This window comes from Knoellia sp. Soil729 (assembly GCF_001427985.1).
Taxonomy (GTDB): domain Bacteria; phylum Actinomycetota; class Actinomycetes; order Actinomycetales; family Dermatophilaceae; genus Knoellia.
The window spans coordinates 510,731-566,295 of sequence record NZ_LMSA01000002.1; the positions used below are offsets into that span (position 1 = coordinate 510,731).

General features: G+C 69.9%; 59 protein-coding genes and 1 tRNA gene (2 of these 60 running past the window's edge). 13 read left to right on the plus strand and 47 right to left on the minus strand.

Features of this window, described 5'->3' with window-relative positions:
- The 4 genes in view from ASG74_RS07420 to ASG74_RS07435 are tightly spaced (at most 30 nt apart) and all read right to left on the minus strand, a layout consistent with a single transcriptional unit that may run on beyond the window.
- Positions 1-607 carry the 5' portion of a helical backbone metal receptor gene (locus tag ASG74_RS07420; protein WP_056140913.1) on the minus strand. 149 nt of this gene lie to the left of the window's left edge, so 607 of the gene's 756 nt are visible here — the first part of the coding sequence; its start codon is at positions 605-607; its stop codon lies beyond the left edge, outside the window.
- A 9-nt stretch (positions 608-616) separates the two neighbouring features.
- Positions 617-1,264 (minus strand): class I SAM-dependent methyltransferase, encoded by a 648-nt coding sequence (locus ASG74_RS07425; protein WP_056140916.1) that lies wholly within the window; start codon positions 1,262-1,264, stop codon positions 617-619.
- A 30-nt stretch (positions 1,265-1,294) separates the two neighbouring features.
- Positions 1,295-2,101 (minus strand): serine hydrolase, encoded by an 807-nt coding sequence (locus ASG74_RS07430; RefSeq protein ID WP_056143296.1) that lies wholly within the window; start codon positions 2,099-2,101, stop codon positions 1,295-1,297.
- Position 2,102: 1 nt separating this feature from the next.
- Complete coding sequence (locus ASG74_RS07435; protein WP_056143298.1) at positions 2,103-2,864, minus strand: SDR family NAD(P)-dependent oxidoreductase; 762 nt, start codon at positions 2,862-2,864, stop codon at positions 2,103-2,105.
- Positions 2,865-2,909: 45 nt separating this feature from the next.
- Between ASG74_RS07435 and ASG74_RS07440 the strand changes: the two genes are divergently transcribed.
- A complete protein-coding gene (locus ASG74_RS07440) occupies positions 2,910-3,320 on the plus strand; it encodes a TraR/DksA family transcriptional regulator (RefSeq protein WP_082569585.1) in 411 nt (136 codons plus the stop codon).
- A gap of 7 nt (positions 3,321-3,327) precedes the next feature.
- Here the strand turns inward: ASG74_RS07440 and ASG74_RS07445 are convergent, their stop codons facing one another.
- Positions 3,328-3,615 carry a MerR family transcriptional regulator gene (locus ASG74_RS07445; RefSeq protein WP_056140919.1) on the minus strand — a complete coding sequence of 96 codons (288 nt, stop codon included), beginning with the start codon at positions 3,613-3,615 and terminating at the stop codon, positions 3,328-3,330.
- A gap of 145 nt (positions 3,616-3,760) precedes the next feature.
- On the opposite strand from ASG74_RS07445, the gene ASG74_RS07450 reads away from it, so the two are divergent.
- The 3 genes from ASG74_RS07450 (at position 3,761) to ASG74_RS07460 (ending at position 5,324) form a co-directional block, all read left to right on the plus strand.
- Positions 3,761-4,192 (plus strand): Hsp20/alpha crystallin family protein, encoded by a 432-nt coding sequence (locus ASG74_RS07450; RefSeq protein ID WP_056143303.1) that lies wholly within the window; start codon positions 3,761-3,763, stop codon positions 4,190-4,192.
- A gap of 546 nt (positions 4,193-4,738) precedes the next feature.
- Entirely contained in the window at positions 4,739-5,059 is a 321-nt protein-coding gene (locus ASG74_RS07455; RefSeq protein WP_082569586.1) for a J domain-containing protein, read from the plus strand.
- 82 nt (positions 5,060-5,141) lie between these two features.
- Positions 5,142-5,324: a hypothetical protein gene (locus ASG74_RS07460; protein WP_056140925.1), complete on the plus strand. Its 183-nt coding sequence runs from the start codon at positions 5,142-5,144 to the stop codon at positions 5,322-5,324.
- 260 nt (positions 5,325-5,584) lie between these two features.
- Here ASG74_RS07460 and ASG74_RS07465 read toward each other — a convergent pair whose 3' ends face one another.
- On the minus strand, positions 5,585-6,055 hold the full coding sequence (locus tag ASG74_RS07465) for a UPF0158 family protein (RefSeq protein WP_056140928.1): 471 nt from the start codon (positions 6,053-6,055) through the stop codon (positions 5,585-5,587).
- A gap of 200 nt (positions 6,056-6,255) precedes the next feature.
- On the opposite strand from ASG74_RS07465, the gene ASG74_RS07470 reads away from it, so the two are divergent.
- Positions 6,256-6,669, plus strand: a complete 414-nt coding sequence (locus tag ASG74_RS07470; RefSeq protein WP_056140931.1) for a hypothetical protein — start codon at positions 6,256-6,258, stop codon at positions 6,667-6,669.
- A gap of 218 nt (positions 6,670-6,887) precedes the next feature.
- On the opposite strand, the gene ASG74_RS07475 is transcribed toward ASG74_RS07470, so the two are convergent.
- From ASG74_RS07475 to ASG74_RS07500, 9 genes are all read right to left on the minus strand, one after another.
- Entirely contained in the window at positions 6,888-8,798 is a 1,911-nt protein-coding gene (locus ASG74_RS07475; RefSeq protein ID WP_056140933.1) for an AAA family ATPase, read from the minus strand.
- Positions 8,799-9,201: 403 nt separating this feature from the next.
- On the minus strand, positions 9,202-12,447 hold the full coding sequence (gene icmF / locus ASG74_RS07480) for a fused isobutyryl-CoA mutase/GTPase IcmF (protein ID WP_056140936.1): 3,246 nt from the start codon (positions 12,445-12,447) through the stop codon (positions 9,202-9,204).
- Between the two features lie 64 nt (positions 12,448-12,511).
- The gene (locus ASG74_RS17130; protein WP_156465318.1) at positions 12,512-12,673 is read right to left on the minus strand and encodes a hypothetical protein; all 162 of its coding nucleotides are present in this window, start codon (positions 12,671-12,673) and stop codon (positions 12,512-12,514) included.
- A 111-nt stretch (positions 12,674-12,784) separates the two neighbouring features.
- On the minus strand, positions 12,785-12,949 hold the full coding sequence (locus ASG74_RS17135) for a hypothetical protein (protein WP_156465319.1): 165 nt from the start codon (positions 12,947-12,949) through the stop codon (positions 12,785-12,787).
- On the minus strand, positions 12,946-13,395 hold the full coding sequence (gene aroQ, locus ASG74_RS07485) for a type II 3-dehydroquinate dehydratase (protein ID WP_056140939.1): 450 nt from the start codon (positions 13,393-13,395) through the stop codon (positions 12,946-12,948). Before aroQ ends, ASG74_RS17135 begins: the two co-directional genes overlap by 4 nt.
- A gap of 44 nt (positions 13,396-13,439) precedes the next feature.
- Positions 13,440-13,733 (minus strand): hypothetical protein, encoded by a 294-nt coding sequence (locus tag ASG74_RS17140; protein ID WP_156465320.1) that lies wholly within the window; start codon positions 13,731-13,733, stop codon positions 13,440-13,442.
- A 103-nt stretch (positions 13,734-13,836) separates the two neighbouring features.
- Positions 13,837-16,491: a DUF4153 domain-containing protein gene (locus ASG74_RS07490; RefSeq protein ID WP_056140942.1), complete on the minus strand. Its 2,655-nt coding sequence runs from the start codon at positions 16,489-16,491 to the stop codon at positions 13,837-13,839.
- A complete protein-coding gene (locus tag ASG74_RS07495) occupies positions 16,488-17,171 on the minus strand; it encodes a response regulator transcription factor (RefSeq protein WP_056140943.1) in 684 nt (227 codons plus the stop codon). The genes ASG74_RS07490 and ASG74_RS07495 overlap by 4 nt, the downstream gene beginning before the upstream one ends.
- 219 nt (positions 17,172-17,390) lie before the next feature.
- Positions 17,391-18,347 carry a helix-turn-helix domain-containing protein gene (locus ASG74_RS07500; protein WP_056143306.1) on the minus strand — a complete coding sequence of 319 codons (957 nt, stop codon included), beginning with the start codon at positions 18,345-18,347 and terminating at the stop codon, positions 17,391-17,393.
- A gap of 90 nt (positions 18,348-18,437) precedes the next feature.
- Between ASG74_RS07500 and ASG74_RS07505 the strand changes: the two genes are divergently transcribed.
- Positions 18,438-18,632, plus strand: coding sequence for a hypothetical protein (locus tag ASG74_RS07505; RefSeq protein WP_056140947.1), 195 nt, complete (start codon positions 18,438-18,440; stop codon positions 18,630-18,632).
- 7 nt (positions 18,633-18,639) lie between these two features.
- On the opposite strand, the gene ASG74_RS07510 is transcribed toward ASG74_RS07505, so the two are convergent.
- From ASG74_RS07510 to ASG74_RS07550, 9 genes are all read right to left on the minus strand, one after another.
- Positions 18,640-19,335, minus strand: coding sequence for an SRPBCC family protein (locus tag ASG74_RS07510; protein ID WP_056140950.1), 696 nt, complete (start codon positions 19,333-19,335; stop codon positions 18,640-18,642).
- 1 nt (position 19,336) lies between these two features.
- The gene (locus ASG74_RS07515; RefSeq protein ID WP_056140952.1) at positions 19,337-20,191 is read right to left on the minus strand and encodes an FAD binding domain-containing protein; all 855 of its coding nucleotides are present in this window, start codon (positions 20,189-20,191) and stop codon (positions 19,337-19,339) included.
- Complete coding sequence (locus tag ASG74_RS07520) at positions 20,188-22,677, minus strand: xanthine dehydrogenase family protein molybdopterin-binding subunit (protein ID WP_056140958.1); 2,490 nt, start codon at positions 22,675-22,677, stop codon at positions 20,188-20,190. The genes ASG74_RS07515 and ASG74_RS07520 overlap by 4 nt, the downstream gene beginning before the upstream one ends.
- Complete coding sequence (locus tag ASG74_RS07525) at positions 22,674-23,180, minus strand: (2Fe-2S)-binding protein (RefSeq protein WP_056140961.1); 507 nt, start codon at positions 23,178-23,180, stop codon at positions 22,674-22,676. The genes ASG74_RS07520 and ASG74_RS07525 overlap by 4 nt, the downstream gene beginning before the upstream one ends.
- Before the next feature lie 93 nt (positions 23,181-23,273).
- The gene (locus ASG74_RS07530; RefSeq protein ID WP_056140964.1) at positions 23,274-24,389 is read right to left on the minus strand and encodes an XdhC family protein; all 1,116 of its coding nucleotides are present in this window, start codon (positions 24,387-24,389) and stop codon (positions 23,274-23,276) included.
- Positions 24,382-25,491 carry a vWA domain-containing protein gene (locus tag ASG74_RS07535; protein WP_056140968.1) on the minus strand — a complete coding sequence of 370 codons (1,110 nt, stop codon included), beginning with the start codon at positions 25,489-25,491 and terminating at the stop codon, positions 24,382-24,384. Before ASG74_RS07535 ends, ASG74_RS07530 begins: the two co-directional genes overlap by 8 nt.
- Entirely contained in the window at positions 25,488-26,369 is an 882-nt protein-coding gene (locus ASG74_RS07540) for an AAA family ATPase (RefSeq protein WP_056140971.1), read from the minus strand. The genes ASG74_RS07535 and ASG74_RS07540 overlap by 4 nt, the downstream gene beginning before the upstream one ends.
- Before the next feature lie 45 nt (positions 26,370-26,414).
- Entirely contained in the window at positions 26,415-27,011 is a 597-nt protein-coding gene (locus tag ASG74_RS07545; protein ID WP_056143311.1) for a nucleotidyltransferase family protein, read from the minus strand.
- Positions 27,012-27,116: 105 nt separating this feature from the next.
- Complete coding sequence (locus tag ASG74_RS07550; RefSeq protein ID WP_056140974.1) at positions 27,117-27,806, minus strand: hypothetical protein; 690 nt, start codon at positions 27,804-27,806, stop codon at positions 27,117-27,119.
- A gap of 235 nt (positions 27,807-28,041) precedes the next feature.
- Between ASG74_RS07550 and ASG74_RS07555 the strand changes: the two genes are divergently transcribed.
- Positions 28,042-29,190 carry a zinc-binding dehydrogenase gene (locus ASG74_RS07555; protein WP_056140976.1) on the plus strand — a complete coding sequence of 383 codons (1,149 nt, stop codon included), beginning with the start codon at positions 28,042-28,044 and terminating at the stop codon, positions 29,188-29,190.
- Here ASG74_RS07555 and ASG74_RS07560 read toward each other — a convergent pair.
- On the minus strand, positions 29,181-29,930 hold the full coding sequence (locus ASG74_RS07560) for a ZIP family metal transporter (RefSeq protein ID WP_056140979.1): 750 nt from the start codon (positions 29,928-29,930) through the stop codon (positions 29,181-29,183). The genes ASG74_RS07555 and ASG74_RS07560 overlap by 10 nt on opposite strands.
- A 96-nt stretch (positions 29,931-30,026) precedes the next feature.
- A complete protein-coding gene (locus tag ASG74_RS07565; protein WP_056140981.1) occupies positions 30,027-30,389 on the minus strand; it encodes a DUF1622 domain-containing protein in 363 nt (120 codons plus the stop codon).
- Between the two features lie 220 nt (positions 30,390-30,609).
- On the opposite strand from ASG74_RS07565, the gene ASG74_RS17145 reads away from it, so the two are divergent.
- Complete coding sequence (locus tag ASG74_RS17145; RefSeq protein WP_162252789.1) at positions 30,610-30,882, plus strand: DUF2795 domain-containing protein; 273 nt, start codon at positions 30,610-30,612, stop codon at positions 30,880-30,882.
- 76 nt (positions 30,883-30,958) lie between these two features.
- On the opposite strand, the gene ASG74_RS07575 is transcribed toward ASG74_RS17145, so the two are convergent.
- Positions 30,959-31,042: transfer RNA gene (locus tag ASG74_RS07575), tRNA-Tyr, on the minus strand.
- An 86-nt stretch (positions 31,043-31,128) separates the two neighbouring features.
- Between ASG74_RS07575 and ASG74_RS07580 the strand changes: the two genes are divergently transcribed.
- On the plus strand, positions 31,129-31,623 hold the full coding sequence (locus ASG74_RS07580) for a YajQ family cyclic di-GMP-binding protein (protein ID WP_056140986.1): 495 nt from the start codon (positions 31,129-31,131) through the stop codon (positions 31,621-31,623).
- A gap of 94 nt (positions 31,624-31,717) precedes the next feature.
- Here ASG74_RS07580 and pepN read toward each other — a convergent pair whose 3' ends face one another.
- The 16 genes from pepN to ASG74_RS07660 form a co-directional block, all read right to left on the minus strand.
- Positions 31,718-34,180, minus strand: a complete 2,463-nt coding sequence (gene pepN, locus ASG74_RS07585) for an aminopeptidase N (protein WP_056140989.1) — start codon at positions 34,178-34,180, stop codon at positions 31,718-31,720.
- 55 nt (positions 34,181-34,235) lie between these two features.
- A complete protein-coding gene (locus ASG74_RS07590) occupies positions 34,236-34,802 on the minus strand; it encodes an NADPH-dependent FMN reductase (RefSeq protein WP_082569588.1) in 567 nt (188 codons plus the stop codon).
- A 68-nt stretch (positions 34,803-34,870) separates the two neighbouring features.
- A complete protein-coding gene (htpX, locus tag ASG74_RS07595) occupies positions 34,871-35,761 on the minus strand; it encodes a zinc metalloprotease HtpX (protein WP_056140994.1) in 891 nt (296 codons plus the stop codon).
- Positions 35,762-35,798: 37 nt separating this feature from the next.
- Positions 35,799-36,320 (minus strand): GNAT family N-acetyltransferase, encoded by a 522-nt coding sequence (locus ASG74_RS07600; RefSeq protein ID WP_056140997.1) that lies wholly within the window; start codon positions 36,318-36,320, stop codon positions 35,799-35,801.
- The gene (locus ASG74_RS07605) at positions 36,317-37,768 is read right to left on the minus strand and encodes an NADH-quinone oxidoreductase subunit N (RefSeq protein WP_056141001.1); all 1,452 of its coding nucleotides are present in this window, start codon (positions 37,766-37,768) and stop codon (positions 36,317-36,319) included. Before ASG74_RS07605 ends, ASG74_RS07600 begins: the two co-directional genes overlap by 4 nt.
- Positions 37,765-39,255 carry a complex I subunit 4 family protein gene (locus tag ASG74_RS07610; protein WP_056141005.1) on the minus strand — a complete coding sequence of 497 codons (1,491 nt, stop codon included), beginning with the start codon at positions 39,253-39,255 and terminating at the stop codon, positions 37,765-37,767. Before ASG74_RS07610 ends, ASG74_RS07605 begins: the two co-directional genes overlap by 4 nt.
- Complete coding sequence (locus ASG74_RS07615; RefSeq protein WP_056141007.1) at positions 39,246-41,117, minus strand: NADH-quinone oxidoreductase subunit 5 family protein; 1,872 nt, start codon at positions 41,115-41,117, stop codon at positions 39,246-39,248. The genes ASG74_RS07610 and ASG74_RS07615 overlap by 10 nt, the downstream gene beginning before the upstream one ends.
- Positions 41,114-41,455, minus strand: coding sequence for an NADH-quinone oxidoreductase subunit NuoK (gene nuoK / locus ASG74_RS07620; RefSeq protein ID WP_056141010.1), 342 nt, complete (start codon positions 41,453-41,455; stop codon positions 41,114-41,116). The genes ASG74_RS07615 and nuoK overlap by 4 nt, the downstream gene beginning before the upstream one ends.
- The gene (locus ASG74_RS07625; RefSeq protein WP_056141013.1) at positions 41,452-41,964 is read right to left on the minus strand and encodes an NADH-quinone oxidoreductase subunit J family protein; all 513 of its coding nucleotides are present in this window, start codon (positions 41,962-41,964) and stop codon (positions 41,452-41,454) included. The genes nuoK and ASG74_RS07625 overlap by 4 nt, the downstream gene beginning before the upstream one ends.
- The gene (locus tag ASG74_RS07630) at positions 41,961-42,602 is read right to left on the minus strand and encodes a NuoI/complex I 23 kDa subunit family protein (protein ID WP_056141016.1); all 642 of its coding nucleotides are present in this window, start codon (positions 42,600-42,602) and stop codon (positions 41,961-41,963) included. Before ASG74_RS07630 ends, ASG74_RS07625 begins: the two co-directional genes overlap by 4 nt.
- Positions 42,599-43,555 carry a complex I subunit 1/NuoH family protein gene (locus ASG74_RS07635; protein WP_056141018.1) on the minus strand — a complete coding sequence of 319 codons (957 nt, stop codon included), beginning with the start codon at positions 43,553-43,555 and terminating at the stop codon, positions 42,599-42,601. Before ASG74_RS07635 ends, ASG74_RS07630 begins: the two co-directional genes overlap by 4 nt.
- A 64-nt stretch (positions 43,556-43,619) precedes the next feature.
- Positions 43,620-44,153, minus strand: coding sequence for an NADH-quinone oxidoreductase subunit C (locus ASG74_RS07640; protein WP_056141023.1), 534 nt, complete (start codon positions 44,151-44,153; stop codon positions 43,620-43,622).
- Positions 44,154-44,226: 73 nt separating this feature from the next.
- Positions 44,227-45,261, minus strand: coding sequence for an SGNH/GDSL hydrolase family protein (locus ASG74_RS07645; protein ID WP_056141026.1), 1,035 nt, complete (start codon positions 45,259-45,261; stop codon positions 44,227-44,229).
- 95 nt (positions 45,262-45,356) lie between these two features.
- Positions 45,357-45,725, minus strand: a complete 369-nt coding sequence (locus tag ASG74_RS07650) for a DUF2568 domain-containing protein (RefSeq protein WP_056141031.1) — start codon at positions 45,723-45,725, stop codon at positions 45,357-45,359.
- Positions 45,725-46,339, minus strand: a complete 615-nt coding sequence (locus tag ASG74_RS07655; RefSeq protein WP_156465374.1) for an NADH-quinone oxidoreductase subunit B — start codon at positions 46,337-46,339, stop codon at positions 45,725-45,727. The genes ASG74_RS07650 and ASG74_RS07655 overlap by 1 nt, the downstream gene beginning before the upstream one ends.
- A 38-nt stretch (positions 46,340-46,377) precedes the next feature.
- Positions 46,378-46,737, minus strand: a complete 360-nt coding sequence (locus ASG74_RS07660; RefSeq protein ID WP_056141037.1) for an NADH-quinone oxidoreductase subunit A — start codon at positions 46,735-46,737, stop codon at positions 46,378-46,380.
- A 114-nt stretch (positions 46,738-46,851) separates the two neighbouring features.
- Between ASG74_RS07660 and ASG74_RS07665 the strand changes: the two genes are divergently transcribed.
- Positions 46,852-47,136 (plus strand): DUF4242 domain-containing protein, encoded by a 285-nt coding sequence (locus tag ASG74_RS07665; RefSeq protein ID WP_056141040.1) that lies wholly within the window; start codon positions 46,852-46,854, stop codon positions 47,134-47,136.
- 26 nt (positions 47,137-47,162) lie between these two features.
- Here ASG74_RS07665 and ASG74_RS07670 read toward each other — a convergent pair whose 3' ends face one another.
- Positions 47,163-50,075: an ATP-binding protein gene (locus tag ASG74_RS07670; protein WP_056141043.1), complete on the minus strand. Its 2,913-nt coding sequence runs from the start codon at positions 50,073-50,075 to the stop codon at positions 47,163-47,165.
- 202 nt (positions 50,076-50,277) lie between these two features.
- Here ASG74_RS07670 and ASG74_RS07675 point away from each other — a divergent pair, with 202 nt between their 5' ends.
- Entirely contained in the window at positions 50,278-50,643 is a 366-nt protein-coding gene (locus tag ASG74_RS07675) for a hypothetical protein (RefSeq protein ID WP_056141045.1), read from the plus strand.
- Between the two features lie 116 nt (positions 50,644-50,759).
- On the opposite strand, the gene ASG74_RS07680 is transcribed toward ASG74_RS07675, so the two are convergent.
- The 3 genes from ASG74_RS07680 to ASG74_RS07690 are packed head-to-tail and all read right to left on the minus strand — an operon-like array spanning position 50,760 to position 53,409.
- A complete protein-coding gene (locus tag ASG74_RS07680) occupies positions 50,760-51,383 on the minus strand; it encodes an LppA family lipoprotein (RefSeq protein ID WP_235498851.1) in 624 nt (207 codons plus the stop codon).
- A complete protein-coding gene (locus tag ASG74_RS07685) occupies positions 51,380-53,107 on the minus strand; it encodes an alpha/beta hydrolase (protein WP_056141049.1) in 1,728 nt (575 codons plus the stop codon). Before ASG74_RS07685 ends, ASG74_RS07680 begins: the two co-directional genes overlap by 4 nt.
- 2 nt (positions 53,108-53,109) lie before the next feature.
- On the minus strand, positions 53,110-53,409 hold the full coding sequence (locus ASG74_RS07690; RefSeq protein ID WP_156465322.1) for a hypothetical protein: 300 nt from the start codon (positions 53,407-53,409) through the stop codon (positions 53,110-53,112).
- Positions 53,410-53,631: 222 nt separating this feature from the next.
- Here ASG74_RS07690 and ASG74_RS07695 point away from each other — a divergent pair, with 222 nt between their 5' ends.
- Positions 53,632-55,500, plus strand: a complete 1,869-nt coding sequence (locus ASG74_RS07695) for a 2-oxoacid:acceptor oxidoreductase subunit alpha (RefSeq protein ID WP_056143314.1) — start codon at positions 53,632-53,634, stop codon at positions 55,498-55,500.
- Positions 55,497-55,565, plus strand: partial view of a 2-oxoacid:ferredoxin oxidoreductase subunit beta gene (locus tag ASG74_RS07700; RefSeq protein WP_056141057.1) — the start only. It continues 1,035 nt past the right edge of the window; only the first 69 of its 1,104 coding nucleotides appear in the window; its start codon is at positions 55,497-55,499; its stop codon lies off the right edge, out of view. The genes ASG74_RS07695 and ASG74_RS07700 overlap by 4 nt, the downstream gene beginning before the upstream one ends.

Consider the following 55,565-nt stretch of genomic DNA (forward strand, 5'->3'; position numbering starts at 1 on the left):
CGTCGGCGCCGGCTGTGTCGAGCCGCTCGAGGTCCACGTGCGGGTAGCGACCGGGCTCACCGGCGGTGACGACCTCGAAGCCCAGGCGGGCGAGGAGGTCGGCGGTGAAGGTCGGGTGCCCGACGACCATCCAGGGGTCGCGCCAGATGGGCACAAGCACCTGGGTGTGCGGCTCAGGAACCGGCCCGCTCCAGGCCTGCTCAGCATCCACGAGCCAAGCGGGCTCGTCCCAGCGGCAGGCATCGACGAGGAGCCGACGCATCGAGGTCAGCGCCTGCGGCACGGTCTCGATGTCGGTCACCCACACCGTGATCCCGGCGGCGCGCAAGCGCGAGACATCGAGCTCGCGGTTCTCCTCCTTGTTGGCGATGACGAGGTCCGGCTGCAGCCCAGCGATGGCCGCACGGTCGGGGTTCTTCGTCCCGCGCACCCGCGTGACGTCGAGCTCGGCCGGGTGCGTGCACCAGTCCGTCGCCCCCACGAGCGCGCCCGGGGCGGTGGCGGCCACCGCCTCGGTGAGGGAGGGCACGAGCGAGACCACCCGGCATACGGGATCGTCCGGGAGGTCGACCGGGTGACCCAGGTCGTCGAGCAGCCTGCGACTCACGGCGACGCCTCAGGCGCGGCCGACCGCGAGGAACATCCCAAAGGTTCCGCGACCTTGGTCGTCACCGCCGAGCTCCTTCTCGACGGAGCCGGCATCGGTGACGGTGACATCGTGGAAACCGCTGCGGCGCAACCGTTCCGCGAAGGCGTCACGGTCGAATCCGTGGTGGCCGTCGAAGTCGTCGTAATGGGCGTGGAAGGCGCCCTCGCGGTCGTCGTCGAGGTCGACGACGGCGAGCCAACCACCGGGGACGAGCAGTCCCCTGATCCGCTCGAGCAGCTTGTCGATCTCCTGCACGTGGTGCAGGGCGAGCTGGGTCCACACTCCGTCGAACTTCTCGCGCGGCGGGGTATTGGAGACGAGGTCGAGCTGCTCGGCGCCGAAGCGGTCGCCCAGTGCGGCGGCGTCGATGTTGCGGCGCGCGACCTCGACCATGCCCGCGGAAGCATCCGTGACGATGACCGAGGCGACGTCGTCGGCCAGGGCGAGGCTGAGCTGGCCGGTGCCGCCACCGACCTCGAGCACGCTCTCGGTTCCCTTGAGGTGCAGGGCGTCGCGCAGCACCTGTGCCGTGGCGCGGGCCCGCTCGATCTTGGCGGGGTCGTCATCCCACGTGCTGGCTGCGTCGTCGAAGTGGCCGTGGTCGTTGGAGGTCATGCCAGCCAGCCTGTCACGTCCTCGCGGCGGTCAGGCCAGTGCGGCGCGGAGGTTCTCGCCGATGGCGCGCAGGGCCCGCATGACGTCGTCGCGACCTGTGCCCGGTGGGTTCTCGGCCCAGTTCGCAATGGCCGCGTATGCCGTGGCTCGCCCGCCGCTGTGGAAGACACCGACGTCCGCGCGCACCCCAAGGCTGGTTCCGGTCTTGTTGGTGATGACGGGACCGGCGTACTCCTCGGCGTGCGAGAGCGGGTCCTGGTGCCAGGCGGAGGCGACCATCGAGAGGTCGGCGCCGGGCGCGAGCCAGCGCAGTACCTGGGCACTGACGGAACCGGGGTCATCGCGCTGCGCCCACAGGCGGCTGAGGATGGTCACATGGTCGTGGGCACAGCCGAGGCTGAGGTGGGGCGGGTCATCGGGACCGCGCAGGCCACGCACGACGTCAACGAGGTCGGACCCGCCGGGCGCCCACTGCGCGGCCCTGGCGCGGATCACCTCGATCCCGAGCAGGTCGATGAGGACGTTGGTCGCAAGGTTGTCGCTCACCGCGCCGACGAGCTGGGCGACATCCGCCAGCGGGAGCACGTGGGTCGAAAGGTGCTGCCACAGGCCGGAATCGGCCACGGGTGTGACCGCGCGCCGGTCGAGTGGCTGGTCGACGGTCAGTGCCCCGGAGCGGAGCTGTTCGGCGAGCTCGATGAGGGCGAAGACCTTGCCGACGCTGGCCGTGGAGAGCAGGCGTTCGGGGTCGTGCGAGGCGAGCACCTCGCCCCTGCCGAGGTCGACGACACAGACAGACCAGTCGACCCCGGGCAGCAGCTCGAGGCTGAGGCTCACGTCAGCGCGGCGCCATCCGGAGGGCACCGTCCATGCGGATCGTCTCGCCGTTGAGGTAGTCGTGGTCGACGATGGCGAGCGCGAGCTTGGCGTACTCCTCGGGCGTGGCGAGCCGCTGCGGGAACGGCACTCCCGCCGCCAGACCGGCGCGGAACTCCTCGGAGACCGTGGCGAGCATCGGCGTCTCGACGATGCCGGGAGCGATGGTGCAGACCCGGATGCCGTACTGCGCGAGGTCGCGCGCCGCGGGAAGGGTGAGGCCGACAATGCCGCCCTTGGACGACGCGTATGCCGCCTGGCCCACCTGTCCGTCGTAGGCCGCGATGCTCGCGGTGTTGATGACGACGCCGCGCTGGCCGTTCTCGTCGGGGTCTGTCTGCGCGATCGCCTCGGCCGCGACGGCGAGGACGGTGAACGAGCCGATGAGGTTGATCTCGATGACCTTGCGATAGAGCGCGAGGTCGTGCACGCCCTTCTTGCCAAGGATGCGAGCGCTCGGCCCGATGCCGGCGCAGTTGACGACGATGCGCAAGGGCGCCTCGGCGTCAGCGCTGGCCTGGGTGACCGCGGCGCGCACCTGCTCCTCGTCGGTCACGTCCGTCGCGACGTACGTGACACCGTCGACCTGGGGTGCCTGCTCGATGCCTTGGGCCAGGTCGAGCGCAAAGACGTGGGCGCCTTGGGCTGCCAGAGTGGCTGCCGTCGCGGCGCCCAGGCCCGAGGCGCCGCCGGTGACGATGGCGGAAGTGTGCTGAGTCTGCATGGCCGTCATCCTGTCATCCGCTGGGGCATGGGGCATCGTGGACCCATGACGCCTACGCCGCCTCCGGCCGGGGAGCCGAACCCTGCGCTGAGCGACGATGCGCAGCGGGACGCTGCCGCCCTCCTGTGCGAAGAGCGCGCTGAGCTGGAGGGCCGCATCGCCCACTTCGACGCCGACATGGCCCTGATGTTCGAGGCGTCGCGCGACTCCAACGCCGATGACGAGCACGACCCCGAGGGCCAGACCATCGCCTACGAGCGCTCGCAGCTGTCCGCCCTGACCGCTCAGGCCCGCGAGCAGCTGCGTGAGATCGAGGCCGCGCTGCAGCGGGTGGAGGCCGGAACCTATGGGGTGTGTGAGTTCTGCGGCCGGGCGATCGCTCCGGGGCGTCTGGAGGCGCGTCCGACGGCGAGGACCTGCGTCGAGCACGCATCCTCGACGGGTCGGCGCTCCTGAGCCCGGGTCAGTCGCGTTCTTCTTGGTCGGCACGCAGGCGGGCGTTCTCGCTCTCGAGGTCGAGCACCATGCCGATCCCCACGAGGTTCAGGCCTTCGCCGAGCAGGTCGCCGATCCGACGCAACCGCTCGAGGTCGTTCGTGCTGTAGCGACGCGTGCCCCCATCACTGCGACTCGGTTCGAGCAGGCCCCGGGACTCGTACAGGCGCAGGTTCTGCGCACCCATCCCGACCAGCTCCGCGGCCACGGAGATGCCGTAGACGCCCCGGTCGCCGTCGTGGACAGGTTCGGCCATCGGAGCTCCTCGAAAAATTTGTGACTCGGGACTTGCACAGTATGCCCGACGCTGCTACAACAAATCTATAGCGATCACCACAGATCCAACCCGCGGATTGTGGTGCCGCTTCCACCATCAACACAGCACATCCATGGAGGACACGATGCTCATGCGCACCGACCCATTCCGTGAACTCGACCGACTGACCCAGCAGGTCTTCGGTCCCGACGGCACCCGCGCGCGGCCCTCGGCGATGCTGATGGACGCCTGGCGCGACGGCGACACGTTCCACGTCGAGTTCGACCTCCCCGGCGTCAGCCAGGACTCGATCGACATCGACGTCGAGCGCAACGTGGTCACCGTGAAGGCCGAACGCCCCTCGCGCGCCAGCGACGCGGAGCTGCTGGCTGCCGAACGCCCACGCGGCGTGTTCAGCCGACAGCTCGTGCTCGGCGACAACCTCGACACCAACAAGATCACGGCGAGCTACCACGAAGGCGTGCTCTCCCTGACGATCCCGGTCGCCGAGCAGGCGAAGCCACGCAAGGTCGAGATCAGCAGCGCCCACGAGGACCAGCAGGCGATCAGCGCCTGACCTCAGGGGTGAGAAGGATGCCCACGGTCCCCGCCGTCTGGCTCCACGGCGCACCTCCCGAGTTGGTCGATGAGTTCATCGACCTCGTGTGCGGCGACGCGGAGCTGGTGAAGGAGGAGTTCGACGCCATCGTGGCTGAAGAATGGCCAAGCCGAACCCCTCCGTCACACCCGCGACTGAGACGCGAGGTCGATGAACCTCCATCGAGTTCGCACCGTGCGGCAGGTCGCCCAGAGCTGGCGCCCGATCGGACACCGGTTTGCACCATGCGTGAACGCAATCGGCAGCGCTCACCCCCGCGGTGACGCGACGCAAGTTCTGAGTCAGAACCTCGTCGATGACACGGATGGAGGTGACCACCGACCCGACAGGAACAACTGAATCCCAAGCCCTCGCCTGGGCCGCGTTCGTGACCGCGTCGACGCCATCCGGCGCGACGACCACGCTGTCAAAGCGCACCCGTTCGCGGCCCAGGCGAGCCCACCCCTTCGGACTGCTCCCCTCAAGTCAGGGCACGGCGGAGCAATAATTCCCTTTGAAGCAGACATGACGCCTACATCCATGAACCCCTACACCGTGCTGAAGGTGGACGTCGAGGCCTCCCAGCGGCAGATCCGGGATGCCTACCTCTCCGGGATGCGCACGAGTCACCCAGACGCACGCAGCGCGGACGACCCGGTGGTGGAGACCACGGTTCAGGAGCTCGTCGAGGCCTATGACCTTCTGCGGGATCCGGCACGCCGGAGCGCGTACGACCAGCGCACCGCCTTTCGCCATGAGCCCAGGCCAATTCGGGTGTGGGTCGCCCAGCGCCGCAGTCCTGGTCCGCCCCCGATCCAAGCCGGTCCCGTGCGCTGGCACTCATGACCAGGCGCTCTGGCCTTCAGTTGTGTCGCCCGATCAGGCAGTCTGGATCCAGCAACCCGAGGCCTAAGGAGAGGAAGCCGACGTGGAGATCGATAGGCAGGAGATCGTGGACGAGCTTCGCGGCCGAGGCGAGGACGACGTGGCGGACCGTGCAGAGCGTGAGCTCCCCGAAGTCGTCGACACGGACACCCACGCGGACCTGCTCCATCAGCTAGGCATCAACCCCATGGACCTGCTCGGCGGCGTCGCCGGAACTTTCGGCTGAGCCCAGTTCCGGCTCAAACGGGAACACTGACCGCCGGCCCCTGCGTCCGCGACTAGTCGGATCGCTATCGCCGTCCTGTGAGTTTCGATGCCAGCAGTCCCCTACAACCCCGAGCGGATCCCAAGACTCGGCGCCGCCCTCCGCTTCGCCACCGGCACATCTCCGTCAAGTTGTTGTCGCAAAGCCTGGGTTGGAGCACACGCGGCGGAGTGACGCAGGTAGAACGACGCGGATCTGGCCGGACTCCGCGCTGCTCGGCCTCACGGCAGGGCGGGCTCGGGGTGGTCTCGCTGGAACCCTTGGGCGGCGTCTTCGTCGATCAGCCCTTCGTCTGCCAGCCACTGCACGGCCCGGACCCGTGCCCTGGCATCCCGCAGCGTGTGCCAAGCCGAGATCAGCTCAGGGTGCCCCTGGTGCAGCGCATTCTTGAAGCGCCGGAATGCGCCCCTGCCCTCCAGCGAGCGGCGCAGCCGCTCGCCGGCGCCGCGGTCGCCGATGCCGTCGGAGAAGTCGACCATGTCCTGATACCAGACGTAGGACGGGAGGGGTTCGATCACGATCAGGTCCAGCTCGTCGAGTTCGACCGGGTTCTCGCCATCGATGCCCAAGTCGCTGGTCCAGAACGCAACCTCGCCCGTTCTCGGGTCGATCAACCATCGATGCTCGTAGTCGGTCTGATCTGCCAGGGCGGTGGCGATCTCCTCAACGTCGATGGCGTCCAGGTCGAGCATCTAGCCAGCGTAGGACCGGAACAGCTCCCGTGCACCAGTCACACGGCTGACCGGTGGTGCGTGGCTCGCGGCCGTAAGACGCACCTCGCGAGACCACTGACTGAACGAGCGGATCCCGGCATGAGCGGGTGTTCCTAGGAGCACCGCGCGATCATAATCTGATCATCGTCAATGACACAGCACGCAGCTAAGGTGTGGCCGTGATTCTCTCGGTCGACTTCTATGCACAGGTCTCGCAGATCATCCCGGTGCTCCTGCTCACCGGTCTGATCGAGATGGCCGCCGTTTCTCGTCGCTGGAGCGACCACACGCTTTCAGTAGGCTCGGTGTTTACCGTTCTCATAGCCATGGTCATGATTGTCTTCGGGGAAGTTGCGGCTCTTTGGGCCGTGTCGAACGAAGCTGAAAACGGACTGGTCCGATTGTGTGCCTTATGGGGACTGGGTGCAGCGGGAACATTTGCGATGCTGCCGCTCGTCAACGCCGTGTTGGAGTGGTCCGGTGAGGCCCGTAAGCGATCCGAATGGCTGGAAGGTCTAGGCGCCGGCGTCATTATGCTGCCTTGGATAGTGGCTACCATTGCCGCCGTCGTGGCGTCTGCACAGAACGACTAGGAACCGGGCGGGGTTTCGCGACTGGTCGCTCATCGGCACGTCCCGCGTCCTATCCGCGGCATGATGCGACGCGGGCCCGGGTTGATTGTTGGGCCCGACGCCGTTGCTCGCATGGCGGCCGCTCTGCCGAAGTTGCGCGTCCCAGGGCGCTGCGACGGGCGACTGCCCCCTTTTCTCGAGTCGGAACCCATCGGTAAGCCGAGCTAAATCTAGCTTGGCTATTCAGCAGCCGACTTGAACGCGTCTGTGAATTTGTCGTGCAAGCCGACCAGCGCACGCTTACCGGATTGGGTTAGCCGGGCATCCCCGCTGACCAGCGCGTAGGCCATCTCGACCTTGCTCGGGGTACGAACCTTTTCCCGCTTGGACCAGTCCTTGAACGCTTTGGCGATGGGAACCCCGTCAGGGACATCGGCGGCTGTGAACCGCTTGGTCTGCCCCATCGTGTCGAGGAACCTGTTCACGACGACGAGGTAATCGTCGCGGTTGATGAGGTCTTCGATCGCCTGCGCCATGGGGAGGCTGAAGATGCGACTGCCGTCAACGCCTACGCCTTTGAGAGCGGCCTTGTGTTCATCGCCGCCCTTGTCGCCGTCGGTAAGGTATACGACCTTGGCTGCGACTTCCTCGACACGGATGCCCGAGCCGTGTGCATTAGCGAGGCCCGGGGCTATCTGATAGTCGAGATCATCAAGCCTCGTGGCCTTCCGAATGAGGGTGGGGAGGAGCACCATGTCGGATGCTCCTTCGGCCAGCACTGCGTTGCGGCACATGGAGAAAGCGGCGGCTCCTGCGCCCATGGCAAACAGGAGCGGAGAGAATCCGGGACCTTCACCCTCCCAGAAGTTGTTCTTGATGACGCTGGCATCCGCGTACTCGGGGTCACGAGCGAGAACCCGGATTCCAGTTCCGAGGTCGCTGGGAAGGCATCCCGGCGAATGAGTGGTGTAGAAGACCTGGGTGGCGTCAATGCTCTTGAGCAGCACACTGACGAGGTCGGCTTGAGCGTCGTAGTGGAGATGCGTCTCAGCCTCGTCGATGAGCAGCACAGGTGGCACCGTGTGTCGACCGGATGCGAGGAACGCGACGAGCGCGACGAATGTTTTGAGCCCGTCACTGCGCTCGGAGATGTTAGTCACGACACCGTTGCCGTCGAGTTCCTTTAGTAGGACTTCTAGAAGGGTGCCGTTGACGTTGAACCGAACGGTGATCTTGCTCTGGTTCCATGCCTGATCGAAGAGCTCCCGCAACCGGTCATTGCCTCGTTCGAGGGCGGTCTCCCGCTTGGTGGAATCGTTGGTCTGGATGTGACTCCACATCTCGTCAAGGTCGATGTCCGCGAGGGCCAGCAACCGCTGAACAGCTGGTGAGATGTCCCGGTTCTCAGGCTTGATGTTGTACGACGTTTCGAGGGCGCGATCCTCGTCTTCGAAGAGCACGAAGTCAGGAACTCGGTCTGCGATGGCGTTCCAGACGGATTCTGATGGATGCGGCTCGGCGACAAGTCCGTCAACGTCGTCGAGCATCTGCGCGAGCCGTGCATCGCGAGGCTGCTTACGACCAGTCGGGGTCTCCCTCAACCAGGCAGTAAGTGACCGGAGCGCGCTCGTCCATTGAGGGGACCATTCTTCATCCGGCCTCGAGAGTGCTTCTCTCATGCTCTCGGCCCAGTCGTTCGGGTCCTGCTCGTCTTCATCGGCGGCGGCCGCAAACTGAGCCGCCAGCGTCATGGTGATTTTAGCGAGGCGTTCGCCTGCCAGTTTGAACGCCTCCGCCGGGCGGGCGGGACCCGGGGACAGAGAGCGGATGCGGTTGCCGTCCCGCTTCTTGTAAAGGACCAACGTCGCTGGCGGGTTGTCCAGCGCGATGTCGGCGTAGGCCTGCTTGTCGTCGTCATCGAGTTCGTAGAACACTTTTACGACGGCGATGCTGTCCGACGCGGGCGGACGGCTGCGGTTGTGGTCGATCGGCGAGATTTGCCCACCGTGTGTGAACCACCGCAGCCCACGTAGGACCGTCGTCTTGCCCGCCTCGTTGAACCCGACGAACGCAGTCAGTGGGCCGTCGATGCCCGTGGCTGTTTTGGCGAGGCGGCGGTAGCCGTTGAACTCGATCCTGCTAACGCGCACGAAGGCTCCTATGAGTTGCAACCTCCAGCGCTCGATCCGCGACGTCTGACAGAGCCGCCATTGCTGTGGTCCTCCCAGAACTGGTCACCTGATTCGCCACCATCGAGCTGACCGTGCGTACGAGCAATACCCGCGGCCGGTGTCCGTCTGAACTTGCATCCGCCCCCCAAGTTTATGAAATAAGCCTGCCGCCCAGCTCGGCGTGACGGCATCCATGCACCGTACCGGCGTGCGTGGCGCTTCGTCGGCGGTTCACCGGTGGCATCAGCCCGCTCATCGGCATTATGTGAGTGAATCGCTGGCGCCCGCAGACGGGCAGCCCACTGTGGGCGGAGTGACGCTCTACTGGGACCGCGATCGACGTCCACTTCATGATGGATGTCGGCCCAACGTATCAGCCGAATCAGACGTTGCGGCGGTACTGGCCACCCACCTCGAAGAAGGCATCCGTCACCTGCTGGAGGGTGCACACCCGCGCCGCATCCATGAGCACCGCGAACACGTTGTCACCCGACATAGCCGCCTCCCGCAGCCGGCCCAGCGCCTCCTCGGCCTCGACCGAGTGCGCCTCCCGATAAGCCCGGACCCGTGCCAGCTGGGACTCCTTCTCGGACTCTGACGCACGGGCGAGCTCGACGTGCTGCGGCGTGCCACCGTCATCACCCTCCGGCTTGCGGAAGGTATTGACCCCGATGATCGGCAGCGACCCGTCATGCTTGCGGTGCTCATAGAGCATCGACTCGTCCTGGATCTTCCCGCGCTGGTAGCCCGTCTCCATGGCCCCGAGCACTCCCCCGCGCTCCGAGATCCGGTCGAACTCCTCCAGCACCGCCGCCTCGACCATGTCGGTCAGCTCGTCGATGACGTACGAGCCCTGCAGGGGGTTCTCGTTCATCGCGAGCCCCCACTCGCGGTTGATGATCATCTGGATCGCCAGCGCCCGACGCACCGAGTCCGGGCCCGGCGTCGTCACGGCCTCATCAAAAGCGTTGGTGTGCAACGAGTTCGCGTTGTCATAGATCGCGATGAGCGCCTGCAGCGTCGTGCGGATGTCGTTGAAGTCCATCTCCTGCGCGTGCAGCGACCGACCCGACGTCTGCACGTGGTACTTCAGCTTCTGCGACCTCTCGTTGGCGCCGTACTTCTCCCGCATCGCCACCGCCCAGATGCGACGCGCCACCCGGCCGATGACCGAGTACTCCGGGTCCATCCCGTTGCTGAAGAAGAACGACAGGTTCGGCGCGAAGTCGTTGATGTCCATGCCCCGCGCGAGATACGCCTCGACATACGTGAACCCGTTCGCCAGCGTGAACGCGAGCTGGCTGATGGGGTTCGCCCCCGCCTCGGCGATGTGGTAGCCCGAGATCGACACCGAGTAGAAGTTGCGCACCTGCTGCTCGATGAACCACTCCTGGATGTCGGCCATCATCCGCAGCGAGAACTCCGTCGAGAACAGGCACGTGTTCTGCCCCTGGTCCTCCTTGAGGATGTCCGCCTGGACCGTGCCACGCACCTGCGTGAGGGCAGTCGACCGTATGCCGGCCGCCTCCTCCTCGTTGGGCTCGCGTCCCTCGCGCTCGACGAACTTCGCCCGTTCACCGTCGATGACCGTGTTGAGGAAGAACGCGAGGATCGTCGGCGCCGGGCCGTTGATCGTCATCGACACCGACGTCGAGGGTGACGTGAGGTCGAACCCGTCGTAGAGCGCCTTCATGTCGTCGAGCGTCGCGATCGAGACGCCGGAGGTGCCGACCTTGCCGTAGATGTCGGGGCGCGGGTCGGGGTCGCGGCCATAGAGCGTCACCGAGTCGAACGCCGTCGACAGCCGCGTCGCGGGCTGCCCCTCGGACAGGAGCTTGAACCGGCGGTTGGTCCGGAACGGGTCACCCTCGCCGGCGAACATGCGGGCCGGGTCCTCGTTGTCGCGCTTGAACGGGAAGACGCCCGCCGTGAACGGGAAGAAGCCCGGCAGGTTCTCGCGGCGGAGGAACGACACGAGGTCACCGTGGTCCTCGAACTTCGGGACCGAGACCCGGCGGATCTTGTTACCCGACAGGGACTCCTTCACCAGCGAGGTGTGCAGCTCCTTGTCACGGATGCGCACGACCTGCTCGTCACCGGCATACGCGTCAACGGTCGACGGCCACTTCTCGATGGCCTCCTCGACGGCCGCCGGGAGCTCGTTGCGAGCAGCGCCGAGCAGCCTGTCCACCTCGTGGTCCTCGTGACCCAGCGCCGCCAGCTCGTCGTCCACGAACTCGAACCGCTGCACGCGACGCGCCTGGGCGGCATACGCCTCGGTCTGTGAGTGGTAGCCACGGACCGTCTCGGTGATCTCGGAGAGGTAGCGCACGCGTGAGGCCGGGACGATCTGACGCAGTACCGACGAGTGACGCACGTCGACGTGCGGCAGGGCGCCCTCGGAGAGCTCGAGGCCCTTCTCGGCCAGCAGCCCCCGCAGTTCTTGGTAGAGCGCGGTGACGCCGTCGTCGTTGAACGTCGCGGCGGAGGTGCCGAAGACCGGCATGTCCTGGGGCTTCTTGCCGAAGGCGTTGCGGTTGCGGACCATCTGGCGGCCGACGTCGCGCAGCGCGTCCATCGCACCGCGGCGCTCGAACTTGTTGATCGCCACGAGGTCGGCGAAGTCCAGCATGTCGATCTTCTCGAGTTGGCTCTGCGCGCCGAACTCGGGCGTCATGACATACATGGACACGTCGGCGAACGGCACGATCGCCGCGTCGCCCTGCCCGATGCCGGGGGTCTCGATGATGATGAGGTCGTATGCCGCGGCCTTGAGGATCGTGATGACGTCCTCGAGCGCTTCGGGCACCTCGCGACCGCCGCGGGTCGCCAGCGAGCGGAAGAGGATGCGGTCGCCGTCGAGCGAGTTCATCCGGATGCGGTCGCCGAGCAGCGCCCCACCGCCCTTGCGACGGGTCGGGTCGACGGCGACGACGGCCACGCGCAGCTTGTCCTGCTGGTCGACGCGCAGGCGGCGGACGAGCTCGTCGGTGAGGCTGGACTTGCCCGAGCCGCCGGTGCCGGTGATGCCGACGACGGGGACGTGCCGGGCGTCGGCCGCCTTGTGGAGCTCGGCGCGGTCGTCGTCGGAGAGCTTGCCCGTCTCGGCGCCGGTGATGGCCCGGGCGACCGCGGCGCGCTCCCCGGACAGGACGGCCGAGATGTCAGCCGGCCCAGCGGCATACAGGTCGGTGTCGCAGGCCTCGATGACCGTGTTGATCATGCCGACGAGGCCGAGCCGCTGGCCGTCCTCGGGGCTGAAGATCGTCACGCCCGCCTCGCGCAGCCGCGAGATCTCGTCGGCGACGATGACACCGCCGCCACCACCGACGACCTTGACGTGACCGGCGCCGGCCTCGCGGAGGAGCTGGACGAGGTACTCGAAGTACTCGACGTGCCCGCCCTGGTAGGAGCTGACGGCAACCCCCTGCACGTCCTCCTCGATCGCCGCGTCGACGACCTCCTGGACCGAGCGGTTGTGCCCGAGGTGGATGACCTCGGCGCCTTGGCTCTGCATGATGCGCCGCATGATGTTGATCGACGCGTCGTGGCCGTCGAACAGGCTCGAGGCAGTGACGATGCGGACCGGGTTCGTGGGCACGTGCAGATCGGGCGACGTCTGTGTCATGTCAAAATAGTAGGACGTCCTACTAATACTGGGAAGTCACGAGTGTCCGGAGTCGCTGGCGCAGTCACTGCCTCTTCTTCGTCTGCCCCTGGCGGGCGTCCATGAACGACATCGGGTTCAGGTCGAGAGTGGGGTAGACGTCCTCGCCGGCGCCCGTGGCCCCACGGCTCCGGAGGTACAGGGCGAGCGCCGCGATCGCGGCGATCAGGCCGATGAGGAACCACATGGCGAACTCCGATCGACCTGGCCGCGGTGGGACCCGGTGACTCACCGTAGGTGCGGGCGGTCACCGCGTCCATGGCCTGATCAGGCCCGCCCGGGAGGGACCGTCACCGACTCAGCCGTTGCCGAACCCGCCCTGGTTCTGCTGGCGGTGCGGGCTCGTCGTCCCCTCGATGGTGTCGGTCGAGCCGTTGCCGCCCAGCCCGCTGGAGCCGCGGCGGTTGAGCACCCAAGCCAAGAGTGCGATGACAATGATGATGCCGACGATGACGTACTTCATGAGTGGTTCCCCCGCTGCTCGACGATCCAACTGATGGCCTCGACGTAGCCCCCCACGCCGTGCCCGATGACCTGGTGGTCGGTGACGTCGGTGAGGTAGCTGTGGTGCCGGAACTCCTCGCGCGCATGGATGTCGCTGATGTGCACCTCGACCCGCGGCACGGTCACCGCTGAGAGCGCGTCGCGCAGCGCCACAGACGTGTGGGTATAGCCGGCGGCGTTGAGCACCATCCCGGCGATGCCACGACGCCCCTCCTGCACCCAGTCGATGAGCACGCCCTCGGAGTTGCTCTGCCGGAAGTCGAGCGTGAGCCCCTGGGCGTTGCAGGCGATCCGGCACAGGTTCTCGACGTCGGCGAGGGTGTCGCTGCCATAGATCTCGGGTTCACGCTCCCCCAACAGGTTGAGGTTGGGGCCGTTGAGGACGAGCACCGTGGTCGAGTCCATGGGCCGAGTATGCCGTCCACCCGCCCTCGTGCCGGGTCGCCGGCTCAGTCCGGGGAGACCTCGCGCAGAATGCGCAGGTCGACCTCGTGCTCGTCAGGGCACCGTTCGAAGTCCATGGGACAGATCGTTGGCTCGTTCGCGAGGAAGCTTGGCAGGCGCTGCGTCGCCACGTCGATGCACATGGAGCACAGATCCGTCGCCGCCGGGTTGACGTGGTCCGCATCGGCTCCGCACCACGTGTTCTTCCATTCAGGGTCGCGACAGCACACGATGTGGGTGATCTCGCTCGGATCACTGCGCAGCTCAAGGCGCGTATCTGTCACTGGTTGCGAGGACACGGCGCCACTCTCACACATCCAAGCGCTCCCGTATGCCGTTTCTCGCCCTCCCAGGTCAGGCGCTGGCCTCGCTTCGGAGCCTCGGTCAGGGGTGCCGGCGCGGTCAGTCGAAGATCTCGGAGCCGGAGCCGGTGGGGACAAAGCCGTCACCGAACTGCCGGCAGAACGCCGGGTCTGCCGTGAGGTCCTTGCCCTGCGTGGCGTCGAAGGCGCGGGCACGCCCGAGGTTCCACTCGAGCACGCCGTCACTGCGGTCAGAACTCTTCTCCATGTGCCAGGTGACGACGCAGGCTGCCTGCTTCTCGTCGAGGCCCGCGACGATCGCAGGGGTGGCGTCCACCCCGAGCCCGGCGAGGTAGTAGGTGTCGAGCTTCCCGGTCTGCTGGAACCGGTCGATGTTGCGCTGGGCGACCCAGCCGTCCGGGTTCATCAGGCCGAACGCCAGGAAGAACACGGCACCCGAGAGGAGCGCTGCCCGAGGCACCCAGGTCCCCTTGAGCCGGACGATCGCCACCATCATCAGGACGATGAGCAGCCCCAGCCACAGCTCGAACCCGTCGACGAAGACCCGCAGGACGGTGTAGCCGTAGGCCTCCTGGTAGAGGCTCATCCGATAGAGCGCCGACGCCACCACCGCGAGGGTGAGGACGCACAGCCCGACCAGTGCTGCTCGGAGCACGAGCCGGTCCGAGGCGGTCTGCTGCGGAGCCTTGCGCGTGGCGATGCCGACGACGACGAGCGTGAGGAAGGTGGCCGTGGTCAGCTGGCCGAAACCCTGGTGGACGTACTCGGCATAGGAGAGCCCCGTGGTCTTCCGCAGGTACTCGTGACCGCCCCACATCGCGGTGGCCTGCGCGACGAGGAACGCAACGAACAGCGCGATGACGACGCCGAGCGGCACGAGCCACTCCCAGCGGTGGCGCACTGGTGCCCCTCTCGGCACGTCGAGGTCGGCGATCGGCGGCGGGTTGAGCGCGAGATAGGCCCCGGCAAGCGCAACTCCGGCCACGAAGACGAAGACGAAGATGCGCGCGATGATCGAGTCCCAGCGCAGGTCCGGGACCAGCGACTGCGCCCATGAGCCGAAGATTGCGTCACCGGAGGCGAACAGGCCACCGAAGAGGACCAGTCCCACCGCCGCGATCGCCGCGGTCCGCAGAACCGGCCACATGAGCGGCATGCGGCTCGTCGCCGTGAGCGTGCGGCCGAGCAGCGGCAGGCCGCGCAGCCCGGACAGCACCCAGGACGCCGCGGACAGCGGGATGCTGACGAACGACCTGGCCCGGGTGACCGTTGCCGCGAGGAGCAGGGCGGCGAGCATCAGCGAGAGCACGGCGATCCACTCCGTGGCACGCAGGACGGTCATGGCGGTGAGGCCGATCCCCACCGCGATGCAGGTGATGGCCCACGGGCTCCTCCTCTCCTTCGACGCCCAGAGCATCAGCGCGGCGGCGAGGAGTGCGACCAAGCCCACGGCCAGGCCAATGCGCCTCTCGGGCAAGGTGATCGACGCGAACAGGCCGAGGAGCAGTGCACCGATGAGCAGCTGTGGTTGGGGTCCCAGGCCCGACTCCGGCCAGAACCGACCGAAGACCTGGTCCGTGAACGGGGGCGGACCCGCCCTGTCGGGTGCGGCGGACGTCGCGGCGCCAGTCGGTGGCTGCGGCACGGCCGGGGGCCGTGCGGGAGTGGTCGTCATGGTGACCTCCGTGGTCGGCTGGGTGCTCGGCACGGTCGCCGAGCGCGCAAGGGTTGTCGTATGCCGTGGCAGGACTGCGCGCAGCCGCGCGCCTCGTCCGCCGGTGGGCGTGGGGAGGACCTGGATGGAGCCGCCGTGCAGCTCACAGACCCAGGAGGCGATGGCGAGGCCGAGACCCGTGCCGCCGCTGGAGTCGTCGCCGGTCCCAAAGCGGCTGAAGACGTTGGCGGCCTGGTCCGCGGGGATGCCAGGGCCGTCATCGGTCACCTCGAGTGACCAGCTGTCGTCGTCGAGCGCCGTTGCCACGAGCGCGATCTCGCCGTTCGGCGGGCTGTGCCGGGCTGCGTTGTCGAGGAGATTCGCGACGAGCTGTGCGAGGCGAGCGGGGTCGGCGGTGACGGTGAGGTCCTCGGGGAGCACACGGCATACGAAATGGACGGTGCGCGAGCCCAGCTCCGCCTCGGCGACCGCTCCGCGCAGGAGCTGCGCGACGCCGACCTCCTCGAGGCGCAGCGGTGCCACGCCGGCATCGATGCGCGAGAGGTCGAGCAGGTCCCCGACGAGGTCGCTCAGCCGCTCGGACTGGGTGAGCGCTCCACGCAGGGCCGCGTCGTCGGGCTGGACGACGCCGTCGACGAGGTTCTCGAGGAGGGCGCGCTGGGCGGTCAGCGGGGTGCGCAGCTCGTGGGAGACGGTGGCGATGAGCTGGCGACGCTGGTGGTCGGCGTCGGCGAGGTCGGACGACATCGCGTTGAAGGCGCGCGCGAGCTGCCCGACCTCGTCGGTGGACGCGGTCGAGACACGCTGGCCGTAGTCGCCCGCCGCCATGCGGCTCGCCGCGTGCGTCATCTCGCGCAGCGGTGCGGTCATGCCGCGGGCCAGCCACTGGGTGACGGCGAGGGCCACGGCGACGGTGACGGGGAGGGTGAGCCAGAGCGGCATCCCGGCGCGGTCGCCGATCGTCGCGAAGAGTGCGGCGACGACGACGCTCGCTCCGACGAGGACACCGAGCTTGACCTTGATCGAGCCGACACTCTCGAGGGGTTCGTCGGTGATCACGACGTCTCCAGGGCGTAGCCCACGCCGTGAACCGTCCGCAGCCTGGAGGCGCCGATCTTGGCGCGCAACGACTTCACGTGGCTGTCGAGGGTGCGGGTGCCTGACGCGTCCGACCAGCCCCACACCTCGCCCATGAGCTGCTCCCGTGAACGCACAGCGCCCGGCGTGGCCGCGAGCGCAGCGAGGAGGTCGAACTCGAGCGGGGTGAGGTGGACCTCGGCGCCGTCGACCGTGACCCGGCGGGCCGGTCCGTCGATCTGCACCGTGCCCACACGGGTGGTCGGTGCGGGTGTGGCTGCCAGCTCGGCGGCGCGCTCGACGCGGCGGAGCAGGGCGTGGATGCGCGCCACGACCTCGCGCATGCGGAACGGCTTGGTGACGTAGTCGTCGGCGCCCACCCCGAGCCCCACGAGGATGTCGGTCTCGTCGTCGCGGGCGGTGAGCATGAGCACGGGAACGGGGCGGACGGCCTGGATGCGGCGGCAGACCTCGAGGCCGTCGAAGCCGGGGAGCATGACATCGAGGACGACGAGGTCCGGGTCGTGCTCGGTGAACGCCTCGACCGCGGCGGGGCCGTCGTGCGCCTGGTGCACGGTGTAGCCCTCGGCGCGCAGCCGGTCGGTCACGGCCTGGTTGATGGTCGGCTCGTCCTCGACCACCAGCACTGTCGTGTCCTTCATCGGCGGATCCCCCGCGCTGCGCCTGCTCCCACTCCGCTCATGACACCGACAGTAGGAGCGAACGCCCGCAGCACGTGGGCACGACCTGTGGAGATCTCGTGAAGATCGGAGCCTTCCCGACCAGTCGAGAGGAGACAAAGTCCCGCCTCCAGTAGCGGGAGGCGGGACTTTGTCTACTTTCGACTGCTTCGTGGACGGCGGCTGTGCCGCACCGTCGTGTCAGGCGGGGGTGCGGTGGCGTGTGCGGAAGACCGTCGGCGTGAGGCCCGTGCCCTGCGCGAAGTGGTGACGCAGCAGCGCCGCGCTCCCGAAGCCGACATCGCCGGCGATCTGCTCGATGGACAGGTCCGTCTCCTCGAGCAGCTCGCGCGCCCGCAGCACCCGCTGGTCGGTGAGCCACTGGTGCGGCGTCGTGCCCGTCTCCGAGACGAACCGGCGCGCGAACGTGCGCGAGGACATCGCCGCACGCCGAGCCAGGTCGCCGACGGTGTGCGGCTCCTCGAGGTGCTCCAGCAGCCACTGCAGCACCGGGCCAATGCTCTCGCACTCCGTCATCGGCACCGGGTGGTCGATGAACTGCCGCTGGCCGCCGTCCCGGTGCGGCGAGACCACCATGCGGCGGGCGATGCGGTTGGCCACGGCAGCGCCGTGCTCGCTGCGCACGAGGTGCAGGCAGGCGTCCACCCCGGCCGCGGTCCCGGCGCTCGTGATGACGTTGCCGTCGTGCGCATAGAGGACGTCCGGGTTGACGTGCGCCAGCGGGTAGGCCGCCGCGAGGTCGTCGCTGTACCTCCAGTGGGTCGTGCACTCGCGCCCGTCGAGGACGCCGGCCGCACCGAGCGTGAACGCGCCCGAGCAGACCGACAGGACATGGGCGCCGCGTTCCACGGCGTCCCTCACCACCTGCTTCACGGCCTCTGACGGCGCGTATGCCGCGTTGCTGGCCGGGATGGCCACGAGGTCGGCGTCCGTCGTCGCCTCCAGACCCAGGGGTGCGGAGAGGACGACACCGCCGTCGGCCCGCAACGGCTCGGCCGGGTCCTCGGTGCAGACGCGGAAGTCGAAGGCCGGCACGCCGTCGTCGGTGCGGTCGATCCCGAACACCTCCGAGAGGACCCCGAACTCGAAGAGGGCAACGGGATCCTGGAGCACGACGGCGACGGAGCGAAGGGCCATCGGGTCAGCATGGCAGGGTGGCAGCATCTTGTGCAAGAGTGTCAGGTCTGCCACTCGTGGCAGAATCTGCATGAGCATCAAACTTGTGCCATGAGCACCTTCACCTCCACCATGGCCCCCCTCCTCGCCACCGCGCTGCTCGTCGCGCTCGTCTGGGCCCTCGAGCGCAGCAACCGTCGCCACGGGTCCGCACCCTGGGTCGACGACTACCGCCACCCGGCGGTCCATGACGCCGACCACCGCCGCAGCAGCCACGACGTGGACTCCTGGGGCCGGGCGGCCTGATCTCCGCTCAGCCGCGGCGACCGACCGCGTAGCCGAACAGGGCACCGACCAGTGCAGCCACGGCATACGGGCCCCACTGCTTGACCGCCGACGGCAGCGCCACGGCGCCGAGGTCGATGGCGTCGTCCACGGGCGACGTCGGCCGAGGCGCCGGCCGCGGGCTGGGGCTCGGGGCCGGAGTCCGATCCGCCTGCGCTGCAACGCTTTCCGACTCACCTGCCCCGACCGCGGCTGCTGCTGGTGGCTCAGGTTCCGCCTCGGGCGCCGCGAACTGGCTCTCGATGCAGTCGACGAACTGGCGGAGCAGCTTGTCGGAGACGTCCTGCATCACGCCCCGGCCGAACTGCGCCGGCTTGCCCGTGATCGCGAGATCCGTGTCGACCTCGACCTTGGTCTGGTCACCCTCCGGCGACAGCTGGAGCGTCACGGTGGCACCGGCCGTGCCGTTGCCACGCTTGTCCTTGCCCTTGGCCTCGATGACCGCCCGCCGCGCAGCGGCGTCGCGCTCGGTGAAGGTGCCGGACCCGGCATACACCAGAGCAATCGGACCGAGCTTGACCTTGACGGTGCCCGAGAAGCCGTCGTCCGACACCTCGGTGACCGTGGCGCCCGGGAAGCAGCTGCCGACGCGTTCGAGGTCGAGCAGCGTCTCCCAGGCGTAGTCGGCAGTTGCCGGCACGGTGAACTCGTGGTGCAGCTCCACGTCAGGCTCCCGCAGCCGCGAGCACGGCGCGCCGGGTGAGGATCGGCGCGAGCGCCCGCCGGTAGTCGGCGCTGCCGTTGAGGTCGCTCGGAGGGTTCGTGCCCTCGGCCGCCGCCGCGCAGGCCTCACGCACCGCCTCGTCCGTGGCGGCCACGCCCACGAGGGCCGACTCCACAGCGGTGGCCCGCAGCGGTGTCGAGCCCATGTTGGTCAGGCCGATGCGCGCCTCCGCGATGGAGCCACCTTCGACGCGGATGGTCGCCGCCACGGCGACGATCGACCACTGGTGGGAGACTCGGACGAACTTCTCGTAGTGCGCACCCCACCCCGTGTGCTTGGGGATGCGGATGGCGGTGAGGAGCTCCCCCTCCCCCACAGCCGTCTCGAAGAGGTCCTGGAAGAAGTCGGCAGCCGCGACCGTCCGCTCGCCAGCGCTGCCCGTGATGACGAACTCGGTGTCGAGCGCCAGCGCGGGGGCACCGACGTCGCCGGCCGGGTCGGCGTGCACGAGGGCGCCACCCAGGGTTCCACGACGACGGATCTGGGGGTCGGCCACCTCCTTGATCGCGTCCTGGAGGACCGCGGCGTGCTCGCGCAGGAGGTCGGAGGCGAGGGCGTCGGTGTAGGTCGTCGTCGCGCCGACGACGATGTGGTCACCGTCCTCCCTGATGCCGCGCAGCTCCTCGATGCGCCCGAGGTCGATGACCTTCTCGGGGGCGCTGAGGCGCATGCGCAGGATGGGTAGCAGGCTCTGGCCGCCGGCGAGCACCTTGGCGTCGTCACCTGCCTCGGCAAGAGCCGCCAGAGCATCGGCCACCGACGTCGGGGCGAGGTAGTCGAAGGCTGCGGGGATCATTGGCCTGCTCCTTGCGTGGCTGTGCCGGGATCGTCCTGGTTGCCCGAGCCTTCCTCGAAGTGCGGCTGGACCTCGGTCGGCGTCGGCTCGGACTGGTTGGAGCCCGCCGACTGGATCGCGGTCCACACCCGCTCGGGCGTGCACGGCATGGTGATGTCGTTGATGCCCAACGGCCGCAGCGCGTCGACGATGGCGTTGACGACCGCTGGCGTTGAGGCGATCGTGCCCGCCTCGCCGACACCCTTGGTGCCGAGCGAGTTCGACGTGGCCGGTGACGTCGTGTGGTCGGTGATGAAGCTGATCGTGTCGGCTGCCGTGGGCAGGGTGTAGTCGACGAAGGAGCCCGACACGAGCGTGCCCTGCTCGTCGTACTCCGCGCCCTCCCACAGTGCCTGGGCGATGCCCTGCACGAGCCCGCCGTGGACCTGGCCCTCGACGATGAGTGGGTTGATGATGACGCCGATGTCGTCGACACAGACGTACTTGCGCATCTTCGTCGCGCCCGTCTCGGTGTCGACCTCCATCGCGCACAGGTGCGTGCCGTGCGGGAAGGAGAAGTTCACCGGGTCGAACGTCGCGTCGGCGTCGAGGGTCGGCTCGACCCCGTCGGGCAGGTTGTGACCCGCGAACGTCGCGAGGGCGATGTCGGTGAGCTTGATGCCCTTGTCGGTGCCCTTGACCGAGAACGACCCGCTCGCGAACTCCAGGTCGTCGATGTTGGCCTCGAGCAGGTGGGCCGCGATCGGCCTGGCCTTCTCGATGACCTTGTCGGCGGCGAGGACGAGCGCCTCACCTCCGACGACGAGGGACCTGGACCCGTAGGTGTCCATGCCCTTGGGCGCGATCTGGGTGTCGCCGTGGAGCACCTCGACGTTCTCGAAGGGCACGCCGAGGCGGTCGGCCACGATCTGGCTCCATGCCGTCTCGTGACCCTGGCCGTGCGGCGACGTGCCCGTGATGACCTCGACCGTGCCGGTCGCGAGCATGCGGATGCTTGCCGACTCCCAGCCGCCAGCACCGTAGTTGAGCGAGCCGAGCACCCTGGAGGGCGCGAGCCCGCACATCTCGGTGAAGGTCGAGACGCCGATGCCGAGCTGGACGGGGTCGTTCGAGTCGCGGCGCTCCTGCTGCTCGGCCCGGAGCTCGTCGTAGCCGAAGAGCTCCTTGGCCTTGGCGGTCGCCGCCTCGTAGTTGCCGGAGTCGTAGGTCATCCCGGCCACGCTCGTGAACGGGAACTCCTCGTGCGTGATCCAGTTCTGCTCACGGATCGTGAGGGGGTCCACGCCGACCTCGGCCGCGAGCTCGTCCATGATCCGCTCGATGGCGAAGGTGGCCTCGGGCCGCCCTGCACCGCGGTAGGCGTCCACCCAGGTCTTGTTGGTGTAGAGGTTCGTCGTGTTGAACCGGTAGGCCGGGAACTTGTAGATCGAGTTGTACATCCAGGCGCCCAGCACCGGCACACCGCCGCCGACGATCGCGGCATAGGCGCCGAGGTCGGCGAGCAGCTCGACCTTGAGGCCGGTGACCGTGCCGTCCTTCTCAGCGGACAGGGTGAGCTTCTGCCACTGGTCGCGGCCGTGGTGCCCGGAGACCATCGTCTCGGAGCGGGTCTCGGTGTACTTGCAGGGTCGGCCGAGCTTGCGCGCGACGGCGAGGGTGACGAACTCCTCGGGGGTGGTCTGCAGCTTGCCGCCGAAGCCACCTCCGACGTCAGGGGCGATGACCCGGATCTTGGACTCGGGCAGGCCCGTCGTGGCCGCGATGCAGAACCTCAGGATGTGCGGCACCTGCGTGGAGGACCACATCGTGACCTGCTCGCCGGTGGGGTCCACGACCGTGGACCGGGGCTCCATGAACGCCGGGATGAGGCGCTGCTGGCGGTACTCGCGCTCGATGACGATGCCGTCCTCGCGGGCCTTGGCGATGGCCTCGTCGACGTCCTCCCCGGTGCCGCCCTCCTTGGAGTCGAGCTGCCAGAAGGCGGACTTGTTGGTGCCGAGCGACGGGTGGGCGAGCACCGCGTCGGTCGCCGCCTCCTTGAGGTCGAGGACCGCAGGGAGCTCGTCGTAGTCGACGTCGACCAGCTCGGCGGCATCGCGTGCCTCGGCAGCGGTGCGGGCCACCACGACGGCGACGATCTCGCCGGCGTGCGCGACGTGCTCGAGCACCATGGGCAGGTGGTCCGGCGACTTCTGGTCGGCCGTGACGGGCCACGCCGTGATGTTGAGGCCCTGGATGTCGGCGATGTCCGCACCGACGAAGACGGCCATGACGCCGGAGGCCGAGCGCGCCCCGTCGGTGGCGATGTTGGTGATCGTCGCGTGGGCCAGCGGGCTGCGCACCATCGCGAGGTGGAGCATCCCGGTCAGGTGGATGTTGTCGGTCCACTTCGTGCGACCGGTGATGAGCCGCTGGTCCTCCTTGCGGCGCCGAGCCTTGCCGATCTCGGCGGACTGGGCCTCGGGGCGGTCGTCGACAGCGGTCATGACTGCACCCCTGCCGTCGCGCCCTCGGGCTGCTCCACCGGGGAGTCCTGGCCGGCCACCTGCTGCACGGCCTTGACGATGTTGTGGTAGCCGGTGCACCGGCAGAGGTTGCCCTCGAGACCGACCCTGATCTCCTCCTCGGAGGGGTGGGGGTTCTCGTTGAGCACGTCGATGGCCTGCAGAATCATCCCCGGGGTGCAGTAGCCGCACTGGAGGGCGTGGCACTCGTGGAACGCCTTCTGCATGGGGTGCAGCTCGCCGTTCACGGCGATCCCCTCGATGGTCGTCACCTCGTGACCGTCGGCCTGGACGGCGAGCACGTTGCACGACTTCACGCTGCGACCGTCGAGGTGCACCGTGCAGGCGCCGCAGTTGCTCGTATCGCAGCCGATGACCGTCCCGGTCTTGCCCACCGCCTCTCGGAGGTAGTGCACGAGGAGCATGCGTGGCTCCACCTCGTCGCTGTAGGACGTGCCGTCGACCGTGACCGTGATCCGAGTCATCTGTGACCCTTCGCCGTGAGCGGATGCTGCAAGTCCTTGGATCCTGTCCGGTTCAACCGCTTCTGACAAGCAATCGGCGAAATTGCCCACCGGTCAGGAGTGGATCGGTCCTCCGCGCACCGCGAGACGGTCGCCGCGACCACCCCAGCGCAACGCGATGATCTCGGCCGCCACGGACACCGCGGTCTCCTGAGGGGTGCGGCCCCCGAGGTCGAGCCCGATCGGCGAGGACAGCCGGCTCAGCTCGGACTCCGTGAGCCCGGCCTCCTGCAGCCGGTCCATCCGGTCGTCGTGGGTGCGACGTGACCCCATCGCCCCGACGTAGGCGACCTCAGGCAGCCGCAGGGCGACCTCGAGCAGTGGAACGTCGAACTTGGGGTCATGGGTGAGCACGCACAGCACCGTCCGGCCGTCGATGCGCCCGGCAGCCGCCTCCTCGCGCAGGTAGTTGTGCGGCCAGGCGACGACCACCTCGTCGGCGGCGGGCAGCCGCGCAGGGGTCGCGAAGACCGGACGTGCGTCGCAGACGGTGACGGCGTAGCCGAGGAACTTGCCGACCTCGGCGACAGCCGCGGCGAAGTCGATCGCACCGAAGACGATCATCCGGGGCCTGGGCGCATGGGTGGCGACGAAGACCCGCATGCCCTCACCGCGACGCTCACCGTCCGGGCCGTAGGTCAGGGTCTCGGTCGTCCCGGCAGCCAGCGCTCCCAGGGTGTCGTCGGTGACGGCGGCATCCGCCCGGGCGCTGCCGAGCGCGCCGGTCGCGGAGTCCGGTCGCACGACGAGCCGTCGGCCCACCCAGTCGGGGTCGGGGTGCTCGATGACCGTCGCGACGGCGACGGGGCGACCGGCCTCGATGTCGTCGGCGACCGAGCCCAGCTCCGGGAAGCTCTCCTGGTCGACCTTCTCCACGAAGACGTCGAGCTGTCCCCCGCAGGTGAGACCCACGGAGTATGCCGTGTCGTCCGACACGCCGTAGTGCGCGAGCTCCGCTGTGGCAGAGGCGCGCACACCTTGGCCGAGCTCGTAGACCGCTCCCTCGACGCACCCGCCCGAGACGGACCCGACCACCGTGTCATCGGGGCCGACGAGCATGGATGCTCCGGCCGGTCGCGGCGACGAGTAGAAGGTGTCGACGACGGTGGCCAGGGCCACCGACTCTCCGGCCTCCCACCAGTCGCGCAGCTCACTGAGCACCTCACGCATGCTCAACCACCTCCAGGAGCTCGGCGAACGCGGCCATCGAATGACCGGCCACGAAGGAGTCAACGTAGGGAAGAGCAGCCACTATGCCCTGCTGCACCGGCTGGTAGGACGGGTGCCCCCGGTGCGGGTTGGCCCACACGACGTGGTGCGCGAGGGCGTGGAGTCGGCGCATCTGCTCGGCGAGCGCCTCCGGCTGGTCTCGCTCCCAGCCGTCGCTGACGAGCACCACGACGGCGCCTCGGGCCATGCCGCGCCTCCCCCAGCGGTCGAGGAACGCCTTGAGCCCGTGCGCCAGCCGGGTCCCGCCGGACCAGTCGGGGATGGTGTTGCCGGCGGCGACCAGCGCCCGGTCGGAGTCGAGCTGGTGCAGCGCAGTGGTGACGTGGGTGAGGCGGGTCCCGATGGTGAAGACCTCGACCTGGCCGGGACCACGGCACCACACGTGGGCGAGCCGCAGCAGGGCATCGGCGTAGGCACTCATCGACCCGGAGACGTCGAGCAGGACGACCACGCGCCGAGGTCGCTCGGAGCGCTCACGCCAGCGGATGGCGCCCGGCTCACCCTGACGCCGGAGCATGTCGCGCATCGTGCGACGGGCATCGACGCGGCCACGGCCAGCGCCGGTCATCCGGCTGGTGCGCCGCCGTGGGGGCCGGGGCCGCAGGGTCGAGAACATCCGGGTCATCGTCGCGCGCTCCCGCGCCGACATCGACGCGATGTCCTTGCGCCGCAGCACTTCCGTCGCACTGGCGCGGGCACGGACGTCCTCGCCGTCGGGGTCGTCGACGCCGTCACCCCGCGACTCGTCGTCACGCAGGTCCGCCATCGTTGCGGGTGGCCGGTTCGGTGCCCGCCGCGCTGCCGCGGGACGCTGCGCACCGAACCACGCGGCATACACGAGGTCGAAGCGTTCGAGATCGGACGGTGAGCCGCACAGGGTCGCGCGCCCGGCGGCATACGCGCCGGCCTGGTCCTCGAGCCCCACCATGGCGACGGCGGTCAGGTAGGTGCGCTCACGGTCCGCGGTGACGTCCACGCCGGCAGCCCGCAGCGCCCGGGCGAAGCCGAGCAGGATCTCCTCGGGCGGGCGAGCGGTGGTCACCGGGCGAGCAGCCGGTCGAGGGAGGCTCGGACGCGGTCGGAGTCCTCGCGGTACTTGACGGCGACACCCAGTGAGGCTGCGGCAGAGGCGGTGTCGAGCTCACGCACCCCGAGCTCGTGCAGCGCCCGCGCCCAGTCGAGTGTCTCGGCGACCCCCGGCGGCTTGAGCAGCTCGTGGTCCGTGCGGATGCCGTGCACGGCGCGCACGACCTGCGTGGCCAGGGCCTCGGGGACCTCGGGGGCACGCGAGTGCACGATCGCCAGCTCGCGCTCGAGAGAAGGGTGCTCGAGCCAGTGGTAGAGGCAGCGCCGCTTGAGGGCGTCGTGCACCTCGCGGGTGCGGTTGGACGTGAGCACGACGAGCGGCGGCGTGGAGGCACTCACGGTGCCGAGCTCGGGGATGCTCACCTGCCAGGTCGACAGCACCTCGAGGAGAAAGGCCTCGAACTCGTCGTCGGCGCGGTCGATCTCGTCGATGAGAAGCACGGCCGGCGCCTCGCGCAGGGCCCGCAGGATCGGCCGGGCGAGGAGGAACCGCTCGTCGAAGAGGTCGGACTCGACGTCCGCGAGGGAGGTGGCGCCGTCGACGGCCTCGACCGCGCGCAGGTGCAGGATCTGGCGCGGGAAGTCCCAGTCATAGAGCGCCTGGCTCGCGTCGATGCCCTCGTGGCACTGGAGCCGGATGAGCGGCACACCCGCCGCCTGGGCCAGCGACTCGGCGAGCGCGGTCTTGCCGGTGCCGGGCTCCCCCTCCAGCAGCAGCGGACGCGAGAGCCGGGTCGCCAGCCAGGTGATGGTCGCCAGCTCGTCGTCGACGAGGTAGCCGGTCCCCTCGAGTGCGGCCCGCAGCTCGGCGGTGGTGGCGGACGCGAGGTTCATACCGAGCATCGTCACACGAGCGCGGCCGGAAGAGGACGACCTGGGTCAGATGTCCGCGGGACGGTCGATGTCGCGACCGGTCGCGAGGTCACCGCACTCCACGAGACGAGGCGGGTGCGCCTCGAAGTAGGCCCGGGCGCCGCGGTCGCCGACGGCCTGGGTCGACACGAGTCGCCAGTGCTCCCGGCCGAGCAGGACCGGGTGACCGGCACGCCCCTCATAGGCCGCGCGGACGAGTACCCCGTCGAGGCCTGACCCTCCCCCACCCTCGACCGACGACAGGATGCGCGTGTGGACGTCAGCGCCCACGTCGGGCAGGTCGACGAGCATGAGCAGGGCGGCGCGGGCATCGGTGGACTCGAGCGCCACGAGGCCGCGGCGCAGCGAGGCGCCCATGCCCTCGTCCCAGTCGGGTGCCTCGACGACGTCCGCACCGGCTCGCCGCGCGCGCACCGCCACGTCGGCCGCGGCCGAGCCGACGACGACGAGGACTCGCTCAAGCCCGGCGTCCCGGAAGCGGGCAACGGCCAGCTCGACGAGCGACGGCCCGTTCGGCGAGAGCCGGAGCAGTCCCTTGGGACCACCCATGCGCCGTCCGGCTCCCGCCGCGAGCACCAGTCCAGCGACGCCACCGTCAACCATCGGGCCACTGTGCCACGCCCGGAGGTCGCGCTCGTCCCGGCGGCCGTTCTCGGGCGGCCCCTCTCGGGCGAGCGCGGTCACGCGGGCGCGGTCAGGCGGGCATCGTCAGACGACGTCGAAACCGGCGTCGTCGACCCGGCGGTGGTAGCGCGTCCCGGCGATGCCGCCGAGGATCGCCCCGACCAGGCTGGTCACGGCGACGATGACGAGGGCCACGATGCCGGCGGTGGTGAGGTCGCCTTCGCTGACCGGGATACGGGGGAAGCCGTTCAGCTGCTCCAGCACGTTGTACTTGCTGCCGGCTGCGGCGCCGAGGACCGCGACGAGGATCGCGATGAGCAGGGCCCACAGCCAGACCGCCAGGCCCTGCTGGGCACCGTTGAACCGGGCCATGCGCCCGGCGACGTAGCCACCGCAGTAGTAGGCGACGAAGAGGATGACGCCCAGCGCGATGGCACCGACGATGCCCACGGTGCTCGGGGACTGCGTGGCGTCGCTGGTGGCCTGCTCAGCGGTCGTGTTGTTGGCGATCCCCACAGCCGTGCCCACGGCGGCGAGCAGCGCGGTGAGGATCACGGCCATGCCGAGGGCGGTGAGCCAGCCGAAGAACGCGGCACCGAACTTCATGCCGCCGAACTGCTCCTGCTGCCGCGCGACGACGTCGTTGCGGGCCAGTCCGGGGTCCACGCGCCGGTCGACAGGGCGCTCGTCGCGCAGGTCATGGCGGTCGCCGCCGTCGGACCGGCTGTCGTCGCGGCGGTCGCGGTCGAAGCGGCTGTCGTCACGAGTGTCCATGCGGGTGTCGTCCCGGCCGTCCAACGGCCCTGGGTCCCGACCCATACGGTCGTCGTCGGCTCCCCGTGCGCGAGGTGTTGAGCTCATGATGTGCCTTCCCTTCGGAGCGGGTGACGGTTGCCACGTACGTGCTCTGGCAACCGCGGCGAGCGGACCACCATGAGGTTGCTTGCCCACGTGCGCCGCTCGCCAAACATCCCAGCATGTTTCGGGGGTCATCAGGGAGAGTGAGCACATGAGCCTCACGACGAGAGCCGCCGTCCTGCGACAGTCGAGCGACGTCCAGCCGTTCGCCCGGTCCCGACCTCTGCGGATCGAGGAGGTGACCCTTGACGAGCCCGGCCCGGGCGAGGTGCTCGTGCGCATCGTGGCCGCCGGCTTGTGCCACTCGGACCTCTCCGTCGTCAACGGCGACCGCCCACGTCCCCTGCCGATGGTCCTCGGGCACGAGGCGGCAGGTGTGGTCGAGCAGGTCGGGCCCGGGGTCACGGACGTGGCCGTGGGTGACCGCGTGGTCTGCTCCTACGTCCCCTCGTGCGGCAACTGCGCCGACTGCGCGGGAGGCAACCCGGTGCGTTGCGCCGGCGCCCAGGCAGCCAACCGGGAGGCCAGGCTGGTGACGGGACGGCGGCCGTTCCGAGACGCGAGCGGGACCGAGCTCAACTCACACCTCGGCGTCTCGGCGTTCTCCGAGCTCACCGTGGTGTCACCACGCTCCCTGGTGCCGGTGCCCGACGACGTTCCCCTCGAGACGGCAGCGGTCTTCGGGTGCGCCGTGCTCACCGGAGCCGGCGCGGTCCTCAACACCGCGGTCGTGCGACCGGGTGAGGCCGTGGCCGTCGTCGGACTGGGCGGGGTGGGCATCTCGGCCGTCATGGCAGCCGCCCTCGCCGGCGCGCATCCGGTCATCGCCGTCGACACCGTGCCGTCGAAGCTCGCCTCTGCTGCCGAGGTGGGCGCGACCCACGGAGTCCTGGCCGGCGACGACGCGGTCGAGCAGGTCCGCGACCTCACCGGTGGAGGTGTGGCTGTCGCGATCGAGGCAGCCGGGCACCCGGCCGCCCTGGCCACGGCCTATGCCGCGACGCGCGTGGGAGGCCGGGTCGTCGTGGCCGGGCTCCCCCACCCCCGCCATGAGGTGGGCGTGTCGATCGCCTCGCTCGTCGGCGAGGAGAAGTCGATCTCCGGCTCCTACATGGGCTCGTCCGTACCCCGGCGCGACCTTCCGCGCCTCTTTGACCTGTATGCCGCGGGGTTGCTTCCCGCAGATGCGCTCGTCACCTCGCGCTCGGTGCCTCTCGACGACCTCAACCTCGCGCTCGACCGGCTCCACGCCGGGACGGAGGTGCGGCAGATCATCGTGCCCCGAGCGGGTCAGGCGTGACCCAGGACGAAGGCGACCATGAATCCCACGGTCGCCGCCAGGCCGGCATACAGATGGGTGCGTTCGAACGCCTCGGGAATCATCGTGTCGGCGACCATGGCCAGGATGGCGCCTGCCGCGAGTGCCGTGATCGCGGCGATGGTCTCCGGGGAGGCGCCCTGGAGCAGCAGGACGCCGAGCAGGCCGGCCAGCCCTGACGCGACGGCGATCGCCACCCAGACCCCGAAGACGTAGCGCGCGCTGCGCTTGGAGGCCTTCATCCCTGCCGCGCTGGACAGTCCCTCAGGAAGGTTCGACAGGAAGATCGCGGCGAAGACGGGGATCCCCACGCCGCCACCGCCGAGCAGGCTCAGGCCGAGCACGATGGACTCCGGGATGCCGTCGAGGAGTGCACCCACGGCGATGGCCGCACCGCTGCCGGGATTCTCCTGTTCGGAGGACTGCTGCTTGCCCGAACGCTTGCGGTGCTGGGCTCCATGGCGCGCGAGCAGCACGTTGGCGGCGACGTAGACGATGGCCCCGGCCATGAAGCCCACGGCGGTCGGCACCAGGCCTCCCGAGGACTCCGCCTCGTCGACGAGGTCGAAGGACAGGGCCGAGATCAGCACCCCGGCGCCGAAGGCCATGATGACCGCGACCACGCGCTGCGGCACCTTGACGAACCACGCGATCCCGGCCCCCACCACCAGCGCCCCACCAGCAAGAAGTCCCCAGAGTCCAGCCTGCGCCCACACCGGCATACGCGTCGTTCCTTCCGTCGTCAGCTCAGTTCGTCATCGGATCAGTTCTACCGTGCCCGCCCGGCCGACCGGTCCGGGAGGTCCAGCCGCCGCGGCTCAGCCGTTGTCGGACGTCGCCAGATCGCTCGCCTTCTGCCACGGCCACCGTCCCGTGATCTCCAGCTCGAGGGAGAAGCTGAGGAACGTGCGGATCGCGACGATCAGGGCGAGGACGAAGACGCTCTCCAGGGTGGGGGTGACGGCGACGGTGCGGATGATGTCGGCTGCGACGAGCAGCTCGAGCCCCAGGAGGATGGACCGCCCGAGCTCCTGCCGGAACCGGCGGTAGGTGTTGGCCTGCTTCCGCGACAGCCACAGGACGGCACGAGCCATGGCGACCAGGGCACCGAGCACCATCACGGCCACCCCCGCCGTGTCGACGGTCTTGCCCACGAGCTCGATGCCATCGATGAACGTCACAGATGTCGCTCCTCACGTCGGGCGCACGGGCACGCTCCTCACGTCGTCCTACCCGTTTCCTACCGAGTTCACCACGCCGGGTAGGCGATTGCCCTGCTCGTGCGCATGGTGACCGTTTCGTGACGTGGGGCCCGTGTGGGGCTCGGCAGCGTGGGTATATCGAACCAACAGGGCCTCGCCCCGAAGCATCAGGCGGCGCAGGAGAGACGGAGGAGCAGCCGTGAGTACGACACAGCCACTGCACCATGAGTCGTCGTGGTCCGCCCCGGTGTCGCAGGACCTGCGTCCCCAGCTGGACGAGTACCTGTCCGACCGCTGCCTGCCGGCGACCCGCGACGAGCTCCAGGCGCTGCTGGTCCAGCGCCACGCGCCGTCACGGGTGCTGTGGGAGCTGGCCCGCCTCCCCGAGAACCGTCGCTACTCCGACCTCGACCAGCTGTATGCCGCGCTCGAGGCCGCGACGGCGCCGACGTTGCCCCGCGAGCCCTACTGAGCAGCGCCTCTCGGCCCTGACAACGAAGAGGGCCCTCGACCGGCGTTGCCGCTGGTCGAGGGCCCTCTGTCTGCACTGGTGGCGGGTGAAGGATTCGAACCTTCGTAGCTTTCGCGATGGATTTACAGTCCACTCCCATTGGCCGCTCGGGCAACCCGCCGTGCGCGTGGAAGGATAGCAAGCCAACCACCCAAGCACGAAACCGCGCCCCGAAGCAGCATGCCGGCGCCCGATCGAGGAGGACCCGTGGCCGACAGCTCCATGGACATCGTCAGCAACTTCGACAAGCAGGAGGTCGCCAACGCCGTCAACTCCTCGGCCAAGGAGGTGTCGACCCGTTACGACTTCAAGAACATCGGCGCGTCGGTCGAGCTGTCCGGCGAGACGATCGCCATGCAGGCCAACTCGGAGGAGCGCGTCCTGGCCATCCTCGACGTGGTCAAGACCCACCTCGTCAAGCGCAAGGTCTCGCTCAAGCACCTCGACGTGCCCGAGGCCGGGCCGCGCCTGTCGGGCAAGGAGTACAAGCTCGACGTGCCGCTCAAGCAGGGCATCTCGACGGAGAACGCCAAGAAGATCAACAAGCTGATCCGTGACGAGGGCCCCAAGGGCGTGAAGTCGCAGATCCAGGGTGACGAGCTGCGCGTGACCAGCAAGTCGCGCGACGACCTCCAGGCCGTGCAGCGGATGCTCAACTCCGCCGACCTCGACGTGGCGCTGCAGTTCACCAACTACCGCTGACCCCACCCCAACATTCGCTCCCCATGAGGGAACGTCGGGGGTCCGGAGGGTTGATTTCCCTCCGGACCCCAAGGTTCCCTCCGGCAGCCAGGGCTCAGGACCAGCGGGCTCGCGACGTCAGGGCTTCCTCGAGCTTGGACAGCTCATCGGCCATGGACCGCCGGACACCAGCGGGCACGTCCGGTCGGGCGATCGCCTCGCGAACCAGGTCGACCGTCTCCGACTCGACCACCGGTGCCGGGAACGCCAGTGCCGCAACGCGATCCAGCGCGTCGGCGCCGACCCACTGCGCGAGGCGAGGGATGTCGGTGACGTAGCGCGCGGCATACGGACGCAGGTCCTCGAGCGTCCCGCTCGACCAGAACCCGGTCGCCAGCGCGTTGAGCTCGTAGTTGGAGAGCTGGCGGTTCTGCGTGATCTGTGACCACGCCCACTCCTTCTCGGCTGCGCCGGGCCGGGCAGCACGCGCTCCCAGGGCGGCCAGGTGTCCCGACAGCGTGGTGTCCTCGGCCGCGACGGCGGCGATGAACGACTCGTCCGCGAGCCCGAGACGGGCCATCGTGCGCACGACGACCCAGCGGAAGTCCGAGTCTCCCTCGAGCCCGGTGGGCAGGCTCCGGCCCTCGACCCACGCACCCAGACGGTCCTCGTCGGAGGTCGTGGCGGCGAGCACCCTGGCGGCGACGAGCGCCTGGTCCGAACCCGGTTCGGCTCCCTGGAACGACATGAGGGCGGCGCCGGCGACCCGTCCCTTGGCCGCGTCGACCAGCTCGCTCGGGACGAACTGCGGCACGATGCGGTCAGTGAACGCCAGCGCCACGCGAGTCATCAGGGCGTCATTGCGCTCGTGGGGCCACACGGCCGTGAAGGTGTCCAAGGCCACACCGGGGTCGACAGTGCCGCGGAAGACGCCGGTGAGCACTGCTCCCCAGAGCACCGAACGCGCGATCGGGTCCTGGATGCGCGCGAGCTCGGACGGCAGGGCGGCCAACGACGCCTCGTCGAGGTCGACCATCGCCCACGTCAGGTCTGCGGCGTTGGGCAGGAGGACGGCAGCAGCCGGGTCCACGCCGTCCACGGCGACCTCGGCCTCGTCGAGGGTCAGGGCCGCGCGGAACACCTCGTTGCCGTCGGTGAAGCCCGCCACGTCGAGGCTGTGCGGGCGGTCGGCCGGGTGGTCGGCCGGCGACGTGCGGGTCATCGTGCCGTCGCGGTCGAGGGCGATGACGTCGACGCCTGCGGTCTCGAGCCAGGCGGCGCTCCACGCGTCGAGCGGCGAGCCGTGGGTCTGCTCCATCGCCGCGAGGAACTCGGACAGCTCACCGTTGCCGTGCTCGTGCGAACGCAGGTATGCCGTGACGCCGGCGTTGAAGGCCTCCTCACCCACGTGGGTGACCAGCTGGCGAAGGACGGACGCGCCCTTGGCGTAGGAGATGCCGTCGAAGTTCGACAGGGCGCTGCGCGCGTCCGGCGCCGGCGACCCGGCGACCGGGTGGGTCGAGGGGGCCCGCTCGGCGGCGTAGCCCCACTGCTTGCGCGAGATCCCGAACTCGACCCAGCTGTCGGTGAACTCGGTGGCGCGGCTCGTCGCGGTGTAGGCCATGAACTCGGCGAACGACTCGTTGAGCCAGAGGTCGTCCCACCAGCGCATCGTCACGAGGTCGCCGAACCACATGTGCGCCATCTCGTGCGCGATCGTGTTGCTCCGCTGCAGGATCTGTTCGCGGGCAACGGCCCCGCGATAGAGCATCGTGTCGCGAAAGGTCACGCAACCCGGGTTCTCCATCGCACCGGCGTTGAACTCGGGGACGAAGACCTGGTCGTAGTCACCGAACGGGTAACGGACGTCGAACGTGCGGTGGTAGTGGTCGAAGGACTGCTTGGTCACCTCGAACATCTGCGGTGCGTGGTGCTCGAGCTCGCGCTGCAGGCTGCGGCGGGCGTGGATGCCCAGCGGTATGCCGTCGTGCTCGTCGCGCACGGAGACGTAGGGACCAGCGCAGACGGTGACGAAATACGTTGCCAGCGGCAGGGTCTCGCTCAGCTCCCACGTGCCGGGGCTGGACTGGGTGGCGCGGCCGTTGCCGAGGACGACCCAGTCCCGGGGGACGCGGACCGTGAACGCATAGGGCGCCTTGAGGTCGGGCTGGTCGAAGCAGGCGAACACCGTGGGCGCCGCATCGAGGAAGAGGTGTCCGTAGACGTAGTCCTCGCCGTCGGCGGGGTCGGTGCTGCGGTGCAGTCCCTGACCGTCCCGCGAGAACGCCATGGTCGCCACGACCTCGACCGTGTTGTCAGCCGCGAGATCGGCGAGGGGAAGCCTCCCGTCGACGATGGTGTCGGGCGCGATCTCGGCGCCGTTGAGGGTCACCGACTCGGTGGACACCGACCGCACGTCGAGGAAGGTCGCCTCGCCGGGCGTGCTGCAGGAGAAGCTGATCCGGGTCGTGGACCCGAAGTTCTCCGACCCGCGGTCGAGGTCGAGGTCGACCTCCATGCGGTTCACGCTGATGAGCTGTGCCCGCTGCCGGGCTTCGTCGCGAGTCAAGGATGGCACCCGAGGATCGTGTCATATCGCCGGGTGCGCACCCACCAGCCTCGCGAGCGGCTCCTCAGGCGCGGGGCAGCACGGTGAGCACCCGCTCGACGTGGTCGCGGAACTCCTGCATGTAGTTCGTGAGGAACTCCTTGCTGGCGGCGTCGGTCACCTCGCCACTGGGCAGGTAGGTCTCGGGGTCGAACTGGATGTAGGCCTCCGGCGCCGTCATCTGGCGAGCGTTGCAGAAGCTGAGGCAGGCCCGCAGCGACTGCTGCGCGACGGCCGTGCCGATGGCGCCCACGGAGGCACCGATGATCCCGGCAGGCATGTGGTCGAACGAGTTCTCGCCCCAGGGCCTGGACGCCCAGTCGATCGCGTTCTTGAGCGCGCCCGGGATGGAGCGGTTGTACTCCGGGGTGATGAAGAGCAGCGCCTCGGACGCGGCGATCGCGTCCTTGAGGGCGGTCGCCGGCGGCGGGTAGTCACCATCGAGGTCGCGGTTGTAGAGCGGCAGGTCCGCGATGGGGATCTCGGTGAACTCGAGGTCATCCGGTGCCACGGCGATGAGGCATTGGCCGAGAATCCGGTTGATCGAGTCCTTGGACAGGCTTCCGACGATGTATCCGACCTTGCGCGCCACTGCGACCTCCTGGGAAACGGGTGACGGCCCGGGCCCGGGCCACCCCTTCACAGTGGCACCGACACCGCTCAGTTGGGGCGGTAGCCCGTCGCCATTGCCTGCAGCCGGGCGATGCGGTCGGCCATCGGGGGGTGGGTCGACATGAGCCGCGAGATGTCCTGCGACCGGAACGGGTTGGCGATCATCATGTGGCTGGCGTTGACCAGGTCCTTGGTCGGCGCGAGCGGGGCGCGCGAGACACCGGCTTCGAGCTTGGCCAGGGCCGACGCCAGGGCCAGCGGGTCACCGGTCAGGGTGGCTCCATCCTCGTCCGCGTCGTACTCGCGGGTGCGGGTGATGGCGAGCTGGATGAACATGGCGCCGATGGGCGCGAGGAAGGCCATCGCGAGCCCGGCGATGGCACCACCGGGGTTGTTGTTGTCGCGGTTGCCTCCACCGAACATCGAGCTGAAGGCCAGCATCTGGCCGACGCTGCTGATGACGCCGGCGATCGCCGCGGCGACCGAGCCGGTGAGGATGTCGCGGTTGTAGACGTGCATGAGCTCGTGCCCGAGGACACCGCGCAGCTCGCGCTCATCGAGCAGCTGCAGGATCCCCTGGGTGCAGCAGACTGCGGCGTGCTGGGGGTTGCGCCCGGTGGCGAACGCGTTCGGCGCTTCGGTCGGCGAGATGAAGAGGGAGGGCATCGGCTGCCCGGCCTTGGTCGAGAGCTCGCGGACGATGCGGTACATCGCCGGCGCCTCCGCCTCGCTCACCGGGAACGCGCGCATCGCCTTGATGGCGATCTTGTCGCTGTTCCAGTACGAGTAGAAGGTCATCGCGACACCGAGAAGGGCGAAGATCCAGATGAAGCTGCCGCTGTTGAACTGCACGGCTGCCACCCAGCCCAGGGCGAGGAACAGCACCCAGATGAGGCCGAACAGGCCGGCAGTCTTCAGGCCGTTGAAGTGGTTGTGCATGCCCCTATTAACGCAGATCGTGAGCGTCGCGTTCCGGCTACAGGACGCGCTCCCACATGAGGCTGTCCCGCCAGCGCCCATCCGTGAGGAACGATGACGTGGTGGTGCCATAGGCCCGGAAGCCCTGTGACCTGAGCACGTGGTGCGAGGCGACGTTGTCCAGCGAGGTGCTGGCCTCGGCACGGTGCAGACCCAGCTCGTCCCTCATGAGCGCGAGCAGCCGGCCCAGCGCCTCACGCGCGTGCCCGCGGCCCTGGTGCGTCGTGCCGACCCAGTAGCCGACGGCTCCCACGAGGAAGGGCCCCCGCCGGATGTCACTCACCGTCGCCCAGCCGACGACCTCGTCCTCGACCACGACGACGCCCGGCCACATCCGTCCGGCTGCGTGCTCACCGAGGTAGCGCTCGACGCGCTCCACCTGGCCTGCAGCTGTGAAGTAGTCCTCGCTCCGGGAGGGCTCCGTGGCCGCGAACGCCTCACGGTCGCGGCTGAGGTGGGCGGCGAGGGCTGGCGCGTCGTCGCGCTGCGCCAGCCGGATGTCCGCCCTGGCCGACGTCACGTGACGAGGCCCACCAGGAGCTGCGGGAGGGCACTGGTGACGATGAGCACCGCGGCACCGACGGCCGCGACGCCCAGGCTCGCCCGGCGTGAGCCCGGCCGCGCCGGCGCCCGCTCATCGGCCTCACCGAAGAGGACCGCGAACCAGCGCACATAGACGGCGATGCCGAGCACGGCTGCGACGACGGCCGCGACGGCGACCGGCCACAGGCCCGCCGCGATGGCCGGGCGCAGCGCGACGACCTTGGCGACGAGCCCGATGACACCCGGTGGGAGCCCGGCGAGGACGAGCAGGGCCAGTGCCAACGTGCCCCCGGCGATCGGGTCGCGCCGCAACAGGCCCCTGTATGCCGTGAGGTCGCGTCGGTCCTCGACCTGCGGTCCGTGGATGGCACGGACCGCAGCGAACGCCACCAGGCTGGCCACGGCATACACGACGGCGTAGACCGCGGCAGCCTGACGGCCGGCGACGGAGAGGGCGGTGAGCGGCAGGAGGATCCAGCCGGCCTGGGCGACCGTCGACCACGCGAGCAGGCGCACCACCTCGGTCTGCCGCAGCGCCATGACCGTGCCCGCGAGCATCGAGGCGACGGTGAGGATGACGAGCGCCGCGACGACGACGTGCGGTCCGCGGGCCATTCCCACGACGGCGTCATAGGGCGCGAGCACGACGATGAGGGCCCCGACGGCAGCGAGCTTCGACGCGGACGCGAGCAGCGCCGAGACGGGGAGCGGACCTGCCGTGAAGGTCGTCGGGGTCCACGCGTGGAACGGCACGGCCGAGAGCTTGAACGCGAGGCCGGCCAGCAGCACCACGGTGGCGAGTCCGGCAAGGGTGCGCTGCTCGGGCACCGCCCACGCGGTGGCGAGGGACGGCCCGGTCAGCGTCGGGTCACCGGTGGCGGTGACCCACAGGGCCGTGCCGAGGACGAGCAGCGCGAACGATACGAGCGAGGTGGTGAGGAGGGTGAGGGCGCCGTGTGCTGCGGCTCGGCGGTCGCGCCAGGCGACGAGGGCGATGACGGGCAGGGTCGCGAGCTCGAGGGTGACGAGCCAGGTGCCGAGGTCGCGGGAGGCGACGACGCCGGCGGCCCCGGCCGCGGAGGCGAGCAGCAGGACGACGTCGATGACGCCGGCCCGGTGCACGGATGCCAGCGCCAGGACGGCCAGGGTCGCGAGGAGCGCCGCGATCTGGAGGGTGCTCGCCAACGGCCCCCCGTCCCACATGCACCGTCCGTCCGGGGCGGGGGTGCACAGGGTGAGCCGTGGGTCGGACGCGACGACGCCGGGTATTGCCGCCGCCGCTCCCACGGCCAGACCCAGCGCCCCGATGACAGGTGCGGCCAGGCGTGCACTCGGGATGATCGCGTCGACGACGAGGACGAGGACCATGGCGGCGACCGGGATGAGGGCGGGCAGCAGCAGGCCCCAGGACATCTGCAGGGTCATCGCGCACCTCCGACCAGCGCGGCGGCGTCGGCCGTCACGGAGAACACGACCTGGGGTGCGACGCCGATGATGACGACGGCCAGGACCAGCGTGGAGATCACGGCGAGCTCGGCTCCACGGGCGTCAGCGGCCCGGTGCGGTGCATCGTCGGCCACCGCGTCACCGACCCAGACGAGCCGGGCCACGCGCAGGCTGTAGCCCGCCGCCAGCACCGCACCCACCGCCGCGATGACGACACCGGTGCGCAGGATGCCGGTGTGGTGCGCCGGGTTCCACGCACCGAGCAGGGCGACGAACTCGCCCCAGAAGCCGGCCAGCCCGGGAAGGCCCAGGCCGGCCGCGAGGCCGAGGATCATGGCGAAGCCGAGTCGTGGCGACACCTCACGCAGGGCCGGACGCACGACGGTGAGGTCGACGGACCCCCACCGGTGCTTGAGGCCCCCGACGACGACGAAGAGGAGGGCCGCGATCACCCCGTGCGCGATGTTGCCGATGAGCGCGGCCTGCAGACCGGTCGTGGTCCCGGACGCCAGTCCCAGCACGACGAAGCCCATGTGCGCGACCGACGAGAAGGCGATGAGCCGCTTGAGGTCACGTTCGACGAGGCAGATGAGTCCGCCCCAGAGGATGCCGATGACGCCGGCGACCGCCAGCACCGGCGCGATGCGGGCGAAGCCGTCCGGGACGGTCATCATCGGCAGCCGGACCAGGCCATAGGTGCCGAGCTTGAGGAGCACCGCTGCGAGGAGCACCGAGCCCGCAGTGGGTGCCGTGGTGTGTGCCGCCGGAAGCCAGGTGTGCAGGGGGAAGACCGGGACCTTGACGGCGAGGCCGATGGTGAGGAGGGCCGCGATGAGTGTCTGCTGGTGGAGGGTGAGGCGCGCGGCGGCGGCCGGCAGGGCGTCGAGGTCGGCGGTGCCCGCCTGCGTCACGAGCACGAGGATCCCGACGAGCATGAGCGTGGAGCCGACCGCCGTGTAGAGGATGAACCGCGCCGACGCGTCCGCGCGTGCGGCGGGGTTGTGCCGGTCGCCGTAGCGGCTGATGAGCAGCCACATCGGCACGAGGACGATCTCGAAGGCGATGAAGAAGAGGATGGCGTCGCGAGCGGCGAACGTGGCCAGCGCGCCCGTCTCCACGAGGAGCAGGGCGCCGAGATAGGTTGCGGCACTGCCGGTCTGGGTCGGGCCCGCCCAGGGCTGCTCGACCCAGGCGTGCGCGACCACGAGGACGCCGATGACCGCGGTGAGGATGATGAGCGGGGCGCTGATGCCGTCGACCTCGAAGTGCCAGCGGACCCCCAGGTCGGGGATCCAGGCGCGGTCGACGGCCGGTCGCGACACGACAGCGACGACGGCGGCTGCCGCTCCGACGACGGCAGCCACGAGGGCCACCGCACGCGCTGCGCCAGTGGTGAGTGCACGACCCCCCGTGACGAGCCAGAGCCCGACGACGCCGGGGACGAGGAAGGTGAGGATCAACGCCACGTCAGCACCGCCGTGCCGCCCGCGACGATGAGCCCGAGGGCCACGAGGCCGACGCCGGCCGAGGGTGCTTCGCGCCGGTGGCCGCGCTGGGTGAGCCAGCCGGCGATCCCCGCAGTGGCTGCGGCACCACGCACATAGCCGTCGACGACCTCACGGTCGAGGAAGGCGACGACCCGGGCCAGTCCCAGGACGGGCCGGACCACGACCGTCCGGTATGCCGTGTCGAACCCGAGGCCGGCATCGGCCAGCGCGCGTTGGCGGGCTGTGCGGAAGAAGGAGCTGCGGGGGTCGTCGGAGCCACGGGCGAGGTAGGCCACCCCGACACCGATCAGGATGAGGAGCAGCGTGAGCGCCATCCACACCAGCGACGCGCCGTGCAGGTCGAACAGGCCGGTCACGAGGACCAGGCCACCGATGACGGTGAGCACCGTGAGAGCGGCAAGGGCCCCGAGAACGGGGGCGGGCGGCATACCGGCGTGGTGGTCACGCGGTGCGTCCGCGTCCTCGGACGCCGGCACGAGCTCGAGCGGGGCGGTCACGACGAGGTGCGCGCGCGTCGAGTAGGCAGCGGTGAGGACCACGGTGATGAGCAGGGCGGCAAGGACGAGGACGCCGGGCCCTCCCGATGTGATGGCGCCCTCGTAGGCCGTCACGACGACCTCCTCCTTGGAGAGGCCACCCACGACGAACGGCGCGCCGGCAAGGGCCAGCAGACCGAACAGCCAAGCGACGCGCGCGAGCTGGTGGACGTTGCCGGCCCCGCGCAGGGCGACCGCGAGGGTCGAGCCAGCGACGACGGACAACCAGCCGATGGTGAGGAAGAGGAGGGACTTGAAGATCGCGTGCGCCCACAGGTGGAACAGCGCCGGGTCCGGGCCGATCTCCGCGGTGGCCGTCGCGAGCGCCGAGAGCATGATCGCCACCTGGCTGACGGTCGACCAGGCCAGGAGGCGCTTGAGGTCGGACTGGCCGAGGGCGAGCACTGCGGCGCCGACCATCGTCACCGCCGTGGCGGCGCCGAGCAGCCAGCGGGCACCGTCGGCGTGGACGAGGACGGGGAACAGCTGGGCCAGGACGACCGTCCCGGCGGCGACCATCGTGGCGGCGTGGATGAGGGCGGACGCGGGGGTCGGGCCCTCCATGGCGTCGGGCAGCCAGTCCTGGAACGGGAACTGTGCCGACTTGCCGAGCACACCGATGATGACGAGCGCGAGCAGCAGCGAGCGAAGCCACGGGGAGACGGACGAAGAGGTCCAGTGTGCGACGACCGCCTCGAGGCCGGTCGAGCCGGCACCTGCGGACAGCCCCACGATGCCGAGCACGAAGCCGATGTCGGCGACGCGCGTGACGATGAAGGCCTTGTGCGCTGCCCGCCTCGCGGACTCCTTGCGCGACCAGTGGCCGATGAGGAGGTAGGAGCACCAGCCCATGACCTCCCAGCCGATGAGGGTGAGGACGAGGTCGCGGGCATGGACGACGAGCATCATCGCGCCGGTGAAGAGCGCGACGGTGGCCGCGAACTGGCCCAGCCGGTCGTCGTCGGCGAGGTACCAGCGGGTGAAGACAAGGACAGCGGCGGCGACCAGCGCCACGACGGCTGCCACCGCCGCGGTGGCCGGGCTCGCACCGAGCTGGAGCGGCATCTCGATCTCACCGACCTGCAGCGTCCCACGCGACTGGGAGACGACCTGCCCCCGCACCGGCGCCACGAAGAGCCCGACGACCGAGAGCGCCAGGGACACCAGGGCGATGGCGGTCGCCAGCCCGGCCGCCAGCCGCGGGCTGCGCCGGACCCCGAGGGTGAGCACGGCAGCCAGGACCGGCAGCCCGACAAGCAGGTACGACACGGTCAGGGCGCTCACGTGCGATCACCCCGCGTGGCCGAGGTCGCAGCCAGTGGGTCGTCGAGCGGGGCGTCGAGGTCGATCGAGCCCCTGTGCCTGAACGCCGTGAGGATCACCGCCAAGGCGACGACGACCTCGGCCGCGGCGATGGTGATGACGAACAGCGGCAGGACGCTCGAGGCCTCCCAGCGCGACGCCGTGGCGGCACCGGACGCCACGAGCAGCACGAGCGACCCGGAGAGGATGAGCTCGACACCGATGAGCAGCAGGACGGCGTTGCGCCGCACCGTGACCCCCATGACGCCGAGACCGACGAGGAGGGCGGCCACGACATAGGGCCCGGCGAGGTGGATCACGGGGAAGCCACCTCCTTCGAGGGGCCTCGGGAGACGGCGAGCGCCGCGATGAGGGCAGCGAGCAGCAGGACCGACAGCGCCTCGAACGGCCACACCCACGTCCCGAAGAGCTCGGTGGCGATCGCCTGGTTCGCGATGTCGCGGCGCTCGACCGCGCCGCCGGCCAGCGGCAGCAGCGCAGCGAGCAGCAACGCGGTCGTCGCGGCCCCCGCCAGCCCCGCGGCGACGCGACGCCACACGGGTACGGCATGCACGAGGTCGGGGCCGATCGGTGCGCGCGTCAGCATGAGGGCGAAGAGGACGAGCACGACGACGGCACCGACATAGACGAGCACCAGCACGAGGGCGACGAGCTCATGGCCGAGCACGAGCAGGCACCCGGCGACCCCGAGCAGCGCGACGACGAGCCACAGGGCGGCGTGCACCACCTGGCGCGTCGTCACGGCGAGGAGCCCCGCCACCACGGCGAGGAGTCCGCACGCAGCGAACGCCAGGTCCAACGACGTCATGCCTCGGGTCCCTCGGCGGCTCGAGGACCGCGTGGCTCGCGCGGAGTCCTCGGCTCACGCGGAGCCCGCGGCTCACGCGGCTCACGGGCAGCGCTCGGCTCACGCGGCGCCCGAGCAGGCTTGTTGGCGGCGGCGACCTCGGCCGGCTCGGCGGACCGCTCGTCGAGCGCCGGCGGCGGAGGCACCGACTCCATCCAGCCGCCGAGCCGGTCCTTGTCGTGCAGGAGGTCGCGGATGTCGGTCTCGGCGTACTCGAACTGCGGGCTCCAGAACAGCGCGTCGAACGGGCACACCTCGATGCAGATCCCGCAGTACATGCACAGCGAGAAGTCGATCGAGAAGTCGTCGAGGACGTTGCGCTGCCGCTCGCGCCCACCCTCGGTGCTCGCCGGGATCGTCTCCTTGTGCGAGTCGATGTAGATGCACCAGTCCGGGCACTCGCGCGCGCACAGCATGCAGCTCGTGCAGTTCTCCTCGAGCAGGGCGATGACACCACGACTGCGCGGCGGCAGGTCGGGTGCGACGTCGGGGTACTCGTGGGTGTGCACCGGCTTCACTGCCGTCTTGGCCGTCGTGGCCAGACCCTTGAGTATGCCGGGCAGGATGCCCTTGTTGCTCGACTTCGCCTTGTCGTTCATCGCGTCATCACCACGCCAATTCCGGTGAGGCCGAGCTGGATCAGGGCCAGGGGCAGGAGGAAGAGCCACGCCATCCGCTGGAGCTGGTCCTCGCGCATGCGCGGCCAGGCCACGCGGAACCAGATGACGAGGATGGCGATGACGAAGCCCTTGAGCAACGTCCACACCCAACCGATGTGGTCATCCAACGGGCCACGCCAACCGCCGAGGTAGAGCACGGCGAAGAGCAGTGAGAAGACGACGATGCCGGCATACTCCGCGAGCAGAAAGAAGGCGAAGCGCAGCCCGGTGTACTCGGTCCACGGGCCCATGACGAGCTCGGCGTCGGCGATCGGCATGTCGAAGGGCGGCCGCTGCAGCTCCGCGAGCGCCGCGACGAGGAAGACGATCGCTCCGGGCAGCTGCCACAGGAGCCACCACGGCGACCACGCCTCGACCACACCCGAGAGGCGCAGCGTTCCCGCGGCGAGGCAGGCCGAGGCCACCGCCAGAACGAGCGGCAGCTCGTAGGACACGAGCTGGGCTGCGGAGCGCAGCGCGCCGAGCAACGCGTACTTGTTGGCGCTCGCCCACCCGGCCATGAGGGTGCCGAGGGCCCCGACGCTCGTGGCGGCCAGCACCAGCAGCGCGCTGGCCGGCACGTCCACGGCGACGACGCCACGTTGCAGCGGCAGCGCCGCCATCGCCAGGAGGTAGGGCACCAACGCGACGAAGGGCGCGATCCGGAAGATCGTGCGGTCGGCCGCGCGCGGGGTGATGTCCTCCTTCTGGGCGAACTTCACCCCGTCGGCGACGAGCTGGGCCCACCCGTGGAAGCCACCGGCATACATCGGTCCGAGCCGTCCCTGCATGTGTGCCATGACCTTGTGCTCGGTCTGCCCCACGAGCAGGGGGAAGACCAGGAAGGCGGCCAGCACGGCCACCGACCTCACCACGACCTCGAGCACGCTCATCGTCACGCAGCCTAGTAGTTGAGCAGGCCGCTCATGGGTGGCGTCCGGACCCTCACGGGGCCGGTCAGCGCGGACCCCAGTCGGGGCCGGGGACACCGGGCGCCTGGACCCGACGGCGCGACGGCGACTTCGCCGAGTCGTGGCCCTCCCCCGGCTCCTTGCCGCCCGGCCACTGCTTGGACGCCCGGGCGGCGAGCACGAACGACTTGCGCAGCGGGGTGCCCGCAAACCCCTCCGGGAGGAGCAGGGGCCGCAGCCCCGAGCCCGACCCGTCGTCGAAGCCCGAGAACCCGACACCGAACATCTCGTGCGTCTCGCGCTCGTGCCACGCGGCACCGGCATACACATCGGTGACCGAGGGTGCGTCGGCACCCTCGGGGACGCGCGTGGTGATCCGGACGGCCCGTATGCCGTGTGTCCCGGCTCCGTGGGAGACGTCCAGGGCGCGCAGCACGAGGTCGTAGCCGGGCGCCGCCTCGTCGTAGGTGCGGTCGACGGCGCTGAGCCAGTCGAAGAAGGTGAAGCCGGACGCCTGCGCGGTTGCGACCGCCTCGTGCCAGTCGGCCAGGGCGACGTCGCGCAGCTCATCGGTGCTCACGCCATCACCCTAAACCGGCCTTGTGTGCCCCAGCGCGACCCAGGACTCGCGCTGAGGCACACAAGGCGAGGGGTCAGCGGGCCTGGCGCGCGGACCAGACCCGGTCGGCCGCGTCGATGCTGGCACGCGACGACAGGTCGACCCCGGCGCGGGCGGCCGCGGCCTTCACCCGCCGCGAGGACAGGTCGGGTGCATGGAACTCCTTCGGCGTGATTGAGGCGTCCCGTGTGGCGTAGGGGCGCTGCTGAGCCGCCAGGCGCTCGGAGGACGCGACGGCCTGCTGCACCGTCCTGGCGTTCACCGTCAGTGTGGCGCCGGTGAGCGGCGTGCTGACGGTCGGGGTGTAGCCGTCGCGGTGACCCGCGACGTTGGGGTGATAGCTCTCCTCAACCGGACTCGAGAGTCCGTTGAGCCATTCGACGTCGTCGCAGACCGCGTGTCGGACGAAGCGCGCCGTCGGGTTGGCGAAGCTGAACCCCTTGGCGCTGGCCGCTGCTGACGTCTTGGCGTTGATGAGGTCGGCCATCTGGTTGAGCCGGGTCTCCTCTGCCGGCGAGAACCAGGTGAAGGCGTTGCAGTCCTCCCCCATGAAGATCCGCGGGTAGCCGACGACGACGACCTTGGCGTTGGGCGCCTTGCTGCGGATCGACGAGTACAGCGTGGCCAGCTTGCCGGGCAGCACGTTGTTGACGTAGCTCTGGGCGGCGTCGATCCTGCCGTTGCAGTTGCTCGCCCACCCGGGGAGGGCGCACTCGGTGAGCACGTCGGCGAACCCGGCGTCGTTGCCGCCGACGGAGATGCTCACGCGGGACGTCGAGGAGGACAGCGCGCTCAGCTGCGCGGTGGTCACGTCGGGAATCGTGGCTCCGGAGCAGGCGCGGAAGTTCAGCGCATAGCCCTTGGCCGAGGCGATGAGCGAGGGGTAGGCCTTGGTCGAGCGCAGGCACTGGGTGCCGTCGTCGATGTAGGAACGGGTCCCCGTCCCCGAGGAGTAGGAGTCGCCGAGCGCGACGTAGGACGTCACGGCTTGGGCTGGGACTGCGCTGATCGCGAGGCTCGTTGCGGCAGCACATGCTGCAAGCAGGCCCATCGAGCGGACTGTCGACATTGACATCTCCCTGGGGGATTTCCGGATGCGGTGATCGCAACCTAGGACCGCCAGGGGGTCGCCGGGGAACTCAGGTCGCACTCTTTGCCAAGTTCTTACCTGCCGGTATGCCGGGTGCCCCCGTCGCGCGGGTCGGTGTCGTCGAGCGCCAGCTGGGCGAGCACCAGAACGAGCCCGGCCCCGATGAGGACCAGCCCGAACCGCGAGTGCTCGAGCCCCAGGAGCCCGGCGCCGACGACCATGACCATGCCTCCTGCCGCGAGCGCCCTCGAGACCTTGGGGATCCGCCTGCGGGCCCGGGGCGCGATGAACAGTCCCCAGAGCAGCGCGACGACGACGACCGCGCCGACGCCCGCGAGGGACCCACCCAGACCTGCCCCTGCGAGGGCCGAGGCCAACAGGAAGACGCCGACCATGAAGGCGAACTCGATGACGAAGGCAAGCAGGCCCAGGACGACGAGCATCAGCTCGGCCGCTCGACCCGACCCCGAGTGACCTCTGCGGCCGACCCGGTGCGGTGGGCCGTGTAGCGCGGTGCCCCCGAGTCGTCACCGGGCGTGAAGCCCCCGGCGCCACCCAGCCGCTCGGCGATGGCGCGACCGGACAGCCGCTCGCCGGCGATCTGCTCCTGGAGCTTGATGATGCCGTGGAGCAGCGCCTCGGGTCGCGGGGGACAGCCGGGCACGTAGACGTCGACGGGGATGAGTGTGTCCACGCCCTTGGTCACCGAGTAGGAGTCCCAGTAGGGGCCACCGGAGTTCGAGCAGGCACCGAACGAGATGACGTACTTCGGCTCCGGCATCTGGTCGTAGAGGCGACGGATCGCCGGCGCCATCTTGTCGGTGACCGTCCCCGACACCACCATGAGGTCGGCCTGTCGCGGTCCGGGGGCGAACGGGATCACTCCGAGCCGGATGAAGTCGTGGCGGCCCATCGATGCAGCGATGAACTCGATGGCGCAGCAGGCGAGGCCGAAGTTGAAGACCCACAGCGAGTAGCGACGTCCCCAGTTGAGGACCACTCGGATGGGCTTGGGCGCGTGCTCGCTGCCCGGCCCGACGCGCGGCATCGGCAGCATCACGGGCTGGTCGGTGCTCACGGTCCCCAGCCTAGGGCTCACGTCCAACGCAGCAGACCGCGCCGGGCGGCGTGGAGCAGCCCGATGACGATGATCCCGATGAAGACGGCGATCTCGACGAGCGATGCGGCGCCGAGGCCCGGGTCGCGCAGGACGTAGGCCCACGGGAAGAGATAGACCGCGTCGACCGCGAAGACGACGTAGAGGAACGCGTAGGAGAGGTAGCGGACCTGGCTCTGGGCCCATCCCTCGCCGACCGGGTCGACGCCCGACTCGTAGGTGCTGAGCTTGGCCCTCGAGGGAGCGTGGGGCGCGAGCAGCCGACGGGCGCCCACCGCCGCGATGACGAGCAGGATGCCGGTGGCCAGCACCGCCGCTGCCGCCACGTATCCGGTCATGGACGCCACCCTATCGAGCGGGCAGGGGCGAGCACGGCGCGAGCCTGACGGGCTCCGCCGAAATGACCACGGCCGGCTCGGTCCAACGCGCCTAGACTCGCAGCGGGAGGTCCCATGGCCATCTACATGATCGAGCGACAGTTCGCCGAGCAGCTCGAGCTGAGTCCGGACGACGCGCGCGAGCTCGCCGAGATCAACGACGACGAGCAGGTCCGCTGGCTCTACTCGTTCCTCTCGGCGGACAAACGACGCACGTTCTGCCTCTACGAGGCCGACTCCTCCGACGCCATCCTTCGCGCGGCCCAACGGGCCGGTGTGCCAGCCGACGTCATCGTCGAGGTGACGCACACCCTGACGCCCGACGGCGCGAGCCACGCCATCAGGGAGTCGGTGGGCTGAGTCGCTGGCGTGAGTCACGGGCTGAGTCACGGGTCCGGGTCGAGCAGCCCGGCGTCAGCGGCGTACCGCGACGCCATGGTCCGGTTGGACATCCCCGTCTTGAGCAGGATCGAGCGCACGTGGTTCGTCACGGTGTTCTCGCTGATGAACAGGCGCTCGGCCAGCTCACGGTTGCTCAGTCCCTGGGCCACGAGGCGCAGCACCTCGACCTCGCGCCGGGTGAGCCCGTCGTCGCGGCGACGACGCGGAACGACGAGGCCGAGCCGCGAGGTGAGACGCGGTGAGTGCAGCCGCCCGACTCGGTTCGTCGCGTCGCGGTGGGCGTTCTCGACCACGGTGGCACGGGCGCCGGAGCGGCGCAGGTGCTCGACGAGCGCCACGGCGTCGTAGGCCGCGAAGAGCGGGGCGTCCATGCGCTCGTCCATGGCGAGCGCCGACCTCAGCAGGTCCTCCGCTCGCGGACGGCCCAGCACGGAGTCGAGCATCCCGAGGTAGCGGTCCGCCGAGCCGAACACGGCGAGCATCGGCCCGACCGCGAGGTTGTGCCCCTCCAGCTCGTTCGCCCGTTCGCGCAGCACCGACGCCGCCTCGCGGTGCCTCAGCCAGACCGCCGCCTCGGCCACGAAGGCGATGGTCGCCGGCCACGTCGGTGACGCCACGAAGCGGGTCAGGTCCTGGCCGACGAACCAGTCGAGGACCCGGCGGGCCGGGTCCCGCCGACCCAGCTCGACATACAGCGCGAGCAGCCCCGGCGCCCAGTGCTGCTCCACGTCCTCGTCCCCCGAGATCAGCGCCGCGACCTCGGGAAGTCGCGCGTCCTCCCGGCGCAGCACGAACGTCTGCAACGACAGCCGTTCCGCGAGCTCGGCCCCCGTGCCGGCCCCGGGCATGTGCAGGAGCTCCTCGCTGATCGCCCGGGCCCGCGCCAGGTCGCCGCGCGCGAACGCCCTGACCCACTCGAAGCACGAGGACTGCACGAGGAGGAAGGGCTCGCCGGTCGAGGCGGCCATCCGCACCGACTCCGCGAACGCCCGCTCGAAGCGTTCGACGTCGCCGACGAGGTAGGTGACGAGGGTCAGGATCGAGGCGCCCATGAAGATGCTGCGGGCATCGCCCACGTCCCGGCCGAGCCGGACGAGCTCCTCGCTCCGGGCTCCCTGCACGGCGGCGTGGGCCGGACGGGCGTTCATCACGATGCCGCACTCGAGGGCGTGGGCGAGCGCCGCGCGGTCGGCGGAGGCGCGGGCCAACTCGATCGCCCTGCCGCAGACCTCCTGCCCACGGTCGAAGTCGCCGGTGAAGGACAGGGCACGTCCGAGGCTCGCGACGGCGCTGATCCTGAGCCGGTCGTGCTCCCCCACCTCGGCGCGCGCGAGCGCCGTGGTGAGCATGTCGGTGGCCTCGAACCCGAGGTCGCCGATGCGCCAGGTGGTGCCCTCGAAGGCGACCGCAGCGCGCAGTCGGTCCAGCGGGCTCCCTTCGCGCACGACGGCGCGGTCGAGGTCGCAGGCGGTGGCGAAGGCGCCGGCGTCACGGAAGGACTCCGCCGCGCGCAGCCGCAGCTCGTCCCTCTCGCCGGGATCGTCGGTCAGGCCCGCCGCGCGGGCCAGCGCCTGACCCGCCTCGTGGTGGGCGAGGCGGCCGCGCGCGAGGGAAGCGGCCTCGGTGAGGTAGCGGACCGCCTCGCGACGGTGGCCGAGCACCTCGGCGCTGGCGTAGTGGTGCGCGATCCGCTGCACGCGGTTCGGTGCCGACGACGGTCCGTCCTCCAGCGCCCGGGCCACGTCCACGTGCACGTGGAGCAGGAGCGAGCGCGGCATGAGGTCGACGACCGACTGCCGTCCGAGCACGTGGTCGAAGCCGAAGGAGGCCCCCTCACGGTCGAGCCCACGGATGAGGCCGGCGTCCCGCACCCCGTCAAGGGCGTCGAGGACGTCCTCGACGTCCCGACCCGCGACCCGGGCGAGCAGCTCGACCGAGAACTCGTCACCGACGACGGCCGCCACCTCGAGCAACCGGCGGCTCTCCCCGTCCAAGCGAGCGAGGCGGCCGGCATACAGGTCGAGGACGGTCTGCGGTGTCGGGAACATCCCGGCACCCAGGGCAGCGAGTCCGCCGCGGTCCTCAAGGTCGCGCACGACCTCACGCAGGTAGAACGGGTTGCCTGCGGTGCGCTCGAGCAGCAGCGGGGCCACCGACCGCGACCGGTCCGCGGAGGCGCCGGTGCGGACCCGGACGTACTCGGCGATGTCCTCGACCGTGAGGGGGGTGAGCCGCATCCGGTCGACCCCCTCGACGCGGTGGAGCTGGGCGATGGTCTCGGCGAGGGCAGCCGAGCGGTCGGGGGGGCTGCTGCGGTGGGAGACCAGGCACAGGGTGCGGATGGCGTCACCGTGACGGATGAGGTGGGCCAGCAGCTCGAGGGACGTGGCACCGGCCCAGTGCATGTCCTCGAGCACGAGCAGGATCGGCCGGACCTGCGAGGCCGCTCGCAATGTCTCGCACACGGCCGCATAGAGCTCGTGGCGCGTGGAGGGCCGGGTGTCGACGACGGGTCCGGCGGGTCCCACGAGGGTGTCCAGCTGCGTGGCGACCGGCATACCGGCGGGCTCGACGAGGCCGGGGAAGGCACCCGCCGCCACTCCCACCCGCAAGGCGCTCACCGGGCCCACGAACGGCTGGTAGGGCGCACCCAGCTCCGCGACGCAGGCGCCCAGCAGGACGGTCGCCCCACGGGCCGAGAGGCGGCACCCGGTCTCGGCGATGAAGCGGGACTTGCCCGCGCCGGCATCGCCCTCGATGAAGACGACGTGCTGGACACCCGCCTCGACCGCGGTCCAGGCCTCGTCGAGGGCGTGGAACTCCGCGCGCCGGCCCACGAACGGACTGGCGTGGACCCGCCAACGAGCCGGGAGGTCTGGGGGCGTCCACTGCTCCACGTCCCCACGGTATTCCTGCCGTATGCCGGCGAACAGCGGTCGCGACGATCGCACCCCGGCCCCCGCTCGCCGCGCCCCGAAGATGGCCAGATCTGGCCATGTCGCGACCGTCGGGGAGTTCGCCATTGCTGGTCAGGTGCGGTGCGCGGCATCTCCCTACCGTCGTGGGAACAGGCATCACCAGCATCGGAAGGGACACACCATGAACACCGTCGTCATCCGCAGCACGGCAGCAGTCGGAGGCTCGCTGCTGGGGCTGCTGCTCCTCGCGGGCCCCACGTCCGCCAGGGATCTGGGCCCGGGGGACGCGCTCCCCGGGACCTCCGCAGCATCGGACACCTGCCGCAACGTCGTTCCCGAGGACCGCGCTGCCTGCCGAGGCCAGACCACCTCTGTCCCACGTGAGGCACCCGGACCGAGCACCATCCCGCGGGTCGAGGGTGGCCTCCTCGGTCTCGAGCCCGGCACCCTGGGCATCGTCGTCCTCGGCGGGGCAGCACTCGCCGGCGCCGTCCTCCTCACCACCCGGCACCGCCAGCCGCACGTCCACGCACACCGGCCGGCCTGAGCACCGCCTTCCCGACCAGGGCGTGGCGCCACTCGCACCCCGGGTGGCGCCGCGCCCTCCCACGTGCCGGGCGCGCCCCTTGACGGCGGGGGGCGCGCCCTCCGGTCCTGGGCACCTCACTTCGCCAGGTAGCAGGCTCCGTAGATCGTCGCCACGGTGTTGACGCCGGTGCCGACCGACAGCTCGGACCCGTCCTTGTCGTAGACCGACATCTGGTGGCCACCCGGCTCGTCCTTGAGGGTGTGCTCGTCGCCATACCCGCGCTTGGCCGCGACCTCCTTGACCGCCTCCCAGGCCCGCGGCCAGTCGGTGTCCGGGATCGCACCGAGGGCGCCACCACTCGTGAGGTTGAGCGTCCCCGCACCGTCGACCGCGTCGAAGGGCTCCTTGCACAGGGAGCCGGACTCGACGGCCGGCTCCGGCGTGCGCCACCTCAGAGAGGGGCTGACCCGGCTGAGCGCCTCGCGCACCTCAGCGAGGAGGGAGAGGTTGTCGCGCTTGGCCTGCGCCTCGCTGCGACGCGACTCGAGCTGCTGTCGTGCGTCCACGTTGCCTCCTGTGTCTGCTGGGCTTCCGGTGTTCCCGCTGTTTCCGGTGTTCGCCGTGTCTGCTGTGCACCCGGCGAGCAGGGCCAGGGAGGCGGCGACCGTGGCGGCTGCCATGGCCGCGACCCGCACCACGCGGCGTGGTCGGTCGGTCGGCGTGTGGCGAAGGCCGGTCATCGGGTCGTCGTCTCTCACTTGAGGAACCCCGGCCACCAGGGCTGGGCGTCGATCGGGTCGGTCCAGAAGCCCACATTGTTGCCCTCGATCGTGTCCTGCGGGTGGCCGCCCACGACCTGCGCCATCGAGTACTGGCTCGTCGACCCGTCCTGGAGGTAGTCCGAGTGGCCCGTCACGCCCTGCCACGACCGCCCGTCAGCCGACTCGGCGTCGCCCGTCTCGAGGTGGTTCATGCCGTCGAGCCCGGTGGGGTCGGTGCCGAACCTGCCGAGGTCACCGACCGGGTCCCACTTGGCCTCCGCGTAGTAGGCGCCGCCCTCGGGGACCTGCAGGTCGCCGAGGTCGGACGTGCCGAGCCCGGGCGAACCGAAGAAGACGGCCCGGTCGACGCCCGTGCCCTCGTGCTGGAGCGAGTACCCCGTCGTCGTCGACCCGTAGGAGTGGCCGAGCGCGGTGAGGTCCGGGTCCTCCAGCCGCGAGGTGTTGAGGCCGGTGAAGAACGCAGCGAGGTCCCGACCCCCGTCCTCGGCGGACCCGGAAAGGGCAACCGAGTCACCGGCGAAGGTCGTGCCCCACTGCGGCGCCTGGTAGTCGAGCCAGGTGACGGTGGCCACGGTCCCCTCGTCGCCGCGGCGGAAGAGCTCGTCCTCGGTCCTCGCCCTCAGCTGCGCCATGCTCGAGTCATAGCCACCCATGCCCTCGACGGTGGACGTCAACCCCGGGGTGAACACGGCGACGTGGTCGGCGGTGTCGACGTCGCCGTTGGCGAGAATCGCCTGCGTGCGCGGGGTCGTGAAGTCGATGCCGAGCAGCTGGTGCTTCCCCGGTCTCGCGAGCATCTCGTCGATCGTCGCGATGGCCCCCTGCTCCTCCTTGAGGTCGGTGTACTCGTCGATGTGCTCCTGGTAGAAGACCGGGTCGAGGGTGCCGTCGGGCCGGATGAACCCATCCGCGAGCTCGGCCAACCGTGCCGTGACGTGGCTGCGGCGGGTCTGGAGCAGGCTCCGGTTGGCGAGGTCGCGCGAGGCCGCGTCGATGCCGTCGCGGTTGCCGATCCAGTCGGGGTGCAAGGCAATGACGAGGGCCCGCTCGTCCGGCGAGAGGGTCGACCACCACCCAGCGTTCTGCGCCGGAGTGTCACCCCTCGGCGGCTCGAGAACGCTGAGGTCACCCTCGACCTCGCCGATGGCCGATGCCTGCGCCAGCGTGCCCCCGCCTCCGTCGATCCGGTTCAGCTCGATGTTCGTGAGGACCGCGCGGAGATCGGCATCGATGTCCTCGGCCTTGCGCAGCGCCTCCGACACCCGCGTGACGCACTCATCGACCTGAGCCTGCCGCACGCGACGGGCCTCGGCGTCCTCCTCGGTGTCGTCGACACGGCATACGAGGAGCTCGTTCGTCGTCACCACACCGGCAGGGCTGATCGTGAGGGAGGCGAGCCGGGCGTACTCCTGCGCCGCATCGACGGCGTTGACGACGCCGAGGACACCGTCCGACGCGTCGCAGACCGCGGTGTAGGCCGCCGACACCTCCGCGACCACGTCCCGGAGGTCGTCCGCGACGGCACCGAGCCGGGTGCGCGACGTCTCCGAGGCCGGCCCGGTCCAGTTCTTGGGCAGGCCCATCGTCGCCAGCTCGTCGGCGAGGTCGAGCAGCTCGCGCCGGGTGGCACGCAGCTCGCGCTCGGCGGTGGCCAGGGGTTCCTGCTTCCAGGACGTGATGTCGGACCAGGACAGCGGCATGGTCAGCGCCCCTGAACGATGGGGCCGAACGCGTCACGGGCGGCCTCGTCGTCGAGCTCGTACTGGTCGGCGTTGGTGTCGAGGGTGCGTGCGTAGCCGCGCGCCGCCCTGGCCCAGTCGGACAGCTCGGTGGTCCACGCCGAGCCCACCCGCACCATGACCGCGACGCTCTCCGCACCGGGCATGCCCGTGCCGGCGCTGGTCAGGTGGCTGCCGGGCGTGATCCTGGCAACCTGCCGCGCCGCCGACCGCGCAGCCGTGGCCGAGTCGCGCAGGTCCTTGACCTCGACCTCGTACGACATGGACCCCCCTGAGCCGGTGTCGGACACCACCGGTCCAACCTGTGGCGCCCAGCCTGCCAGCCGCGCGCACGCCCGGCCATGGGGAGCACTCCCCCGGCCACACATCCGTGCGACTCGATGGTGGACACCGGCATAGCCTTGCCTTACCCCGGTCGTACGATGGAGGGACCTCGTCGGGCACGACGCACGCGCCCCGACCGCGTCTCTTCCAGTCAGGTGTTCATGTCCAGCAAGACCGTGCAGAAGCTCGATCGTGTCGTCATTCGCTTCGCTGGGGACTCCGGTGACGGCATGCAGCTCACCGGCGACAGGTTCACCTCCGAGACCGCCGCCATGGGCAACGACCTCTCCACCCTGCCCAACTTCCCGGCCGAGATCCGCGCACCCCAGGGGACGCTGCCCGGGGTGTCGAGCTTCCAGCTCCACTTCGCCGACCACGAGGTCCTCACCCCCGGCGACGCCCCCGACGTGCTCGTGGCGATGAACCCGGCCGCGCTGCGCGCCAACCTCGCCGACATCCCCCGCGGCGCGACCATCATCATCAACACCGACGAGTTCTCCAAGCGCGCCCTGGCCAAGGTCGGCTACACCGAAAACCCCGTCGACGACGGTTCGCTCGAGTCCTTCCACGTCCACCCCGTGCCGCTCACGAGCATCACGGTCGACGCGCTCGCCGCCTTCGAGGGCCTGAGCCGCAAGGAGAAGGAGCGCGCCAAGAACATGTTCGCGCTCGGCCTCCTCTCATGGATGTACACCCGGCCCACGACCGGCACCGAGGCCTTCCTCACCAAGAAGTTCGGTGCCCACCCCGAGATCCTCGAGGCCAACCTCACCGCGCTGCGCGCCGGGTGGAACTACGGCGAGACGACCGAGGACTTCGCGTCGAGCTACGAGATCGCGCCCGCCGTGATGCCGGCAGGCACCTACCGCAACATCACCGGCAACATCGCCCTCGCCCACGGCCTGGTCGCCGCGGCCCACCAGGCGAGGCTTCCGCTCGTGCTCGGCTCGTACCCCATCACCCCCGCCTCCGACATCCTCCACACGCTGTCGGCACTCAAGCGCCACAACGTCACGACGATGCAGGCCGAGGACGAGATCGCCGGCATCGGCATCGCCCTCGGGGCGAGCTTCGGTGGTGCGATCGGCGTGACCACGACGTCCGGACCGGGTGTCGCCCTGAAGTCCGAGATGATCGGCCTCGCGGTCTCGCTCGAGCTGCCCCTCGTCATCGTCGACGTGCAGCGGGGCGGACCCTCGACCGGACTGCCGACCAAGACCGAGCAGTCCGACCTGCTCCAGGCGATGTTCGGCCGCAACGGCGAGTCGCCGGTCCCGATCGTGGCCCCGTCCACGCCCTCGGACTGCTTCAACGCGGCCTTCGAGGCGGTGCGGATCGCGACGACCTACCGCACCCCGGTCTTCCTGCTCAGTGACGGCTACCTCGCCAACGGCTCCGAGCCGTGGGCGGTGCCCGAGGTCTCCGACCTGCCAGACCTGCGCGTCGAGTTCGCGTCCGAACCCAACGGGGTCGACGACAAGGGCGAGCAGGTCTTCCACCCGTTCCTGCGCGACCCCGAGACCCTCGCCCGGCCCTGGGCCGTGCCGGGCACCGCGGGACTCGAGCACCGCATCGGCGGCATCGAGAAGGCTGACATCACCGGCAACATCTCCTACGACCCCGACAACCACGACAAGATGACGCGCCTGCGCGCCGCCAAGGTCGCCGGCATCGCCGGGATCCCCGACGTCGTCGTCGAGGACCCCTCGGGAGACGCTCGACTGCTCGTCCTCGGGTGGGGCTCGACCTTCGGCCCGATCGCCGCCGCCGTCAGGGCCGTGCGCAACGCCGGACACCACGTCGCCTCCGCGCACCTGCGCCACCTCAACCCCTTCCCCGCCAACCTCGGCGAGGTCCTGCGGTCCTACGACCGCGTCGTCGTCCCCGAGATGAACCTCGGCCAGCTCTCGATGCTGCTGCGGGCCGAGTTCCTCGTCGACGTCCGCCCCCACACGTCGGTCCGCGGTCTGCCGTTCTCCACGGTGGACCTCGCCGACGTCATCCTCACCCACCTGGAGGAGGTCTCGTGACCACCACCCAACCCACCACGAACGGTGTAGCCGCTCGTCCGAGCGGGCTGGCCGGCATACCCCTG

Excerpts from the sequence above, each read along its gene's own strand:
- ASG74_RS07515 (WP_056140952.1), bottom strand. The coding sequence starts at position 20,191 with ATGATCCCCGCAGCCTTCGACTACCTCGCCCCGACGTCGGTGGCCGAT.
- ASG74_RS07645 (WP_056141026.1), bottom strand. The coding sequence starts at position 45,261 with ATGTCGACAGTCCGCTCGATGGGCCTGCTTGCAGCATGTGCTGCCGCA.
- ASG74_RS07505 (WP_056140947.1), top strand. The coding sequence starts at position 18,438 with ATGAGCACCTTCACCTCCACCATGGCCCCCCTCCTCGCCACCGCGCTG.
- ASG74_RS07465 (WP_056140928.1), bottom strand. The coding sequence starts at position 6,055 with ATGCTCGACCTGGACGCCATCGACGTTGAGGAGATCGCCACCGCCCTG.
- aroQ (WP_056140939.1), bottom strand. The coding sequence starts at position 13,395 with ATGGACTCGACCACGGTGCTCGTCCTCAACGGCCCCAACCTCAACCTG.
- ASG74_RS07525 (WP_056140961.1), bottom strand. The coding sequence starts at position 23,180 with ATGACTCGGATCACGGTCACGGTCGACGGCACGTCCTACAGCGACGAG.
- ASG74_RS07530 (WP_056140964.1), bottom strand. The coding sequence starts at position 24,389 with ATGCGTGAGGTGCTCAGTGAGCTGCGCGACTGGTGGGAGGCCGGAGAG.
- ASG74_RS07440 (WP_082569585.1), top strand. The coding sequence starts at position 2,910 with ATGACGCCTACGCCGCCTCCGGCCGGGGAGCCGAACCCTGCGCTGAGC.
- ASG74_RS07630 (WP_056141016.1), bottom strand. The coding sequence starts at position 42,602 with ATGAACGACAAGGCGAAGTCGAGCAACAAGGGCATCCTGCCCGGCATA.
- ASG74_RS07445 (WP_056140919.1), bottom strand. The coding sequence starts at position 3,615 with ATGGCCGAACCTGTCCACGACGGCGACCGGGGCGTCTACGGCATCTCC.
- ASG74_RS07455 (WP_082569586.1), top strand. The coding sequence starts at position 4,739 with ATGACGCCTACATCCATGAACCCCTACACCGTGCTGAAGGTGGACGTC.
- ASG74_RS07545 (WP_056143311.1), bottom strand. The coding sequence starts at position 27,011 with ATGGTTGACGGTGGCGTCGCTGGACTGGTGCTCGCGGCGGGAGCCGGA.
- ASG74_RS07520 (WP_056140958.1), bottom strand. The coding sequence starts at position 22,677 with ATGACCGCTGTCGACGACCGCCCCGAGGCCCAGTCCGCCGAGATCGGC.
- ASG74_RS07695 (WP_056143314.1), top strand. The coding sequence starts at position 53,632 with ATGTCCAGCAAGACCGTGCAGAAGCTCGATCGTGTCGTCATTCGCTTC.
- ASG74_RS07635 (WP_056141018.1), bottom strand. The coding sequence starts at position 43,555 with ATGAGCGTGCTCGAGGTCGTGGTGAGGTCGGTGGCCGTGCTGGCCGCC.
- ASG74_RS07450 (WP_056143303.1), top strand. The coding sequence starts at position 3,761 with ATGCTCATGCGCACCGACCCATTCCGTGAACTCGACCGACTGACCCAG.
- ASG74_RS07540 (WP_056140971.1), bottom strand. The coding sequence starts at position 26,369 with ATGAACCTCGCGTCCGCCACCACCGCCGAGCTGCGGGCCGCACTCGAG.
- ASG74_RS07665 (WP_056141040.1), top strand. The coding sequence starts at position 46,852 with ATGGCCATCTACATGATCGAGCGACAGTTCGCCGAGCAGCTCGAGCTG.
- ASG74_RS07685 (WP_056141049.1), bottom strand. The coding sequence starts at position 53,107 with ATGCCGCTGTCCTGGTCCGACATCACGTCCTGGAAGCAGGAACCCCTG.
- ASG74_RS07560 (WP_056140979.1), bottom strand. The coding sequence starts at position 29,930 with ATGCCGGTGTGGGCGCAGGCTGGACTCTGGGGACTTCTTGCTGGTGGG.
- ASG74_RS07495 (WP_056140943.1), bottom strand. The coding sequence starts at position 17,171 with ATGAAGGACACGACAGTGCTGGTGGTCGAGGACGAGCCGACCATCAAC.
- ASG74_RS07675 (WP_056141045.1), top strand. The coding sequence starts at position 50,278 with ATGAACACCGTCGTCATCCGCAGCACGGCAGCAGTCGGAGGCTCGCTG.
- ASG74_RS07425 (WP_056140916.1), bottom strand. The coding sequence starts at position 1,264 with ATGACCTCCAACGACCACGGCCACTTCGACGACGCAGCCAGCACGTGG.
- ASG74_RS07660 (WP_056141037.1), bottom strand. The coding sequence starts at position 46,737 with ATGACCGGATACGTGGCGGCAGCGGCGGTGCTGGCCACCGGCATCCTG.
- ASG74_RS07605 (WP_056141001.1), bottom strand. The coding sequence starts at position 37,768 with ATGACCCTGCAGATGTCCTGGGGCCTGCTGCTGCCCGCCCTCATCCCG.
- ASG74_RS07550 (WP_056140974.1), bottom strand. The coding sequence starts at position 27,806 with ATGGACACTCGTGACGACAGCCGCTTCGACCGCGACCGCCGCGACGAC.
- ASG74_RS07690 (WP_156465322.1), bottom strand. The coding sequence starts at position 53,409 with ATGTCGTACGAGGTCGAGGTCAAGGACCTGCGCGACTCGGCCACGGCT.
- ASG74_RS17135 (WP_156465319.1), bottom strand. The coding sequence starts at position 12,949 with ATGAAGTACGTCATCGTCGGCATCATCATTGTCATCGCACTCTTGGCT.
- ASG74_RS07655 (WP_156465374.1), bottom strand. The coding sequence starts at position 46,339 with ATGCTGCCGATGCCGCGCGTCGGGCCGGGCAGCGAGCACGCGCCCAAG.
- icmF (WP_056140936.1), bottom strand. The coding sequence starts at position 12,447 with ATGACACAGACGTCGCCCGATCTGCACGTGCCCACGAACCCGGTCCGC.
- ASG74_RS17130 (WP_156465318.1), bottom strand. The coding sequence starts at position 12,673 with ATGTGGTTCCTCATCGGCCTGATCGCCGCGATCGCGGCGCTCGCCCTG.
- ASG74_RS07500 (WP_056143306.1), bottom strand. The coding sequence starts at position 18,347 with ATGGCCCTTCGCTCCGTCGCCGTCGTGCTCCAGGATCCCGTTGCCCTC.
- htpX (WP_056140994.1), bottom strand. The coding sequence starts at position 35,761 with ATGCACAACCACTTCAACGGCCTGAAGACTGCCGGCCTGTTCGGCCTC.
- ASG74_RS07650 (WP_056141031.1), bottom strand. The coding sequence starts at position 45,725 with ATGCTCGTCGTCCTGGGCCTGCTTGCCTTCGTCATCGAGTTCGCCTTC.
- ASG74_RS07555 (WP_056140976.1), top strand. The coding sequence starts at position 28,042 with ATGAGCCTCACGACGAGAGCCGCCGTCCTGCGACAGTCGAGCGACGTC.
- ASG74_RS07435 (WP_056143298.1), bottom strand. The coding sequence starts at position 2,864 with ATGCAGACTCAGCACACTTCCGCCATCGTCACCGGCGGCGCCTCGGGC.
- ASG74_RS07625 (WP_056141013.1), bottom strand. The coding sequence starts at position 41,964 with ATGACGTCGTTGGACCTGGCGTTCGCTGCGTGCGGACTCCTCGCCGTG.